Genomic DNA, 57,671 nt, shown 5'->3' on the forward strand with positions numbered 1-57,671 from the left:
TCGTGGCCCTGGGCTACGAGGACCGGGCCGAGCTGGTCCTGCGGCTGACGAAGCCGGGCCACCCGGAGAAGGAGTTCTGGGTGATGCTCTCGCTCTTCTGCAACATGGCCTTCGACTCGGCGGCACACCTGCCGACGGCCCAGGCCGTCGAGGAGGGGGCACCCGGGCCTCGCCACGATGGGCATCGGCAAGCCGGGACCTGACGGTCTGTACCCGTTCGAGGCCCACGGCTACGGCCGCGGCCTCGCCCGCCTGCACCCCGAGACGACGCCCACCGGAAGCCCCGCATGACCAGCACAGCCGAACGTACGGACGTACTCGTCATAGGCAGCGGTTCCGGCGGCGCGATCACCGCGTACCACCTCGCGGCCGGCGGCGCCAAGGTCACCGTCCTGGAACGCGGAAACCCTGGCTGGAGAGCAGCGAGTTCGAGCACGACTACAAGCTCGGCTCCTTCTACACCCGAGCCTTCGACTTCACGGTCGGCGACGGAATGAGCGTCCTCGGCGGCAGCTGCGTCGGTGGCGGCAGCGTCGTCTACTTCGCCCGGTGCCGCGGGCGCCCCGCTTCTCTCACGCGCGGCCCGGGCCGGGCCAGCGCTCGCGCTCACCGCGGCCGGACCGCGTGCGCCTTCGGGGCCGCCGGTGCGGTACGCGGCCGGGCCGTGCTCACCGCGCGGCGGCCCCCTGCCGCCACCGGGCCGACGGGTCCGGCCGGGCCGTGGCCACCGGGCGGGCCCCTTCCCGGGTACTCGGCCTGGTGGGGGACGTGACCGATACTTCCCGGACCTCACCGTCCCCGGCATCCTCTGAACTGCTCCGGAACGGTTTGGGCCGCGCGCACCGGCATCGGTGCCGGGAGTCGTCCGCGCCCTCCTCCGGGGTGTCGACGACCCGGCCGATGATCTCCTCGATGAACCGGGCGGCGGTGACGGCCGGATACCCCGCCCCGGAACCCGCTTCCCGTCGCGCCTCGGCCAGATCGACTGCCGCCCGGATGTGCTCCGGGGCGGTCGGCTGCGCGTGGTGGTCGACGGCGTCTGCCGGGGCGGGGGCGGCGCCGGGAACCCCGGGCCGCGCGCGGGGACCAGGGCCGAACGCCCCCTGCTCGACGAACATCCGCACCAGTGCCGTGGCAGCGCTCTGCGCGGCGGACGCGGTGTACAGGTGGGACGCACGTGCCGCGGCGGTCAGGACCGTCTCGACCGGTGCCGCGCCGTAGGCTGCGGTGGACGGCGCGCCGGACCGGGCGGCCCGGCCCTCCGGATCGCCGTCCGCTCCGGGGACCCCTCGTTGGCTGCTGCTCATTCCCTGCCCTCCTGCTGGAGTTGGGTGCCGCATCCGCCGACCGGCGGCGCGAAAAGCGTGGCCGGTCCGGTCGCCGCGACCGGAGCGTCCGACCGGCCCTCTCACCGGAGCACCAATCCCGAGTACCGGCCGACCGCCCGCAGCACCTCGCCTTGTGCCAGGGCGCCGGCCATCAGTTCGATGTCCTCGACCATCGAGCGGTCCACTCCCAGCATCGGAACCAGGGACCGGACGACGTCGTACACCACCCTGTGCCGCCGGAATGCCCCTCACCGATGAGAGTGCTCGCCACGTGGGCCAGGGGTGTCGTGTCCCCGCCCGCGCCCAGGGAACCGACTTCCGGGACGGCCGGCGCCAATCTGTGGTTGAGGTGCCCTGCGAGCCGTTCGAGCACCACGGGACGCACAGCGGAGTACCCCTTGGCCAGCGAACACAGCTGGGCCACGACGATGACCCTGGCTCGTCCTCGGGGAACAGCGGTCCGATGCCGGTGCTGTGGCTGCGGATCAGATCGGCCTGGACCTCGCTCTCCGCGTCGGTGCCGGTCTGCGCCACCGCGCCGTCGTCGCACGGTGTCACCCCGCCGATCGGCACGGCCTGGCGGACGAGATCCTCCAGCGCCTCCCTGCCGGCGCGCGCCTTGGCCACGGCGCTCCGGTCGAGGAGTACCCGCGCGCAGTCCTCGGCGACGTCGTTCCGGAGCACTGACAACAGCTCACTCCTCACGTCGTGCCACCACGCCGGCGGACCGGGGAGCGGCTGTCAGGTCCAGTCCGCGCTGCGCTGAACACCCGGAGGAAGCGTGACTTCGCCGGTTCCCTCCCTCATCGGCCGAAGCCGGGCGGCGCCGGACCGGGCAGCGGTTCCTGCCGAGCCGTTCCACTGTCGGTCGCGCACCGGCCCGGCCGCGTCTCCCCCCGTGCGCAGTCGTCGGCGGCCTCGCGTCCCCAGGACCGGGTCCGCGCCGGGGACGCCCGCCGGAACGCGGTCCACCTCTCCGCCTTCTCGTGCCGGCCGCCCCTCTGCGCCGCCCTCCTCCGCCGCACCGGGAATCGCGGAACTGGGTGACGACGGGAGATGCGTACGCGCTCGCCGACGGCGGAAACTCCGGGTAGCGGCGATGCCGCGCGACGGTTTTCGGACCTCCGGAACCTGCCGTCCGAAGAACGGAAGGAATCGATCGACATGACTGGGAGACTGTTCACCTCGGAGTCCGTCACCGAAGGGCACCCCGACAAGATCGCCGACCGGATCAGCGACACCGTCCTAGACGCGCTCCTGCGCCAGGACCCGGCTGCACGGGTCGCCGTCGAGACTCTGATCACCACGGGCCAGGTGCACATCGCGGGCGAGGTCACCACCACCGCGTACGCGCCGATCGCGCAACTGGTCCGCGACGCCGTCCTGGAGATCGGCTACAACTCGTCGCTCAAGGGCTTCGACGGCGCCTCCTGCGGAATCTCCGTGTCCATCAGCGCCCAGTCCCCGGACATCGCACAGGGCGTCGACACCGCGTACGAGACGCGCACCGGCGAGGGACCGGCGGGAGACGAGCTGGACCGGCAGGGCGCCGGCGACCAAGGCCTCATGTTCGGCTACGCCTGCGACGAAACCCCCGAGCTGATGCCGCTGCCCATCCATCTCGCGCACCGCCTCTCCGAGCGCCTCTCGGCGGTCCGGCGCAACGGCACCTGTGCCTACCTGCGCCCCGACGGCAAGACCCAGGTCACGATTGAGTACGACGGGGACAGGGCCGTCCGGCTCGACACTGTCGTCGTCTCCACCCAGCACGCCGTCGGCATCAGCCTGGAGTCGCTCCTCACCCCGGACATCCAGGAGTTCGTCGTCGAGCCGGAGCTGAAGGCCCTGGCCGAGGCGGGAGTTTCCCTGGAGACCGACGGCTACCGGCTCCTGGTCAACCCGACAGGGCGCTTCGAGGTCGGCGGCCCGATGGGCGACGCGGGCCTGACCGGACGGAAGATCATCGTCGACACCTACGGCGGCATGGCCCGCCACGGCGGCGGCGCGTTCTCCGGAAAGGACCCGTCCAAGGTGGACCGCTCCGCGGCGTACGCCATGCGCTGGGTGGCGAAGAACGTCGTCGCCGCCGGGCTCGCACGGCGCTGCGAGGTCCAGGTCGCGTACGCCATCGGCAAGGCCGAACCGGTCGGCTTGTTCGTTGAGACCTTCGGCACCGAGACCGTCCCCGTGGACCGCGTGCAGCGGGCCATCAGCGAGGTCTTCGATCTGCGCCCGGCGGCCATCATCCGCGATCTCGACCTGTTGCGGCCGATCTACGCGTCGACCGCGGCCTACGGTCATTTCGGCCGCGAGCTGCCCGACTTCACCTGGGAGCGCATCGATCGGGCCGGAGCCCTGCGCCGTGCCGTCAGCGGGCTGGACGGACCCGCTGGGCCCTGAGGAGACCACGGCCGCGGACGACCCAGGCGCCGGCGGGGCCGGGACGGTCTCCGCGGGGGAGACGACGGGCGGTGCCGTATCGGTGCCATTTCTGGTGCCGCCTGGCAGTGCGACACCGTCCGGCGGCCCGGATGGCTCCGCAAGCCCGGTCCCGGGACCGCGGAACCCCAGATCCTGAGTACGCGGACGCACCGGTGCGCAGGACGAACCGGCGGGCAGGGGGCGCGTCCGTACTCCGTCCGCGGTGCCGGGCCGGTCAGACCTTGGCGCCCGGCACCTTGCCACGGGACTTGAGCAGGCACTCCGCCGCGAGGCGCCAGATGGTCGCCGCGAGGTCGATGTTGGACGACTCCTGGGCGTGCAGCGCGATCCTCTGCAGGCCGGCCATGCCCGCGTCCTCGTCGCCCTCGAGGATGCGCAGCTGGTTGTCCAGGACGTCGAGCCTGATCCGGCCCCGGTAGGACATCCGCAGTTCGGACTCTCCGAGTTGGCCGAGCAGGGCGCGGGCGTCCTCGAACCTGTTCTCGTGGAAGGCCAGATGGGCCTTGAGAGCGGTCAGCTCGTGTTCCATCGCGGAGGTTCTGGCGAAGGGCAGCCCCGCCTCCACTGCCTCGATGTACTGTTGGGCGGCATCAGGCTCGGGCGGGAACTTCTGCAGGTGCAGATCGGCCGCGGTGAGCCGCAGCCGCAACCACAGCGTCAGGTTCTCCCGGCTGTCGAACCGGTCGAGGGCCTGTTCCAACAGCTCTTGTGCGCGCGTGAAGTCACCCTGGCGCACCCGCACGGCGACCACGGTCCACATGGCCTCGGCCCACAGCCCGTCGCTACGGCCCTCGACCAGGGCGGCCAGTTCTTCGGTGTGCCGCCGGGCGTCGGGCAGCCGCCCCGCCTCGGCCTCCACGGAGACCAGCACGAGGAGGGCCTCGGCCATGTCCTGCGCGGACAGCCCGTTCTCCTGGGCCAGCCGGTGGGCTGTGGTGGCCGCGTTGACGGCGGGGACGATCTCGCCGGACGTGCGCAGCGACCGGGCGAGCCGGGTCAGCGCCCTGCAGCGCAGTTCGGCCAGGCCGATCTCCTCGCTGAGTACGACAAGCTCGTCGAGGTAGGCGCGCTCAGTGGTGTTCTCACCCTGCCGGCGCTTCCACTGGGCGAGCAGCCACAGGGCCTGCCAGCGCAGCATCGGGTCCTGCGTCTGTGCCGACTCCAGTGCCTCGGCGAGCAGCCTGCTGGTCTCGTCCGAGTCCAGGGAGGTGGCGATCGACAGACTCTGTGCCAGGGACGTGGTCTGCGCCTTCTCGAACTCCGACGGGCTGATGCCCAGTTGGTCGGCGAGATGTGCCACGGCCCGATCCGTGGGCTGCCGGGCTCCCGATTCCAGGCGTGACAGGTATCCGGTGGACATGCCGTCGCCGGCGAGAACGGCCTGGGAAAGGCCTCGCTCGGTCCTCAGTTGCCTGAGCCGGCGTCCGAAGGATGGCTGTTCTAGCACGTGATTGCCCCAACAGTGGATGGACTGGATACGTTCCCACCGGGTCGCTTGCCATGCCTGTGGCACAACTTTTCTACCTTATGCCAGACGGTACCATCCCGTCCTTGTCCTTGGCAAAACGAGTGCTCCCGCAACCGGAGCGCCGAAGTCATCGACCCCCACTCGGGCCCAGTGAGGGTATGGAAAAGAGGTAGGCAAGTTGTTGCCAAATTAACTGCCAACGGCGTACGCTTTTTGGCAACATGGAGGGTCGGGCGCACTGGCCCCGTTCCGACGAAGCCCCAGGAGTGGCCCCAATGCCTCGTGACCGCTCTGACGCCGTTGCGACGTCAGCCCTCTCCTCGCCGTCCGCCGCGTACCACGCGGCCGATACCCCGCCCCCCGCCGATTCGACCGACGAGGTGCGGGAGTTCATGGTCCGGACGTGGAGCGAACTGCTCGGCCGGTCCGACCTCACCGAGCACTCCGACTTCTTCGTCCGCGGTGGTGACTCGCTGCTGATCAACCGTCTGGTACGCCGGATCGGGGAGAAGTTCGGCGCCAAGGTGTCGCTGTACGACATGTCGCGGCGGAACCTGGTCGATCAGGTCGCACTGGTGCACAGCGCGCGGACGTAGCAGCGCGCCGACGCGGCTGCCGGATGCCGCCGACCGCCCGGCGGGGACGGCTTCGGGTCCGGACGTCGGCCTCCGGGCTGCGCCTGGACTGACTTCCCCGGCCCGGGCCGGCGCATCCGCCGAGGCGACGGAGTCGTCCCGGCGCCGGTCGCGTGGGGACGGGACGGCGGCCCGTGGGGCCGGGGTGAGGTCCGGGCGCGGATGACGGCGGTCCCGCGAGCGAGGACGGAAGACGTTCGCGGAGCGTCGCAAGGGCGTCATGGTGCGGGGTCCCTGCGGCCGATGACCGATGCGGGATGACGGGAGCGGTCGGCGGGGTGTCCGGGCCGCTCGGAGCCCGGCGTCCCCGGTGCGCCGGCTGGAGCGGCCGCATCCAGCATCCGCTCCGGGTGCCGGGTCGTGCCGGTGGCGAGCCCCCGAGTGACGAGCCGGGAAGCCCGGCGGACCCGGGAGGACTCCGGCCGGTGGGACACCGCTGAGCGATCCGGCGGAACGGTCCGGGAGCGCCCTGCGCGGCGTCAAGATCCCGCCCACAATGGCAAGTTGCCTAAGTTTGGTAAATAGTTGCCAGCTGGAAGACCGCCTCGCTAGCTTCGGCCTCACGTTCGACGCCGGTACCAGTGCTCGCTCCACCGAATCCCGAGGAGTCCCGATGGCGAAGCCGAGCCGCTCGCGGGGCCGGCGGGACGAGGACGCGGACCCGCTTCTCCAGGCGGGCACGTCCGCGGAACCCGAGGCCGCTGGCCGGACGACGGCGGCTCGGACGTGTCGTCCGCGGCCCTCCGCCCGTCTCCGGCGCGTATGCCGATCAGCGGCGGGAGCACCTCGGAGAGCTGGGCGATCAGGCTGGCGCGGAACCGCTGAAGGCAAGACCCCCATGAGCTACATCCGGCCCTTCAGGGCCACCCCGTCGAACACCTATACGGAGGCTCCCATGCGTACCGCCCTGCCCGCTGCTCAGCATGCCGACGGCCCCGGCAGTCCGATCCCCGACGGCCCCGGCGACCCCGGTGAACTCGACTGGCCCTGATCCGTTGAGCCGACGCGCGTCACCTGCGCTGCGGACGGCCCGGCTCTCCCCGGGCCGTCCGGCTGCCGCGCGCGGTGTTCACGGCACGCCAGGAGATGAGCCGCAGGGCGCCCGCGGGGTCGTATAAGGCCGGGCCCCTAACCGCCTGGCGACAGATTCTGGAGGCGATCGCTGGTGAAAGCACTTGTGCTGACGGGCGGATCAGGCGTCCGCCTCCGTCCGTTCACGTATTCCACGCCGAAACAGCTCATCCCCCTTGCGAACAAACCGGTCCTGGAGCACGTGGTCACCCACCTTCGCGAGCTGGGAGTGACGGAGATCTGCCTCCTCACCGGCGACTGGGCGGACGCCATCTCCGCGGTCATGGGGGACGGGTCCCGCCTCGGCGTGAGTCTCACTTATCTCCGCCAGGACCAGCCGCTGGGTCTGGCCCACGCGGTGCAGACCGCCCGTCCTTTCCTGGGCGACGACGACTTCCTGATGTATCTGGGCGACAACATCCTGGCCGATGCGGCCGGCAGGGTCGCCGAGATCGTCGCGGAGTTCCGGGAGCGCCGTCCCGCGGCGGGCCTGGTCGTGCAGAAGGTGGCTGACCCGCGCGCCTACGGCGTGGCCGAGGTGGACACCGACGGATCGGTGCTGCGGCTGGTGGAGAAGCCGCCACAGCCGCGCACCGACCTCGCAGTCGTGGGCCTGTACTACTTCACCGCGGCCATCCACGAGGCGACGGACGCCATCACGCCCAGCGCGCGGGGCGAGCTGGAGATCACCGACGCCGTGCAGTGGCTGATCGGCCGGGGAAGCGAGGTCGTCGCTCGCCGGTACAGCGGCTTCTGGAAAGACGTCGGCCAGGCCGTCGACGTCCTCCAGTGCAACCGGTGGCTGCTCGGCGAGCTGACCACCGACGTCAGGGGCGAGGTCGATCCGGTCAGCGAACTGTGTGGTCAGGTAGTCATCGAACCCGGCGCCCGGGTCGTCCGCTCCCGCATCGAAGGGCCGGCGATCATCGGGGAGGGCACGCTCATCGAGGACAGCTGGATCGGGCCGGGCACCTCCATCGGACGCGACTGCGTGGTGCGCGACACCTACCTGCTCGACTCGGTCGTGCTCCAAGGCGCCAGCATCCGCACGCCCCGTCGTCTGCACGGTTCCCTAGTCGGCCGGTTCGCCACGGTCGGCCCCGGCGAGCAGGGCGATCCCGGCCACCGCCTCATGATCGGTGACCATGCGCGGATCGAGATGACCGTTGCCTGAGGCACGGCTTCAGAACGGTTCCGGCGCCCCCAGCACCCGCCGAAGCCCCGTCCGGCGGCCGGAGGCCACCGGGGGACGCCGGCCGGCCGGACCACCCTGCCGCCCTCGACGCCGAGGCGAAGGTCCCGGCGACGCGCGGGCGGGGACGTGTCCGCCCGCGCCGTACGCCGTCGGCACGTCCGGCCGCCTGCCCACGCCGTCCGGCCCGGCGCCTGTCTCATGCTCCGTCCGGCCGCGCCCCTGATCCGAGGATGCCGTCGCCCGCCCGGAACGCGGCCTGCCGTCCGCGCCCTCGACCCGCTTCGAAGAGAGCCGATTCTCCGGACCCGTCGGCTCGCTCGACACCGACCGATGGCCGGACACATTCCTGAGGAGTTCTCGTGCTGGTAGCTCCGGTGCCGTCCATCGATTCCCACTCGCTGCTCATCTTCCTGCTCCAGGTGTGCACGCTCCTCTTCCTCGCCATCGTGATGGGCCGCCTGGCGGGGCGCGTGGGGATGCCTCCGATCGTGGGAGAGCTGACCGCGGGCGTCCTCGTGGGGCCGTCGCTGATGGGGTGGCTGGCGCCGGGTCTCTCCGGCTGGCTGCTGCCGGCCGATCCGGCGCAGACCCACATGCTCGACGCCGTCGGGCAGATCGCCGTCCTGCTCCTGGTGGGCCTCACCGGAGCCGAGGTCGACCTCGGCATGATGCGCCGCCGCGGCCGTACGGCCGTGCAGATCAGCCTGTCAGGGCTGATCATCCCCCTCGGGCTCGGCATCGCCGTGGGCTATCCGCTGGCGGGGATCCTCTCCCCCGGCGGGTCCGGCACGACGGTCTTCGCGCTCTTCCTGGGCGTCGCCATGTGCGTCAGCGCGATCCCTGTCATCGCCAAGACGCTCATGGACATGAACCTCATCCACCGAAACGTGGGCCAGCTGATGCTCATCGCCGGCATGATCGACGATGCCTTCGGATGGTTCATGCTGTCGATCGTCTCCGCGATGGCCGTCGGCGGTCTCGGTGGGGCTGACATCGCGCTCACGCTGGTGCGCATGCTGCTCGTCCTGCTCGTGGCGGTGCTGATCGGGCGTCCCCTCATCCGGACGGCTCTCCGGTGGCACACCGGCTCCCCGGAGCGAGTTGTCGCGATGGTCTCCGTGCTGATCCTGCTCGCCGCCGCCGGTACCCAGTCCCTCGAACTGGAAGCCGTCTTCGGGGCCTTCCTCTGCGGCCTCCTCATCGGCTCCTCCAAGGAGTTCACCCCGGAGCACACGAGCTCGCTCCGTACCGTCGTCGTCGGGGTACTGGCTCCGCTGTTCTTCGCCACCGCCGGACTGCGGGTCGACCTCAGGGCGCTGGCCCGGCTCGAGGTGCTGGCGGCTGCCCTGGCGGTACTCGTCGTCGCGGTCGTCGGCAAGTTCGCCGGGGCCTACATCGGAGCCCGGCTGAGCCGGATGAGCAAGTGGGAGGCGCTGGCGCTCGGCGCCGGGATGAACGCCCGCGGAGTGATCGAGGTCATCGTCGCGATGGTCGGCCTGCGGCTGGGGATCCTGGACACCACCACCTACACCATCGTGGTCCTCGTCGCCGTGGCGACCTCCGTGATGGCGCCGCCCCTGCTGCGCGTGGCCATGAGACGCGTCGAGCACACCGAGGAGGAACAACTCCGCCTGCGCTCGCGGGGCGAGGAGTGGAACGAGAACAGCCTCGTGGTCGAGGTCCGCGAGCCGAAAGGGCTGTGAGAGGGCGGCCGATGTAGCCGAATTGCCGCTTATGCCCTATTGGGTCTCATCGTGATCACCTTCAGCGTCCTGACCTGCCGCGACTGCCCCTTCCAGAAGCAGTGCACCAGGCCCTCGATGTCACCGGTATCCGCCGGGCCCGCTACCGCGGCCTGCCGAAAGTCCGCCTCCAGCACGCCTTCTCCGCCACCGCACTCAACGTGATCAGACTCGATGCCCACTGGACCGACAGCCCCCGCCGCACCCGCACCAGCCGCCTCGAACGCCTCGCCTACCGACTCACCGCATGACCCCCACGAATTGCGCAGCAGAGTCGACCCACCTCCCAAGACTCATCCCGCGAAGCATCGGAAATCTTCGTTGTCACGACTCTGGTAATGCTTCAGCGAATCCTCATCTCCGCTGCTGAAGACCACTCGTCCGGCTGCAAGTTGCTGCGTGTCCAGCACCACCAGGGTCGGGGTCCAATCGGCGGGCCTTCTCACGGACCCGGCAGCGCAGCAGTCCATGGATGACCTGGTCGGTCCCGTCGTCGCGCCACGCGGCGAAGTAGTAGTACGTCGCACTCTTTGGCGGCAGATCGTGGGGTGGTAGGCCCACTGGCAGCCGTTCCGACCCTGGCAGAAAATCGCGTTCACGATCTCCCGCATCGCGTAGGCCGCGCGAGCACCCTCACGGACCACCCGCCCCGCTCCCGGCCCGTCCGCTCCCCTCGTGCCCGAGCCCCCACCCCACCGGCGTCCGGAGACGTCCCCGGCTCCGTCCTGCCTGTGGACGCATGCCTCGCCGGAGGACGGTTCGTCAGCTCCGGACGGCACCGCTGACCGGGCCTCCCGGTCCGCCACCGCTGACCGGAACCGACCCCGACCGCCGACCGGTGCGCGGTCGGACCGGTGCGCACGAGACACTTCACGCCTCCCGCGCATCATTTCGCCGACTGCGAGCACACTCCCCGAAGGGCGACGGGAAGCGGTGCGGGGGCGACATGGCCAGCCGGCTCCACCGGGTACCGGACCCCTCTCGGGACGGCGACACAGCGCCCTCGAACGCACTTGCCCTATTCGGTCGTGCTTGTCGACCCGCTGCTTCCGGGGTTCGCACGATGGGGTGATCGCCGTGCGCGGATGGCCGGAGCTTACCGAGCCGTTGGTACGTTCAAGGTGCCCGGCCTCGGACGCGGTCAGTTCTGGATGCCCCGACCTGGACGCCGACCATCGGCGGTGAGCTCACAACCGGGGCGGTCTCCGCTCCTGTCCGCCGGTTCTGCCGCGCCCCTGCACTTCCCGGGGCGGAGGAACGTGCGACACCGGGTCGTCGACAGCCCGGTCGAGTCCGCGGACACCGTCGCAGACATCCAGACATCGGTTTAGGCCACATCCTCGACTCGCACGGCACCGGGCACGACACCAACGCAAGGAGCACGAAATGACAGAGCAGAGCACCGGCCGCAGGGTCATCACCAACATGAGCCTCTCCCTCGACGGCCGCTACGCCAAGCCGGACGACCCGCAGGACATGGGCTGGGTCATGCCGTACGCGCACACCGACGTCGCCCGCGACCTCATGACCAGCCTCCACGAGCAGGCGACGACGGCCCTGCTCGGGCGGGTCAACGCCGAGGGGTTCCTGAGTTTCTGGCCCACGGTCCTCGACACGGAGGACGCCGACCCGCGTGACAAGGCCTTTGCCAAGTGGCTCGTCGACACAGACAAGGTGGTCCTCTCCTCGACCCTCGGCGACGCGCCCTGGGAGCGGACGACAGTCGTCGACAAGCCGACCACCGAGGTGGCCGCCGACCTCAAGGCCGCCGAGGGCGGCGACATCCTCGTGCTCTCCAGCGCGAGCGTCATCAAGGCCCTGCTGGCTGCCGACCGCGTCGACCGGCTGGCACTCACGGTCTTCCCCGTCTTCCTCGGCGGCGGGCCGCGCCTCTTCGACGACGGCTTGCCCGAGGGACAGTGGGAGCTTGTCAGCCAGGCCGCCGGCGAGTACGGCGCCATGGCTCTCGTCTACGACCGGGTCCGCTGACCCTGCGGACCCGGGCATCCGGGGGTTCCGATGGCCAGCGCCTCACCGGGGCCGACCGCTCGGTGAGGTGATCGCGCACCTCCGGCGCGGTCCGCGGACCGCGCCGGGATGATGCCGATCCTCCTCGCTCAGGACCGGCGGCACCCCGCGGCGGTGCGGGGACGGCGCGCCCCTGCTCGGACGGGAACCGTGAAATCGGTGTCACGGGCCGTCCTCTGGCCGGAACGGCCGGCCTGCGGACATCGCGGCCGATGAGATGCGGTGCCGTCCGGGACCTCGAAGGTCCGCCGGTGACGCGCGCGCCGCCCCGGACGTCGCGGTCCGGTGTCGGGCCGCAGGACGGCGCCGGCGCGGGGAAGCGGAGACGACGCGTGGGCGGGCCCCGTCCGCGAGAGCGTCAGGCGCGCCCAGACGGGGGCAGCTCCGCCACGCCGGACGCGCTCAGGGGGGGGCGGGCTTCCTGACCCCGGTCAGCTCTTGAGCGGGCTCGTCTGGCGGCAGCTGACCTGCCAGTCGCCGTCCCGCTTGACGAGGACCCACATCGCCCGGTACTCGGCCTCGGGAGCCCAGGTCTCGGCCGACTCGGCGACCTGCCCGCCCTGTGTGACGGCGAGCGCGACGTCCGGGGCGAGCATCTTGACCTCCAGCGGCTCCTCGGGGATCCGTGTACCGCGGTACTGCTCCCGGAAGGCCTCCCTCAGGTGCTCCCTGATCTGTTCACGGCTCGTGAGCTGCTCGTCACCCAGGAGCAGGCTGCCGTTCTCCGTGAACATACCGGCGACCGCGTCGGCGTCCTGGGACTCCCACGCCGCCCGGACACGGAGGGGCGCGGTGTACGCGGCGCCCTCCTCGCCGTTGGAGAACGAACCGTAGTTGCTGGCCCACTGCTTGGCCTGGTCGACCAGAGTCGTCGCCTTCGTGGACATGTGTGTTCTCCCTGGTTGTGGGTGTGGGTTGTGGGGTGGGGGTTCGGGTCGTCACCAGCGCAGCGTCGCGCCCGCGCCGCGTGGGCTGTTCTGGTAGCCGGCCAGCTTCCACTCGCTGTCCCGCTTGACGAGCACCCATGTCGAGCGCACCGCGAGCTCGGGGGCGATCTCGTTCTCTCCCGGCGCCAGAATGCCGCCGTGTGTACGCAGCAGGGCGACGTCGTCGCTGACGAACCGCACGTCGACGGGCTGGCCCGTCACGCCCGTTCCCTTGAACGGTCCGGAGTAGGCGGCCGCCATGAAGGAGCGGATCTCCTCCCGGCCCTTCTTGAGCACGTCACCGGGCAGGATCAGGATGCCGTCCTCGGTGAACTGATCGGCCACTCCGTCCGCGTCGTTCCTCGACCACGCGGCGACCAGGCGCAGCGGAACCGCCAGGGCCTCCTTCTCACGCTCACTGGTGAACGCGCCGTAATAGGCATCCAGTTCGGAACCCACAACAGTCATCACAACCTCCACATCGACAGAACGGGTGTAACTCAGCCCTTGACCGGGCTGCTCTGGTGGGACAGCAGCCGGGGTGTGCCGTCGGCCTCCCTGACGATCACCCACATCGCCCGGATCTCCCGCTCGGGGGAGACAGCCGTTCCGCCGGCCGGGATGATCCCTCCCTCGGTGATCACCATGGCGGCGTCATCGCTGAGGAAGGTCACCAGGATCGGGCCGCCGCTCACCCTGGCCCCCTTGTACGGGCCGGCGAAACCCGCGGCCATGAAGGAGCGGATCTGCTCGCGGCTCGTCAGCTGCTCGTCCTGCATAAGCAGGCTGCCGTTCCCGGCGAACAGGTCAGCGAACGCGTCCGCGTCGTTGGCCGCCCAGGCGGCCTGTATCCGCACTGCTACGGAGAGCACCGCCTTCTCGTCCTCGCGGGTGAACTCCCGGTAGTACGAGTGGTCCTCCTCGACACCGTCGGCGGCGAGCAGCTCTGAGGCGTTGCCCCATGTGGGGACTGCGGTGGACATGTGTGTTCTCCCTGGTTGTGGGTGTGGGTTGTGGGGTGGGGGTTCGGGTCGTCACCAGCGCAGCGTCGCGCCCGCGCCGCGTGGGCTGTTCTGGTAGCCGGCCAGCTTCCACTCGCTGTCCCGCTTGACGAGCACCCATGTCGAGCGCACCGCGAGCTCGGGGGCGATCTCGTTCTCTCCCGGCGCCAGAATGCCGCCGTGTGTACGCAGCAGGGCGACGTCGTCGCTGACGAACCGCACGTCGACGGGCTGGCCCGTCACGCCCGTTCCCTTGAACGGTCCGGAGTAGGCGGCCGCCATGAAGGAGCGGATCTCCTCCCGGCCCTTCTTGAGCACGTCACCGGGCAGGATCAGGATGCCGTCCTCGGTGAACTGATCGGCCACTCCGTCCGCGTCGTTCCTCGACCACGCGGCGACCAGGCGCAGCGGAACCGCCAGGGCCTCCTTCTCACGCTCACTGGTGAACGCGCCGTAATAGGCATCCAGTTCGGAACCCACAACAGTCATCACAACCTCCACATCGACGAGATACAAGCGGACCTATCGAACACCTCTGGAAGAGAGTCGCTCCTCCATGAGGGCGGGGACATCTCTTGAGTTGCGGACTGGGGGCCGACCCGCGGCGCCCGGCGGGCGCACGGCGACAGCCACGGCATCTCGCCGCGTCCCGGAGCGCCGGGACACGACCGGGAGGCGGACGTCCCTCCCTCCCTCTCGGGGCGTACCGCACCGGACGCCGGGCGGTGATCCACCAGGCGTCGCGGGGACGGTCCTCGCCTCCGCCGGGTTCGGTGGACCGGCCGGGAGGCCGCCGGGGCAGCCCGGCGGGTGCATTCGGTCAGGTCCGGGTTCCGGCCGGGGCTGCCGCCGTACTGCCGGAGCACCCGGATCGGCGCTCGGTCACCACCGTTGCGGACGTCGGCGGCGCGGCCCCGGCCGCACGGAACCGGGCCGTGCGGCCCCTGGCCGGTACCGGAGACACGGCGGGCCGGACCCCGCGCTCGCGGGATCCGGCCTGCCTGTCTCGGGGTCGCGGGGCTCGATGCCCGTGGGTCAGGTGCTCGCGTCGGCCTTCTCGTCCGCGTCGGCCGCCGTGTCGTCGGTCGGCGGTGCGGGCGGCGGTGCCAGTGCCGGGATGTGCCGAATCGTGGCGTACGCGAGCACCGCGAGGGCGAGGAACGCGAGGGTGCAGATCGCGGCGGTGGAGTTCAGCGCGGTGGTGAAGGCGCTCTGTGCGGCGGTGAGGATGTCGCCCGCCACCTCCGGGGGCTGCTGGCCCGCCTCCGCGGCCGCACTGGCGATGCTCTCCCGTGCCCCGTCCGCTGCCTCGGCGGGCACGTCGTCGGGCAGAGTCAGCGAGTTGGTGTAGAACCCGGTGGCGATGGTGCCCATGGTGGCGATGCCCAGTGCGACGCCCAGTTCACCGCCGGTCGACTGCAGTGACGCGGCCGATCCCATGCGCTCGGGCGGAGCGGCACCCATGACGACCTGGTTGACCAGGACACCGATCGGGCTTCCACCGAGGTAGATGATGCTGGAGCCGATGATCAGCATCGTCGTGCCGCCGACGACCTCCACCTGGGTCAGGAGGAACATGCCGATCGACGCGATGACGAGACCGGTCATCAGGATCACACCCGGCCGTACCTTCTGGCTGATCGGAGTGGTCAGCTGGATCCCGACGATCATCACGCCGGAGGGGATCAGCAGCCACAACGCGGTCTCCAGCGCCGAGTAGCCCCCGACGATCTGCAGGAACTGGGTGATCAGCAGGCCCATTCCACCCTGGATCATGGCGAACAGCAGTCCGAGCACCAATCCGCCACTGACGGTGCGGATGGCGAACAGACTCAGGTCGAGCAGCGGGTTCTCCAGCCGGCGCTGTCGCATGACGAATGCGACGCCGCACGCCAGGCCGAGCACGAACACGACGACCGGAACGGGCGACCAGCCGTGGCTCACCGTCTCCTTGAGGCCGTAGATCACCGGCAGGATCGTGAGCAGGGACAGAAGCACGCTCAGCAGGTCCAGCTTGCCCGCCATGGGGTTCTTGATGTCCGGAAGCAGCTTCGGGCCGGCGATGAGCAGGACGGCCATGACGGGCACGGCGACCAGGAACACCGAGCCCCACCAGAAGGCGCCGAGCAGCAGACCGCCGATGGCCGGGCCGATGGCGATCCCGGCGAGCATCGAGGTCGCCCAGACCCCGATCGCCGCGCTCATCTGCTTGGGGTTCTGGAACATCGTCATGATGAACGCCAGCGTCGACGGCATGATCGTGGCGCCGGCGATGCCCAGCAGGGCACGGACGACGATCAGCATCTCCGGGCTCGTCGAGTAGGCGGCGACCACCGACAGTATGCCGAAGGCCGTCGCTCCGACCAGCAGGACCCTGCGCCTGCCGACGCGGTCGCCGAGCGTGCCCATAGTGACCAGGAAACCCGCGATGAGGAATCCGTAGACGTCGGTGATCCACAACTCCTGCGTGTTGGACGTGTGAAGGTCCGCGGAGATGTGCGGCAGTGCCAGGAAGAGGGCGGTGATGTCCATAGCCGCCATGAAGGTGGGCAGCGCGAGCACGACCAGCGCCCACCACTGCCGCCGTCCGGCGCTGGGTGGCGCTACGCCTGTGACGGTCATTTTTTCTCCTAACCAAATGGCACCAGCCATTCGAAATTCGGACCATTGCTGTACTGCGTGCGGTGCCCGCAGGGAAACTGGCAGTGCACTGGCGTGATCCTCCCAGGCTCCAAACGGCGCGACAACTTCCGTATTGCGGAGTCCTGTTGCGAATGGTGGTCGGCCGACGGCCGTCGTGACGGCGCGGACCGCCGTCAGATGTAGGGCGTGTCCGGTTCCAGGCCGCAGAGCACCCGGCCGTAGAGCTCGGCGTTGGTGGCCGGATTGATCAGGGCGTGCAGCGCCGCGGCACGCAGATCGTTGGCGATCCGCTGGATCGGCACGTCCCGGTACACCGACGACCCGCCGCTGGCGGCCGCGAAGGTCTCCACGGCCGACTGGGCGAGGGCGCAGACCGTGCCGACGTCGGCACGGGCCCGCGCGCGTTCCTCCAGTTTCCACGGAGTGCTGTCGGCGGCCTTGGCGTCCACCGTCGCGGCGAGGCGGACCGCGTGGAACCTCGCCTGATCGATCTTCTGCGCCGCTTCGGCGACCTGCAGGTGGGTGACCGGCGCGGAGTGCTGGCTCTCGTAGCCGGTGTAGGTGATCTTGCGGCCGGGCAGGCGCTCCAGGAAGGCCTCCTGCCCCGCCCTGGCGAGACCGACCAGCGTGCCCACCGTCGACGCGGTGGCGACCGGCAGCAGAGGTGTCCGGTACATGGGGATCAGTGCGCTGGTCACCGAGGAGGACCTGCCCTCCAGTACCGCGGGCAGCGGCACGACGCGGTCCGCGGGGACGAACAGGCCGTCGGCGATCGTCGTGATGCTGCCGCTGCCCTTCAGGCCGTTGGCGTACCAGTCGTCGACGGTTGCCAGGTCCGACATCGGCACCAGGGCCATCACCGGGTACGGCTCACCGTCCCGGGGGAAGAGGACCGAGATGATCACCTGCCACTGGGCGTGGTGGGCACCTGAGATGAATCCCCATCTGCCGTTGACGACGATGCCGCCGGGAGCCGGCTCGGCGACCGCCGACGGGCTCAGCGTGCCGCACACCCTCGTGTCGGGCGTGGTGAACACCTCGTCCTGTACAGAGTCCGGGAACATGCCGACCATCCAGCCCGGGATGGAGCAGACCTGCGCCACCCAGGCGGCGGAGCCGTCGCCGCGGCCGAGTTCCGTGGTGACGTCGACGAGTGTGCGGGTATCCGACTCGTAGCCGCCGTAGCGGGCCGGCACGCGCATACGGAACACACCGGCGTCGGTGAGGGCCTCGATCACCTCCGGCGACAGCCGCCGCTCCTCGTCCGCGCGGGCGGAGCTCGCCCGCAGCAGCGGGACCAACGCGGCGACGCGGGCTACGAGTTCTTCCCGCTCCGGTATTTTCGTGGTCGGCACAGTGCCTCCAGATGGGTCGCTTCGCGACGTGGGGTGGGTGCGGGGGCGGTGTTCAGAGTCGGCGGTTCTGGACGACGAACTTCTCGAGGTCCGGGATGATGTCGCTCGGACTGGGCATCGCGAGCCACTCGTTGCGCAGGTCGACCGCCGCATGGTGGCGGGCCGGATCGTGGGCGGTGCGCCAGATCAGCTCGCGTATCTCCTCGACACTCTGCGCGCGGTGGTCGAGCCGGTCGCCGACGCCCTTGGAGATGACGAAGTCCGACACCGGGGTCGCCTCGATCTTCTTGGCCGGCAGCTCCCAGTGGAAGCCGGCCGACTCCGTCTCCTCGCGGACGCCCGCCTCGTAGCCGTTGCGGTACGTGCCGGTGCGCAGCTGGTCCGGTTCGTTCTCGACCAGTTTCAGCAGGACCGACTCGCCCTTGATGTCGCAGACGAGCTGCGGTACCTGGAAGGCGACCGCCGAGGCGTAGGTGCCGTTGCCGCCGTGGTGGATCAGGGTCGAACACGTCGGCATCAGCGCGGGCAGCGGCACCCAGTCGAAGGTGCGCACGTTGCCCGGTATCTTCTCAACGTCGGCCAGCTGCATCTTGTCGAGCGTGGCGATGAACTCGAGGTCGTCGAGACCCTCGCACGCCTTGAGGATCTTCGGCGCGCGGTCCCAGTCACCGGGAACGAACCTGCGTGTCGACTCGCCGAGCGACAGCGCCACCCGGCGCGTACCCCGCCGGCCGCAGCAGTCGCAACGGGTCTGCTCGGGGCGCTCGTGCAGCCAGCCCGACGACACCTGCGGGTCCACGTACGGCACCTGCCGCATCGGCAGCTTCTTCGTGGTCGTGGGCAGCCGGAAGTCCTCCAGCATGGGATCGACCGTCCACTGTCCGACGAGCAGTTCCCGGTCGACCTCAAGCCCGTACTTCTCAGCCAGCGGCGCCAGCAGGGTCGCGAGAGGGTTCTCGTCCAGGCCTGCGGCGCGCAGCGCGTCCGCGTTCTCTGCCAGGCGGTCGAGGGACCAGCCGAACTGGTCCTGGCTGATCAGCAGACGTGCGTGGGCGGCGCCTGACACCTTGCCCGCGACTCCTCCGGCTGGGTGGGTTGGGTCCCAGAGGATCAGGTCGGGCTTCCAGGTCCTGGCGAAGTCGACGAGGTCGCTCGCCTCGTCGCGGTCCACCCGCACGTAGTCCGATATCGGGTTCAGCAGGTACTGGAAGAACACGATCCAGTGCTCACGGTCCTCCTCGGACAGCCCCATCGCGTCGGCGTACTTCAGCACCAGGTCAGGGTGCGAGGGCTGGCTGCAGTCCTCGGTGAGCCGGACGGGCACCTGCTCCGGGTTGCCGAGGGGAACGGGGGTGATACCCGTACCCAGAATCATCTCCGCGGCGCTGTGGTGGGTCGCGATCCGCACCTCGTGGCCGGCGCTCTGCAGGGCCCACGCCAGCGGCACCACCGGGTACAGGTGAGCGTAGGAGTTCGGGTAAATGGTGAACAGGACACGCATGAGCGTCCTCCAATCGGCGGCAGGGTCCCACCACCTTCCGCACGGGCAAGCGAACTTCTCGATTCTCGGACCGTCCGTCCCGCCCCCGCATCTCTCCGCGTGCGTACCAGGGAACCCGGAGCATCCCGGAAGACACGGCCGCCCGGAAGGAGCCCGCCGGCCACCCGTCCCCTCCTCCGCGCGGACAGGCCCGTTCAGTGCACGCAAAGAGATGCGGCCCCACGCGGCCCCGCCCGAGACTGGCGGACGGACATTCGACCAGCACTGTGGGAGGCCGCATGAGTACGTTCCGGGTCGACGAGCACGCCAGCAACTACATCGTCTCCTCGTGCACGCAACCGGACCGGGTCGTCACGGCGGTGATCAACGACACCCAGGAACTCGGCGATCTGTACGAGATGCTGACCCCGGTGGAACAGGCCGGATTCCTCACCACGCTCGCCAAGACGATGGCGCCGCGCACGGTCATCGACATCGGTACGTTCACCGGCCTGTCGGCCATGTGCTTCGCCCGGGGCCTCGCGCCGGGCGGGCGGGTCTACACCTGCGACGTGACCGAGGACTGGATCCACATCGCCCGCAAACACTGGGAAGCGGCCGGGGTCGCCGACTGCATCCAGTTCGTGCTCGGACCCGCGCGCAAGACACTGCCCAAACTCGTCCGGGACGGCGAGGCCGACATGGTCTTCGTGGACGCGGACAAGTTGTCCTACCCGCACTACGTGGCGACGGCCGCCCGACTGCTGCGCTCCGGAGGCCTGCTGATCCTGGACAACGTCCTGCTGAACGGCACGGTCTTCGCACCGGAGGAGGTCGAGGACGACCTGCGGCGCTACGCGGCCGAGACGCTGCGCGAGGTCAACGCGAAGCTCGCCGTGGACGAGCGGTTCGAGACCGTGATGCTGCCCTTCGCCGACGGCGTGACGCTCGCCCGGAAGATCTGAGCCATGGACGACGATGCATGCGACCGCAGCAGCGCTGACGGACCCGGCGGCGCCGCGGCCGGGGAGCGCAGGCGCACCCGCCCGCTGACCGGCGACGAGTACATCGAGAGCCTGCGTGACAGCCGCGAGATCTACATCTACGGCGAGCGGGTCAAGGACGTCACCGAGCACGTGGCGTTCCGCAACCCGATCCGCATGACCGCGCGCCTCTACGACGCCCTGCACGACCCGGCGACGAAGGACGTGCTGACCGCGCCCACCGACACCGGCAGCGACGGCTACACGCACCGGTTCTTCCGTACGCCGCACAGCGTCGAGGACATGGTCGCCGATCAGCGGGCGATCGCCGAGTGGGCGCGGATCGGCTACGGCTGGATGGGCCGCAGCCCCGACTACAAGGCGTCGTTCCTCGGCACGCTCGGGGCGAACGCCGAGTTCTACAAGCCGTTCGACGACAACGCGCGCCGCTGGTACCGCGAGTCGCAGGAGAAGGTCCTCTACTGGAACCACGCGCTGGTCAATCCGCCGGTGGACCGCAAGCTCCCGCCCGACCAGGTCAGGGACGTCTTCGTCCACGTGCGCAAGGAGACCGACGCCGGCCTGGTCGTGAGCGGGGCCAAGGTGGTCGCGACCGGGTCGGCCCTCACTCACTACAACTTCATCGCCCACTACGGGCTCCCCGTCAAGAAGCGAGAGTTCGCCCTGGTGGCCACGATCCCCATGGACGCCAAGGGGATGAAACTCATCTGTCGTCCGTCCTACACGAAGCAGGCGTCGGCGACGGGCTCGCCTTTCGACTACCCGCTCTCCTCACGGCTGGACGAGAACGACACGATCCTGATCCTCGACAACGTGCTGATCCCGTGGGAGAACGTGTTCGTCTACGGCGATCTTGGCAAGGCCCAGACGTTCACGGGCGAGTCGGGCTTCATCGAGCGCTCGACGTTCCAGGGCTGCACGCGTCTCGCGGTGAAGCTCGAGTTCATAGCCGGCCTGCTGTCCAAGGCGCTGGAGATCACCGGCACCGAGGACTTCCGCGGAGTGCAGACCAGGGTCGGTGAGGTCCTCGCCTGGCGGAACCTCTTCTGGGGCCTGTCGGACGCGGCGGCGCGCAACCCGGTGCCCTGGCGCAACGGGGCGCTGCTGCCCAACCCGCAGTACAGCCAGGCGTACCGGTGGTTCACCCAGATCGGGTACCCGCGGGTGCGGGAGATCGTGCTGCAGGATGTGGCGAGCGCGCTGATCTACGTCAACTCCAGCGCGGACGACTTCGCGAACCCGAACATCCGCGGCTACCTCGACACGTACCTGCGCGGCTCCAACGGGATAGACGCCGTGACGCGCTCCAAGGTCATGAAACTCCTGTGGGACTCGGTCGGCACGGAGTTCGCGGGACGGCACGAGCTGTACGAGCGCAACTACGCGGGCAACCACGAGAACACTCGGATCGAACTGCTGTTCAGTCAGCTCGCGTCCGGGCAGATGGACGACTACCGCGGCTTCGTAGACAAGTGCCTCGCCGAGTACGACCTCGACGGGTGGACCGTGCCGGACCTGTCCCGCTAGGACGTCCGGGCGAGCCGGTCACCTGATACCCGATATGAAGACTTAGTCCTGAGGAGAGAACGATGTCTGAGCGAGACGGCGACCCGATCGCGCTGGCCGCGACCGAACTGACCGACCCGGTGGCTCTGCTCGAGAGGGTCGGCAGCGACAAGCCGGTGCACAAGGTACTGCTGCCCGACGGCATGCCCGGCTGGCTGGTGACCGGGTACAAGGAAGCTCGCCGCGCCCTGTCGGACCCGCGCCTGGCGCGCAGCAACGTGCACGCAGGCGGGAGTCTGCAGAAGTACCTCGCCCTGTACAACGACGAGTTCTTCCGCCACTCGATGGTCTTCAACGACCGACCGCGGCACACCAGAATGAAAAAGCTCGTCTCCCAGGCCTTCACTCCGCGGTACCTCGAGAACCTGCGGCCCAAGGTCCAGCGGATCACCGACGAGCTGATCGACGCGATCGCGTCCGCGGGCGAGACCGAGGTCATCGAGTCGCTCGCGGTCCCGCTGCCGAACTCGGTCATCTGCGACTGGTTCGGCGTGCCGATGTCCGACCGGGAGGAATTCCGGTACTACTGCGGCGTCGTGACCGGCCTCTCGGTGAGTTCCGACGAGAAGGAGCTGGCCCAGGCGGGCAAGTACTTCGACCGGTACCTCGGTGAACTGATCAAGCACCGTCAGTTCGACAGTGACGGGGACGGGGACGACATGATCTCCGCGATCTTGCACGGGCAGGAGGACAACGCCACGCTGTCGGACATCGAACTGCGGGCGAACATCTTTCTGATGCTGACCGGCTCGGTGGAGACCGCCGTGAACATGATCGCCAACGGCCTGCTTGCCCTGATACGCAACCCCGAGCAGACCGCCCGGCTGCGCGCGGACCCGTCGCTGATCCCCCAAGCGGTCGAGGAGATGCTGCGGATCGACCCGCCGGTGGTGACCGTGGCCTATCACTTCGCGAAGGACACCGTCACGATCGGCGACGTCGTGGTCGAGCCGGGCGAGCACGTGGTGATCTCGTTGCCGGCGACGAACTACGACGTCCGCGAGTTCCCCGAGCCGGCCAAGTTCGACATCGACCGGCAGAAGCCGCACCTGTCGTTCAGCCACGGCATCCACTTCTGCCTCGGCGCGCCACTGGCCCGGCTGGAGGGCGACGTCTTCTTCACCACCTTGCTGAACCGCTTGCAGGACATCGAACTGGCGGTGCCGGAGTCGAGTCTGGAGTGGAAGCCGAGCTACTTCGTGCACCGCCTGCAGGCCCTGCCGGTCCGGTACACCGCCTCCGCGGCCCACGTCGCCCCCTAATGGCAATGCCGTTCGGTTAGCCGTCCGGCGGGCTTGGCAATGCGTTGACCTTGATGTTGACGGTGGTCCTGTGGGTTCGGTGGTCGGTGGTGCGGCCGACGGCGCGGTACCTGGAGCTGATCGCTCGTTTCTTCACGCGGGGCCGGGACCGGTCCCGGCGGGCGGTAGGAGGCCGTTGAGTATGGCGGTGCCGATCCGGCCGACGAGGTCGATCCGGGTGTGGGCGATGATGCACCCGCCGGGCAGCGTCGTGCCGCCGCCGTCACCGGCAGCGCCACCCCCACGGCTCCCGAGCCGGGGGTGCGGCGCCGCCGCCCGGCCCGCACGGAGGAAGAAGCACACCTCGCGCCCTCGCCCCACGATGGGTTCACAGGCTGCTGTCCAGGGTGGCGGGTTCGATCCGCTCCCGGACCACCGGATTGGAGACGGGAATGCGATTCCTGCCTGAGAGCGGGCAACTCACGGTCGCCGTGATCGGCTTCGGGTACGTCGGGTCGTGCATCGCGGCGACCCTGGCCGACCGCGGATTCGACGTCGTCGCGGTGGACGCCGACGTCCCACTCGTCGACGAGATCGGACGCGGGCACTTCCGGATCGAGGAGCCGGGACTCGCCGAGAAGGTCTTCGCCGGTGTGGCGTCGGGCCGTCTGCGGGTCACCGGTGACATCGCGGCGGCCGCGGCAGCCGACGTCGTCCTGATCACCGTGGGCACTCCGGTCCGCGACGACGGGTCGCTGGCCGACGAGCAACTGCGCGGGGCATCCCTGGCACTGGCCGGACACCTGCGGCCCGGGCAGCTCGTGGTGGTCAAGAGCACGGTGCCGCCGGGTACGACCCGCGGGATCGTGCTGCCGGTGCTGGAGAGCGGCGGACTCACCGGGGGCGTCGACTTCGGGCTGGCGTTCACCCCGGAGCGGCTCGCCGAGGGGACGGCGCTGGGGGAGCTGCTCACCTTCCCGATCGTGGCGGGCGGTTACGAGGACGACAGCGTCCGTGCCGTCACGTCGTTCTGGCAGCGGACGCTGGGCGTCGAGGTGATCCCGTGCGACTCGCTGGAGGCCGCCGAGATCGTCAAGCTCGCCAGCAACTGGTGGATCGACGCGAACATCGCGCTGGCCAACGAGCTCGCCAAGTTCTGCGCGGTCTACGGCGTGGACGTGCTCGACGTCATCGCCGCGGCGAACACGATCCAGAAGGGCACCGGGAACATCAACATCCTGCGCCCCAGCGTCGGTGTAGGCGGATCGTGCCTGACGAAGGACCCGTGGATGGTGTGGAACACCGCGCGGCGCTTCGGCGTGGACATCCGTACGGCCAGGATCGGCCGGGAGGTCAACGCCGGCATGCCGGAGTACGCCGCGCGCCTGGTGATCGACGAACTGGCGGCTCAGGGCAAGGAAGCCGCGGGCGCGACGGTGGCCGTCCTCGGCCTCGCGTTCAAGAACGACACCGGCGACCTCCGCGCGACCCCGGTGCTCGACACCGTCCGGGCGCTCACCCGGGCGGGCATGACCGTACGGCTGCACGATCCGCTGGTCGACACGGAGGAAGCGGAGGCGATGTTCGGGATCAGGCTCAGCCCCACCGTCGGGGAGGCGGTCCTCGGCGCCGACTGTGTGGCGGTCCTCGCCCTGCACCGCGAGTTCGCCGGCATCGACTACGCGACGCTTCCGGTCGCGGACGGCTGCGTGCTGTTCGACGGCCGCGCGTACTACCCGAAGGAGCGCATCGAGCAGTTCACCGCGGCCGGGTACGTGTACCGCGGTATCGGCCGAGGCCCGTCCGTGCTCGGAACCCGGAGCGAACTCCTCATCCGAGGGGCGGGGTCGAGCCGATGAGCCGCCGCACAGCGCAACGCGTCCTCGTCACCGGCGGTACCGGATTCGTCGGCCACCACCTGGTCGAACGGCTGCGCGACCAGGGTGACGACGTGACCGTGTTCGACGTCGCGGCCCCGCACGGCGGCCCGCCCGACGGGGTGCGGATGGCCGAGGGCGACCTGCGCGACGAAGCCGCCCTCGAACGGGCCGCCCGCGGCACGGACGTCATCTACCACCTCGCGGCGGTGGTCGGCGTCGACCAGTACCTGGCCCGCCCGCTCGACGTCATCGACATCAACTTCTCGGGCACCCGCAACGTCCTCGGCGCCGCCACGCGGGCGGACGCGAAGGTCGTGCTCGCCTCCACCAGCGAGGTCTTCGGCAAGAACCCGGCGGTCCCGTGGCCGGAGGGCGGTGACAGGGTCCTGGGCTCCACCGAGTCCGACCGGTGGTCCTATTCGTCGAGCAAGGCGCTGGCCGAACACCTCACCTTCGCCTTCGCGCGCCAGCACGGTCTAGCGGCGACGATCGTGCGCTACTTCAACGTCTACGGACCGCGCCAGCGTCCGGCGTACGTCGTCAGCCGCTCGGTGCACCGCGCCCTCAACAACCGCCCGCTGGTGGTGTACGACCGGGGCCGGCAGACCCGCTGCTTCACGTTCATCGACGACGCGGTGTCGGGCACGATCCTCGCCGCGGACGAACCGGCCGCGACCGGCGAGGTGTTCAACATCGGCAGCATGACCGAGACGGCCATCGGCTCGGTGGTCGGCCTCATCGCCGAGCTCACCGGCACGACGTCCGTCCTGGACGTCGACACCGCCACCGCCCTCGGGAAGTCGTACGAGGACCTCGGACGCCGCGTACCGGACAACGCCAAGGCGGGCCGGATCCTGGACTGGCGGCCGGAGACCTCCCTGCGGGACGGGTTGATCAAGACCGTCGAGTGGGCGCGGGCCAGCGACTGGTGGCTAGCCCTGCCCGACAGCGGCGCCGAATGACCGGACCGCGGCGACCGTCCTCCCGTGACGCGGGGAGGCCGGATACGCGTCCCCGTTCCGCCCGGCGGCCGGTGTCCCCGGAGCGGTTCGGCCGGGGCGCGGGCCATCCCGCACGTCCGAAGGTGCGACGCGGCGGGCGCGGGTGCGAGCGTGGCAACGCGGTCGCGCCGGCGGCCGGATCCGGACGTGCAAGGACAGACAAGGGTGGTCCTCGATGAAGGCAGTCGTGATCCCGGAGGTGGGCGGCACCTGGGAGGTCCGCGAGGTCCCTACGCCCGCCCCCGGCCCTGGCGAGGTGCTCATCCGGGTGCTCGCCAGCGGAGTGTGCTGGAACGACGTGCAGGCCGCCAGGGGAGTCCTGCCGTTCCCGTCGACCAGCCCGGCGATTCCCGGCCACGAGCCGGTCGGTGAGGTCGTCGGGCTGGGTTCGGGCGTCACGAGCCGGTCGGTCGGCGACCTCGTCGGCGTCACCTGGATACGCGGTACCTGCGGCGAGTGCGACTACTGCGCGCTCGGCGCGCCACTGTCCGCACGGGCCGCCTTCCTCTGCGCGGCGCCGGTCTCCACCGGGTTCACCGTGCAGGGCGGGCACGCCGAATACCTCGCCGTGCGGGCAGAGGAGACCGTCCGCATCCCCGACGGCGTCGCCCCGGAGCAGGCTGCCCCGGTGCTGTGCGCCGGATACGCGGCCCTCAGCGCCCTGCGCGCCGCACGGGCCCTTCCGCACGAGAGGGTCGCGGTGCTCGGCGTCGGCGCCCTCGGACATCTCGCCCTGCAGTTCTCCCGCGCGGCCGGCCACGAGACGGTGGCGATCACCTCGTCCCCGGACAAGCACGGCATCGCCGCGGAGCTCGGCGCTGCCTCGGTCGTTGCGGACGGGGCCGGTCTGCTCGCGGCAGGCGGCGCGGACGTCGTGCTGGCCACCGGGCGCTCCTACGCCGCGACGGCCGACGCGATGGCCGGTCTGCGTCCCGGCGGGAGACTGGTGCTCGCCGGAATCGACACCGCCGAGGCCTTCACCCTTCCACCGCAGCTGCCGTTCTTCGGGCTCGGACAGAGCATCGTCGGCGCCACCCACGACGGCACGCCCATCCTCGAGGACGCGCTCGCGCTTGTCGCCTCCGGTGCGGTGCGACCGGTCGTCGAGGTCTTCGAAGCGGACCGGATCGCCGAGGCGGTGGACAGGGTGGCCAAGGGAGAGGTCCGGTTCCGCGCTGTCGTCCGCTACTGATCCAACCGTCACCCCGGCAGTGAGCGGGGCACAACCAGGAGGAGCGCGCATGCGCGACCACGTCGGAAACAGGGCCGTCGTTCTCGGCGGGAGCGTCGCCGGGAGCCTGGCTGCTCGAGTGCTCGCCGAGTTCTACCACGATGTCGTGGTGGTGGACCGGGACACCGTGCTCGGCGTCTCAACCACCCGCAAGGGCGCCCCGCACACCCGCCATGCCCACGGCCTGCACGCACGCGGGCACCTGATCCTCGAGGAGCTGTTCCCCGGTTTCACCGAGGACATGTCGCGAAAGGGCTACCCGGTCGGCGATCTCGGTGAGATGCGGTGGTACTTCAACGGCCGCCGACTGCCGTACACGAAGACTGGACTGCTCTCGGTCACCCCGACCCGGCCGATACTCGAACACGAGATCCGCACCCGCGTCGCCGCCCTGCCGAACGTCACCTACCTGGAGCGGCACGACATCCTCGGTCTGCTGGCCACCCCGGACAACGGCCGGGTCGTCGGAGCGCGGGTGCGCCCGCGGGACGGAGCCGACGAGGAGGCGGTTCTCGACGCGGACCTCGTCGTGGACGCGACCGGCCGTGGCTCGCGGACCCCGGTGTGGCTGGCGGAGATGGGCTACGAGCGCCCTGCGGAGAGCCGGGTGAGGATCGGGCTCGCCTACACGACCCGCTTCTACCGCCGGGTCCCCGGCTCGTTCGAGGACACGTGGTCGATCAACCCGGTCGCCTCCCCCGACCATCCCCGCGGCGCGTTCTTCGGCCTGTCCGACGAGGACAGGTGCATCGTGTCCCTGACCGGCATCCTCGGCGACCACCCGCCGACCGACCCCGAGGGTTTCCTGGAGTTCGCCCGTTCGCTGTCCGTGCCGGACGTGTACGAGGGCATCAAGGACGCCGAGCCGCTCGACGACCCGACTTCCTTCGGGTTCCCGGCCAGCGTGCGGCGCCACTACGAGCGGTTGCGCCGCTTCCCGGACGGCCTCACCGTGCTCGGCGACGCCGTGTGCAGCTTCAACCCCGTCTACGGCCAGGGTATGAGCGTGGCGGCCTGGGAAGCCATGACGCTCCGCCGCCATCTTCGCGGGGCGCGGTTCGACGCTCGGACCCACCTCCGGGCGCTCGGCAAGGTCGTGGACAACCCGTGGGAGGTCTCCGCAGGCGGCGACCTCGCCTTCCCGGGGGTCGAGGGCAGGCGCACGGCGAAGGTCACCATTGGCAACGCCTACGTGGGCCGCGTGCAGCACGCGGCCTCGAAGGACCCGGAGGTGGCCAAGGGCTTCATGCGGGTCGCCGGTCTCATCGACCCACCGACCGCGCTCATGAGACCGCGGATGATGGCCCGCGTCCTGCGTGCCTCACGCGGTATGACGAGTCCGGCCGGCGACGTGCCCGCCACGGCGCCCCAGCCGCCCGACAAGCGACTCCCCGACGCCGCGTAGGCGACGGGTACCAGCGGAGAAGGAGATCACTGTGGCGAACGAAGACCGCGCGATACTCGCGGCGAACGGCAGCGGGCTGAACTACCGCGGGGTCGCCTACGACGTCGGTTCGAACCACCAGACCGGCCAGGGCGACCTGTCGCGCATGGTGTGGAGCGACGAGTTGATGCGCTCGGAGATCGACCTGGTGGCCGACGGGCTCAACGCCAACTCGGTGACCGTGTACGGCACCGCACTCGACCGGGTCGAGGCGGCGGTGGCCTACGCCGTCGACCGCGGCCTCCACGTGTGGCTGCAGCCGCGGCTCATGGACGGTGCGCAGCAGGACGTGCTGGACTTCATCGGTGTCTTCGGCGAGCTGGCCGAGTCGTTCCGCACGCAGGGCGCGGACATCCATCTCAGCATCGGATGCACGCACTCGATCCAGACCGAGGGCATCATGCCCGGCGAGTTCTACCACAACCGCATGGGCAACGCCTTCCCCGACGCCGACCACCACTTCCTGAAGCCGGTCGGCCCCATCGACCGCGAGGACATCGCACGCAAACTCAACGCCTTCCTCACGAAGGCGGCGGCCGTGGGGCGGGCGACGTTCCAGGGCGGGATCACCTACTCCGGCGGTCCCTTCGAGGACGTCGACTGGTCGCTCGTCGACTACATCGGCCTGGTGGAGTACTACTACCCGCACCCGTCGCGGGAGGCCTACGTCGAGGAGCTCAACTCGTACCGCAAGTGGGGCAAGCCCGTCATGATCTCCGAGTACGGCTCGTTCACGTACAAGGGCGCCCACGAGAAGGGGCTGCTGGGCTTCGACATCGTCGACCGCACGGTGGACCCCCCCATGGTGTTCCCCGACTTCGTCCGGGACGAGCAGGCCCAGGCGGACTTCCACCTGGATTCGCTGCGCCTGTTCGACGAGCTGGGCATCTACAGCGTCGCGGTGACCGAACTGGTCCATCCCACGCACCCGCACTCCACGGACCCGAAGTACGACCTGGACACCGCGTCGATGACGATCACGAAGTCGGTCCGCGACGACTACTTCGACGTCCTGTCGCCCTACCGGGCCGAGCCGAAGGAGTCCTTCCGCACGATCGCCCGCTACTACGGCGCTGTGGCCGAGCGGGAGCGCCTTCGGGCCGTCTAGAAGACTGATGAAGATCTTGTTGAGGGGCTGTCCGGCCGGAGGCCGGGCGGTCCCTTGCCTTATGTGGTGGCGACCGTGCGCCTGGCGGCAGTGCCAGCGTCCGTCGCGTCCGTCGGCGCCTGGGCGGGCTCGACGTCCTGGCCGGCGACCAGGGCCAGCAGGCCGACAGCGTTCGCGGCCTTTTCGCCGAGCTCGCGTTCGGGCAGGTACCCGAGCAAGTTCAGGGCATCGGTGACCAGCGCGTCGACCAGCGCGGCACGGGCGGCCGCATCGTTCCAGGCGATCTTCGGTTTGCCCGGATCGGTGTAGTCGTGCGCCGTGCACCACGCGGCGGCCGTCTCCTGGGCGCCGGGGACCTCGCGGATCATCCGCCGGATGGCGGAGATGATCTGGGTGACGGTGTCCTGGGTTGCCACCGCGTCGTCCAGCACGGTGGAATCCAGCGCCCGCCGGTGCTTGCCCTTGAGGACGCCGGCCGCCTTGACGACGTCCCGCACCGCTTCCAAGGCACGGGTTCGGCCGGGTGGGGCGGGCCAGACGGCGCCGGAAGCAGGCCAGCAGCGACGGATCGAAGGCCATGTCGTGGAGGCCGAGCCCGCACGCGCTTTCCACCGCAGGTCACAGCGCAGTTCTTGGACCGTCTCGAAGTCCGACAACCCGTCAGGGACTGCAGCGTGATCGCCGTGGCCAGGACCTGTGGCGGCAACAATGCCTCCCGATGCTCGGCCAGGAACGCGAACACGTTCCCTCGCCGGAGGCCCGCCGTCGCAGGCGGAGCCTCACCGCGCCGGCCGGTGCACGCCACAAGTCCCCGGACCCGCGGAAGACGCGGTTCCGGGGACTTGCCGTCTCGTCGGTCCGGATGCGTGTGCCGGAGCGAGGGCCGCCGCCCCTGCACGGGGAGGGGTGGGCGGCGGCCTGGTCAGGACGACTGTCCGCAACGGACGGTCAAGCGGAGCGACCGGCGGACCGGCGCGCGGTCTCGGCTCTCCGGGCCGCGTCGATCGCGGCGTCGAGGTCCGCGGGCTGTCCGACTTCCCGGACGTACTCGGCGTGGACCACCGTGTCCGTGGCGTCCACCACGAACACCGCGCGGGCCAGCAAGCGGATTTCCTTGATCACCACACCGTAGGCCAGTCCGAACGAGAGATCGCGGTGGTCGGACAGGGTCCGCACGTGCTCGACCCCCGCCGCGCCGCACCAGCGGGCCTGGGCCGGCGGCAGGTCCACCGACACAGTCAGCACGGATGTCTCACCGAGTTCGGCCACAGCCTCGTTGAAGCGCCGTGTCTGCAGGTCGCAGACCGGTGTCTCCAGCGACGGCACCGCCGAGATCACCCGCGTGGTGCCGCTCAGCGAGGCGAAGCGCACCGGCGCCATGTCGCGGCCCAGCACGGTGAAGTCCGGCGCGCGGTCGCCGACAGCGACCTCCGGACCGAGCAAGGTCACCGGATTCCCGCGGAAGGTCGCGACCCCGGTCCGTTCGGTGCTCGTCACGGTGTTCATCAGCTGATCACCCGCGGCTCGGGGAGCGGGACGACGAACTTTCCAGTGAACCCCTCCTGGCGCAGGCGGGTGATCAGCTCGTCGGCGATGTGCCACGACAGCAGCAAGGCGTACTCCGGCTGTCCGGGACCGCACAGCTGGTCCTGATGGACGATCGGAATGTGGGTGCCGGGGGACAGCCTGCCAATCTTGCGCGGACTGATCTCGGAGATGAAGTCGATCTCCGCCGGCCCCAGCGAGCAGTAGTTCAGCAGGGTGACCGCCCGTGCCGGCGAGGAGGCGGCCGCGATCCGCGCACCATCGCGCGTCAGCTCGCCCAGCAGGTCCCGCAGGCGGTCGCGGTGATCCTCCACACGAGCGGCGAACTGCCGGTAGACCGTCGCGTCCGTGAGTTCGAGAGTGTCCTCGTAGTCCCGTAGGGCGGCGACGGACTCATGCTCGGCGTGCACGCCCTTGAAGCCGGCGTGCACGCGGATCGATCCCCCGTGGGTGGGAATCCGCTCGATGCGGAACACCTCGAGTCCGTGCGGTTCGAACGCGGCCTGGAGCGATGTCAGGGAGTAGTACCTCGAATGCTCGTGGTAGGCGAAATCGTACTGCAGGGACTCGAGCAGGTCGGGCAGGTAGTGGGACTCGGACACGAACACACCGTTGTCGCCCAGTACGGAACGCACTCCGCTCAGGAAGTCGTGCATGTTCGTGATGTGGGCGAACGTGTTGAGCGCGACGACCATGTCCGCCGGACCGCTGTCCGACAGCATCCGCGCCGCGACCTCGGAGCTGAAGTACTCCTTGACGACTGGTGATCCGCCGGGTGACTCCACTCCGTTGGGATCGACCCCGAGGACCTTGAACCCGCGTACGGCCAGCTCGTCGAGAAGACTGCCGTCGTTGCTCCCGATCTCGACGACGGAGGGTTCGCGCGATCCGGAGCCAGGGCCGTGGAGCCTCGCCAGCTCGTCCGCGAGTCCCCGCAGGTGCTCCCGGTACCCACCGGTCAGCCCGGCGATGTGGTGGTAGTCGCCCGAGAATAGGATGCGCTCGCTGACCGGTTCCATGATCTGAACCAGGCTGCACCGCGGACAGAATCCGAGGTCGAGCGGCCAGGCCTGTTCGTTCGCGGCTTCCGTCGCGTCTTCCAGGAAGAGACAGGCGGGCTGCATGCCGAGTGGCAGGAACTCCACGACTGCGACGTCCTCGCATGTCTGGCAGAGCGTTGTACCGTCACCCACGAGGGCTCCTCACGTCGACCAGCCGAATTGCGGTTGCTCGATTGTCCGGTGGCGGCCGTGTGGGGAGCATCTTCTCGATTGCCGCCCACCGCGCGCTGCGGAGGACCCCGGTTCCGACCGGGAGACGGAGAAGGACAGCCGGAACGCAGCACACCGCGTCTCCGGGGACGAAGCCCGATGCCGAGGTCCGATGCCGAGGCCAGGAGAACCCTTCCCCTCCCGCCGCAGGGAGGCACGGCCCGCCGCCGCCGTGCGGCCGCTACCCGCGTTCCTCCGGCGCGCGTGCGGGGCTGTTCAGTGCACGCAGGGAGATGCGGTCTCCGGGGAACCGCCCGACACTGGCGAACGGACATCGACCGGCACCGCGGGAGGCCTCATGAGCACGTCCAGGGTCGACGAGCATGCCGGCCGCGCCGTCGCCCCGTGCTCGCGACGGGACCCGGCCGTGACGGCGGTGACCGGCGCGTGAACCGGCAGATCCCCTTCGGCCGCACCGGACTGCGGGTCGGAAGGCTGGCGGTCGGCACCGTGAATTTCGGCGGACGTACCGACGAGCCGGAGGCGCGCCGGATCCTCGACTCCGCGCTGGCGCACGGTATGAACATGATCGACACCGCCGACATGTACGGGTGGCGCGTACACCGGGGATACACCGAGGAACTGATCGGCCGGTGGCTGGCCGGCTCGCCCCATCGCCGTGACGACGTCATCGTCGCGACCAAGGTCGGCGAGCGGACGGGCGACGGTCCCAACGACCGTGGCCTGTCGGCCCACCACATCGTCCAGGGCTGCGAGGCGTCCCTGCGCCGTCTCGGCACCGACAGGATCGACCTCTACCAGATGCACCTCTACGATCCGGACGTCTGCTGGGACGTGGTGTGGCAGGCCATGGACCAGCTGATCACCCAGGGCAAGGTGCGCTATGTCGGGTCGTCGAACTTCGCCGGGTGGAACATCGCCGACGCACAGCACGCGGCACGCGGGCGTGGCATGGTCGGGCTGGTCTCGGAGCAGTGCGCGTACAACCTCCTCACCCGGGAACCCGAGTTGGAGATACTGCCCGCCGCCCAGGCACACGGACTCGCCACGCTGGTGTGGGCCCCGCTCCACGGCGGGCTGCTGAGCGGGGCACTGCGCAAGGCGCGGGAAGGAACGGGGGCCAAGTCGGCGCAAGGGCGCGCCGTCTCGGCACTGTCCGTGAACCGGCCCGCCGTCGAGCGCTACGAGCAGTTCTGCGCGGAACTGGGGCGCGACCCCGCGGAGGTCGGGCTGGCCTGGCTGCTCTCGCGGCCGGGCGCGCTGGTCCCGGTGATCGGGCCCCGAACCGCCGGTCAGGTCGAGGGCGCCCTCCAGGCGCTCGAGACGGAGTTGTCGCCGGGGGAGCTCCTCGAACTGGAGAAGATCTTTCCGCCGGTCGGTCACGGTGGCCCCGCGCCGCGCGCGTGGATCGACTGAGCTGCGTATCCGTCCCGCGTCGGCAACCCGGGGCCGGCGCGTCGGCTCCGGCCCCGGACCCGTAGGAGGGGGCAGGAGCGGTCGGGGCACGATGCGGGACGCGTGTGACCGGGACGGCGGGCGGAACACATCCCGACCACGCCGACGGGGCCCACGGTCCGGTCGGCGCCGGTCCGGCCGGTCTCCGGAGCTGTGTCGTCCCGGCTCCGTCACTGCGCAAGAACGGAGATGCCCGCCGCCTGGTGTGAATAGAAGGTTCAGTCCTCACCGTTCTCTCTCCGGCCGGGTCACTGCCCGGCCACGGGAGAACGCCCGCCAACCGTGAAGGGGAAAACACCCATCATGAACGAAACGCGACCCGCGTCCGCCCGGCTCCCCTCCCTGTCTGGCTTAGGGTTCGTCGCCATCTGTATGGTCCTCGTCTCCCACGTCGGGATCTCACTCGTGCTGCGGGTCGATCCGACGGCCCAGACGTTGTGGTCGTACGACTACAAGCTGGGCGTGATGGGCTTCACCTTCTTCTTCGTCCTCACCGGGTTCGCCCTCACCTGGGTGCACGAAGCAGACGTCGACGCGCGCCGTTTCCTGCGAAGACGCTTCGCCCGGGTCTTCCCCGCCCACTTGATCACGATCACCGCCGCCCTGCTGCTGGCCGTCGGCGCCGGTGTCGCGCTGTCGGTCTGGCGAACAGTTCCCACCCTGCTGCTGGTGCAGAACTGGATACCGGACCAGGAGGTGGTGCTCACCGGAAACCCCAACGGTCCGACCTGGGCGCTCTCCTGCGCACTGCTGTTCTACGCGATGTTTCCGTGGACCAACCGGCTGGTGAGGCGGATTCGCCCCGAGAGGCTGTGGATGCCCGCGCTCGCCTCGGTTGTGCTGCTGATCACGGTTCCGCTCCTGGCCACGCTGCTCCCGGCCGAGCCGCTGCTGGTCAACACCCCCGACTCGTGGCTGCAGACCTGGTTCGTCGGGTACCTTCCCGTCACCAGGATGCTGGAGTTCCTGCTCGGCGTGTTCGTGGCGAGGATGGTGGCCACCCGGCGGTGGCACGGTCCCGGTGTCATCGTCTCGGTGCTGCTCTCGGTCGCCGGACTCGTCGCCAGCGCGTCGATGCACGGGGAGAGCTCGGGTTTCGCCGTGACCGCAGTGCCGCTCGCCCTGCTGATCGCCGCGGTGGCCCGGCGTGAGTCCGCGGGCCGGCGGACCTTCTTCGGCTCCCGGCCCATGACCGTGCTCGGCCAGATCTCCTTCTGCGCCTACCTGGTGCACTGGGTCGTCATCTCCTACGGCCCGATCCACACCGCCGACCCCGCCAACTGGACCAGGCCGCTGTCGCTCGGCGGCGCACTCGGGAAGTCCGCCCTCACGATCGTCGCCGTGCTCCTCCTGGGCTGGCTGCTGAGCGTCCTCGTCGAACGGCCGGCACTGCGGCTTCTGGGTGGCCGCAGGAAGGCCGAGCCGCTTGCCGAGCCGGTGGTGGTGCCGCTCGGCGACCCCCGGCCCGGGGCGGGGGCCCCGTAGACCGGCGCACGGCAGCGCCGGGGCCCACAGCGCCCCAGCGGGGGAGGACGTCACGGTCCTGCCCCGCCGGTGTCGGCGAAGCGGTCCGGGACCCCCGGTCCGCTTCACCCGGACCGGCTCCCGTGGACCAGGACCTCGCTCGGGACCGACCAGCGGCCGTGCGTTCCGGTCCGGGCGCGGCAGGGCTGCCGGGGACCGGACAGCTTGAGCCCGCCCTGCCGCCGCCCGGCGTATCCCTCCGGAACCGCCGGGCCGCCCTGCTGCGCGCAGAGCATCGCCGCCCATCGGGCCCCTGGTGCCGTCTTTCCGCGTGCATGACGACGTACGGCCCGGCAGCGGGGAGACACCGCTGCCGGGCCGACGGGGTGCGGTGCTCAGGCCGCCTTGCGCTTGTGGAAGATGTCGTCGATGCCCGTGAGCCCCGACAGCATCCGTGCGAAGTCCATCTCCCGGGGACGCAGCCTGTCCGGGTCGATCTGCTCCTGCGCCTTGTCCCAGTAGTCCTCCTTGTTCCTCGTGCGGTCGTAGAAGAACCGTACGAAGGTCAGCACGGAGTCGAGGAAGGACCGGTAGCTGTGCTCGTACCAGTCGAGGATCTCCTTCTCCGCGGAAGGGTCGGACAGCGTCTCGTCGATCGCGTCGGCCAGCGCCCGAGCTCCGCGCAGCGCCAGGGTGACTCCCGTCGACAGCAACGGGTCGATGAACGCCGCGGCATCGCCGACGAGCGCCCAGCCAGGTCCGTGGAACCGCTCGCAGGTGTAGGACCAGTCCTTGATGTTGCGGAAGCCCGTGACCCGGCGTGCGCCGGCCATGAGGGTCTTGATCTCCTCGGTGTTCGCCATCTCCTCGGCGTACAGCTCCTCGAGGGTCTTGCCGGACGCCTTGTACTCGTCGATCGGCGTGACGTACCCGACGCTGACCGTGCCATCGTGCAGCGGGATGAACCAGAACCAGCCCGACGGCCGGTTCTCGGCCACGATGTCGCCGGCCTTGGTTCCGCCGTAGAGGTTGCAACCCTGCCAGTAGGCCCAGGTGGCGATGTTCCGCAGGTCGTCGTGGTAGCGGACCAGGTCGAACTCGCGGCCCAGCAGGTGGGTCTGCCCCGAGGCGTCCACGAGCATCTTGCTCCGCGCGGTCCGGACCTCCTTGCTGCCCTTCTCCGTGTACGTCACGCCGACCACGCGTTCACCGTCGAAGACCGGGCTCCTGACCGTGGCCTCCTCCACCACTGTCACACCGAGCTCACGGGCGCGGCCGAGCAGCAGGGCGTCAAAGTCGGCGCGACGCACCTGGTAGGCGTGTTCGTACAGGGCCGACTCCTGGAACCGAAAGCCCCACGTACCCTGGTTCTTGCCCCACAGGAGGGTGCCGCCGTACTTCTTGGTGAACCCCATCGCTTCCAGGCGCTCCAGGAGCCCGAGCTCCTCCAGGGTGGGCATCAGACCGGTGATGAGCGACTCACCGATGTGGTAACGCGGGAACTTCTCACGCTCGATCACGAGCACGCTGTGGCCCCTCTTGGCCAGCAGACCCGCGGTCGCCGAACCTCCTGGACCACCACCGATCACCACGACGTCGAACTCGTCCTCTGTGCTCATCACAGTCTCCATTTCTGTTCCTGGGGGGTTCCGCGGCCGGTGCTCCGGGTCACAGCGCGGACAGCGGGGCCCCAGGGTCCGAGACGCCGCCGCGGAGTATGCCTCGGAACCGTTCCACCAGCCTCATCACGGTCGACTCGTCGTACTCCTGGGTGTTGAACCTGGCCGTGCCCGTGACCTCGCCGGTCGGCAGGACGTCCAGTCCCCACAGGACACCGTTGGGGATGTCGGAGGTCACGGGGTGCGCCTTGTACCGTTTGCGGATCGCGGAGAACTCCACGTCGCCGATCAACTCGGCCTCCGTCACACCTGGGTACTGCATCACCTGGAATGCCCAGACCGCCGTGCCCCGCCTCGCGTACGTCGCCGTGAGCGTCGGCGCCTGCGCGGCGATCTGCGCGAAGGGCAGCTCGTGGGTGTACGCGGCGAGGCAGGCCTCCCGGGTGCGCCGGACCAGTTCCATGAAGCTTCGGCACTCACCGAGCCCGGTGCGCAGCGGCAGCATGTTGAAGAACGGCCCGACGGTCTCGTTGTACTCAGGCTCCACCCGGCCCGAGGTGATGATCGCCGAGACCACGTCGTCCACGCCCGCCTCCTGGTGCAGGAGGGCGTTGAAGGCCGCCATCATCACCATGAACGGCGAGCTGCGCATGGCGGTGGCGAACACCGTCGTCGCCGAGGCGACCTCGTGTTCGAGCTCGAACCGGTACACGGCATAGCGGGCCGGCGCGCCTTCACCCGGGACGCGGTCGGTGGGAAGGTCGACGATCTCCGCGTCACGCATCGCCTCCCGCCAGTACGCCCGCGACTCCTCCGCCTGCGGCGAGGCGAGCGCCTGCCGCTGCCACGCGGTGAACTCGCGGTACTGCCTGGCCGGCGTGAGCGGCGCCACCGGGAAACCCCGGCGAGCGGCGTAGAAGTTCGCGATGTCCCGTATCACCACCTGCAGGGACACTCCGTCGCTCGCCACGTGGTGCGTGACGAGGACGCACACGGCGTCCATCGCGTCGAACCTTCCGAGCACGACCCGCAGGTGCGGCAGTTGGGCCACGCTCATCGTCGTGGCCTCGATCTCGTTGACGAACTCGTCCGCCTGCTCCTCGCGCGGGCGGGAACCGTCCGGCGGCAGGTCGACGACCACCAGCTCCGCCGAGCTCGGCGGGAGCACCTTCTGGTACGGCTCGCCGTCGTCGCGGACGATCTGGGTGCGCAGCATCTCGTGGCGCTCCACCACGTCGTCGACAGCGCCCTGGAAGGCCGCCAGGTCCAGTTCGCCGAGGAGGCGCCACGCGAGGATGACCAGGTGGCGGGGGCCGAACGAACCCTCGTGTTCGCCCTTGTCGAACATGCAGAGCATGTCGAGGTTCGTTGAAAGAGGTGCGCGGTCGACGGGTAGGTCCATTCGCTCGATTCCGTTCGCACTCGTTGGATGGCGGGGTCAGGCAGCCCACGACTCGCCGTCGGCTGCCTTTCGCTGGCGTTCCGCGGCCTCGTAGAGGGCGGTGATGTTGCCGCTGCCGAAGGTCCGCGCGCCCATCCGCTCGATGAGTTCGAGGAAGATCGTGCGCCTCGGGTGCACGGACCTGGCGAAGATCTGGTACAGCTGACCGCCGTGATCCTCGTCGACCAGGACCTGCTGGCCGCGCAGCTCGTCCACCGTGTACCGGGTCGGCACCACGCGATCCGCCAGCGTGCGGTAGTACGTGTCAGGCGTGCCCATGAACGCCACGCCGCGCCGCCGCAGGTCAGCGACGGTGGTCACGATCTCGTCGGTGGCGAAGGCGATGTGCTGGACCCCCGCGCAGCCGTGCTCCTGGAGGAACTCGTCGATGTGACCGGGCTCCTGGGTGATGTCAGGCTCGATCAGGGTCAGCGTCACATCGCCCGAGCGGCTCTCCACGACCTTCGTCGTCATCGCCTGGGCGCCGATCTGGAGCCTCTCGGTGAACGTGACCTCGAAGTCGAACACGTTCCGGTAGAAGGCGATCGTGTCGTCGATGTCGCCGGGTCGCACGCACACCGCGAAGTGGTCGACGGACCGCAGCGTGCTCACCGGGGCGGCGGCGTCCCGCGGGACGGGGTGCAGACCCGGCACGGCCGGGCCGCCCGCCCCGCCGGGCCGCTCGACGAATGTGTGCACGACGTCGCCGAACCCGCCGACCGACGCGGTCACCAGGTCGCCGAACCGCGCCGGCGGAGCCACGGACCGGGCGCCCCGGCCGACGGCCGCCGCGTATGCGGCCGAGGCGTCGGGCACCCGCAGGGCGATGTCGGCCACCCCGTCACCGTGGCGCGCCACGTACTGGGACGCGGGGTGGTCCTCGGCGGTACCTGCCTCGGTGAGTACGAGGCTGATGTCGTTCGTGCCCACCTCGACCGACCGCGACCCGGCCCCCGCCTCAGGCCGGGACATCGCACGCACCGTGAGCCCGTAGCCGCCTACCAGCCACTCCAGCGCGGTGTCGATGCTCCGCACGTGGAACCGTATGTGATCCAGACGGACGTCATCGAAGACAAAGGGATCGGACGTGGGCATGAGTTCTCCAGCTCAGTGGTCGGGCCGTCACACACGGGTGCCGAGGTGCTGCCACGCCAAGTTGACGTAGTCGAGGCAGGCGACGCGCCGGGCGGGCCCGTGGGCGACGCGCCAGCCACCCGGGGCGGGTATCCCCGCGGGCCACAGCGAGTGCTCGCCGGCCGCGTTGACGAGGACCGTGTAGTTGCCGTCCTGGTCGTCGAAGGGGTTGGTGGCCTGGTCGGCCATGGTCTGACTCATCTGTGTCCCTCTCGTTTCGCGAGGCCTGTCGGTGCTACGCGGCCTGCTCGACGGCCACCAACTCGGCGAGGCCCGCCACCGTCGGCGTGTTGAACAGGGTGCGGATCTGCACTTCGACGCCCAGCTCCGCGCGGATGCGGCTGAGCAGGCGCATAGCGAGCAGGGAGTGGCCGCCCAGATCGAAGAAACTGTCCTCGGCGCCGACCTTCGGCAGACTGAGCACCTGGGCGAATATCCGGCAGATGACCTCCTCCGTCGGGTTGGCGGGGGCACGGTAGGCCGTCTCACCGTGGAACTCCGGTACCGGCAGGGCCGAGCGGTCGACCTTGCCGTTCGCCGTCAGCGGCAGTTCCCCGATCACGGTGAACGCCCCGGGCACCATGTACTCCGGCAGGGCGGCACGCACGTGTTCGCGGAGCGTGGCCAGGTCCGGCTCGTCGCCTTCCGGAACCACGTACGCGGCCAGACGGGTGTCGGCGCCGACCTCATGGGCTACGACGGCGACATGGGCCAGACCGGGGAACCCGGCCAGGACGGACTCGATCTCGGCCAGCTCGACCCGGAAGCCGAGGATCTTGACCAGGTCGGTGGCGCGTCCGGCGAAGTCGAGCTCGCCGTCGGCCGACAGCCGGGCGAGGTCACCGGTGCGGTACATCCGGTCGCCGCCGTCGCGGAACGGGTTGGCGACGAACGCTTCCGCCGTGAGGTCCGGCCGCTCGAGGTAACCCTTGGCGAGGCCGCGGCCCGCGATGTACAGCTCGCCGACGGCGCCAGGAGGCACCGGGTCCAGCCGCTCGTCGAGCACATGCAGCTCCACCCCGTCGAACGCCCTGCCCGAACTGACGGTGATCCCGGGCCGGTAAGGGGCGGTCAGCGTCGCGTGCGTGCTGAAGACCGTGGCCTCCGTGGTCCCGTACAGAGCACGGACGACCAGGTCAGGACAGGTCCGCAGGACCCGGTCGACGGCCCCCGGGGCGATGGTGTCGCCTCCGGTCAGCACCTCCCGGGCGGTCGCGAACAGGTCCGGCGCCTCATCGGCCACGACCCGGAACAGCCCCGCGGTCAGGTGCAGGGCGGTGATGCCGTGTCCGGTGACGTGCGCGCGCAGCCGGCCGATGTCGACCGGCCCCTCGGGGAACACGACCACGCTGCCGCCACGCACCAGCGGAACCAGGATCTCGTAGAGCGACACGTCGAACGCCGTCGGCGCGATCAGCGACACCCGTTCGTGGTTTCCGGTGTCCCAGCATCGGTCGAGCACGAGGTCGACGGTGCCGCTGTGCCGGACCGCGACGCCCTTGGGGTGCCCGGTCGAACCCGACGTGTACATCACGTAGGCGAGGTCGTCCTGACCGACCGCCACGACCGGCGCCGTGGCGGGCGCCGCGTCGATCGCCGGATCGTCCGCGACACGGACCGCCCGCGCCACGTCCGGCAGCCCGCGCCGCGTCATCGCGGCGTCCGTCAGCAGGACCCCGGCGCCGGACTGCCCGACGATCCACTGCCGCCGCTCCGCGGGATAACCGGAGTGCACGGGCAGGTACGCGCCGCCCGCCTTGAGCGTGGCGAGCAGCGCGACGACGGCCTGCGCCGAGCGCTCCAGCAGCACGGCCACCGGGGCGCCCGGCTCGACGCCGAGAGCCACCAGATGATGAGCCAGCTTGTTGGCCCGTTCGTCCAACTCGCGATAGGTGAGCGTCGCCTCGTCCGACCTCACCGCCACGGCCTCCGGTGTGCGGGCGGCCTGCGCGGCGAAAACCTCGTGTACCAACCGGGACACAGTCAATCTCCAATCCGCCCTGTCTTCTGTCGCGTTTCAGTGTGGGGAGCGCCGGCACCATGGACATCTCCCTGTTTGCTGAGGTCGAGGAAGTTCCCACAGAGCACGGAAGCCGGGCGGGTGAGCTGTCTATCGTGAAGACCATGACGATCACGACGGACGCCGTGGCGGACCTGCGCGCCGCACTGCCCGCGCCGGACAGTGTGCTCACCGACCCGGATCTCCTGCTCGCCGGCAGCCGCGACATGGCCGACCTGTGCCCGGCCGGCGTGCCCCTCGCGATCGTGCGCCCGCGCGACACCGCCGAGGTCTCCGCCACCGTACGGATCGCCGCGGCCCACGGAGTGCCCGTCGTACCGCAGGGCGCCCGGACCGGACTCGCCGGCGGCGCCAACGCCGTCGACGGATCGATCGTCATCTCGCTCATCCGGCTGACACAGATCAGCGTCGACACCACGGCGCGCCTCGCGGTCGTGGGCGCGGGAGTCGTCAACGCCGACCTCAGCCGGGCGGCGGCCCGCGAAGGGCTGGACTACCCCCCGGATCCAGGCTCGTGGGAATCGTCGACCATCGGCGGCAACGTCGCGACCGACGCGGGTGGAATGTGCTGCGTGAAGTACGGCGTCACCAGCCGGTACGTGGCCGGCCTGACCGTGGTCCTCGCCGACGGCGCGGTCCTCCACTGCGGGCGGTACGGCTCCGAACGAGCCGCTGGGTACGACCTCACCGGACTGTTCACCGGGTCCGAAGGGACACTGGGCATCATCACTGAGATCGTCCTGCGACTGCGGCCCGCACGTCGCCCGGGCCGCACGCTCGCCGCCGTGTTCCCCACGGTAGCCGCCGCCGGGCGGGCGATCACGGGCATCACCGGATCGCGGGTCGTTCCGAGCCTGCTGGAACTCCTCGACCGGACGCACCTGCGGGCCATCGAGGACTACCGGCCGTCCGGCCTGGACACAGGGGCAGGTGCGCTGCTGCTCGCCGCATCCGACACGGGACCCGGCGCACAGACCGAACTGGACATCATGGCCGCGCACTGCGAGCGCGCGGGCGCGACCGAACTGCACGTCGCGACCGACCAGGTGGAAGCCGACGCGCTGCTCGCGGCCCGCAGACTCGCACACCCCGCGATGGAGCGCCTCGCCGCACAGCGGTTCCCCGGCGGCCGGGGCGGTCTCATCGTCGACGACGTGGCCGTGCCGCACGGCCGGGTCGTCGAACTGGTGGAGGGGGTCATCCGTATCGCGGAGAGCCACGACGTGCTGGTCGGTGTGGTCGGGCACGCGGGAGACGGCAACTTCCACCCCGTGATCGTGGTCGACCTGTCCGATCCGGCGGTGCTGGCCCGAGGACGGGCGGTCTTCGACGAGATCATGCGGCTCGGCCTCTCACTCGGCGGCACCTGCACAGGTGAGCACGGCGTGGGCCTGCTCAAGCGTGACTGGCTGGAGCGGGAGCTCGGTCCGGTCGGCGTACGCGTCCACCAGGCCGTGAAGTCGGCCCTCGATCCGGCGGGAATCCTCAACCCGGGCAAGGTGGTTCTCCCCGCGCACGACGGGAGTTGATGTCCGATCCTCCCGTCGTCAGGCTCATGGGAGGCATTCCGACCGCATAAGGGGGGCGCGATGGAGATCGCGGTTATCGCCGGCACACCCTTCGATGCCGAGGTCGGCGCGGCTCTGCTGCGAGACGCGGGACACGCCGCGACCCCTTACCCCATGGCCGGGTCCGCGGACGAGCAGGACGCGATGCAGTACGAAAGTCCCGACACGCTGCGGGCCGCGTTCCACGACCTGGTGCGCGACCTCGACACCCGCAGCCACCGCGTAGCGATGCTGTTCTGCAACTCGCTCTCCGCCGTGGTGGGCGACGACACGGCCGCCGAGGCGGCCACGCTCGCCGTCGTCTCCCCGACCGCCGTCTACCACGAAGCCGCGGCCGCCTACCGGCGTGTGCTGGTCGTCACCGGCAACGGCTCGGCGGTGGTCGGCTACGAACGCGCGACCGGGTCGACGGCACACCGTGCCCTCTGCGTCTCCGATCCGATGCTCGTGCGAGCCATCGAAACCGGTGACCCGGCAACGGCGTTCCACCGGTCGAGCCTGCCGGACACCCTGCGCCTGGCCGAGCGCAACGAATTCGAGGCTGTCGTGCTGGCGTGCACCCACTTCACCGCGGTGCTGCCCCACGTGCTCGCGGCGTGCCGGCTGCCCGTGGTCGACGTCGGCGGCCGCCTCGTGGAGCTGACCGCGCGGGCCGCAGTCGCGGCAGCTGCGGACGGGCTGCTGGACAGGAGTACCTGACCGTGGTCGAACTGGCTCGCGAGTCGCTGCACAACTCGGTGTGGGACCCAGTGGCGACGTCCATGAACTTCCTCAACGAGGTCGCCGGCCGGTTCCCGGACGCCATCTCGCTCGCGGCCGGGCGCCCCTGGGACGGCTTCCACGATCCGGCCGACCTCCCCAGATACCTGAGCATCTTCCAGGACCACCTGACGGCATCCGGCATGCCTCCGAACCAGGTCCGAACGCTGCTCATGCAGTACGGCAGGACCAACGGCGTGCTCGGCGAACTCATCGCGCGACTGCTCGCGAACGACGAGGGCATCCTGGTGCCCCAGGACGCGATAGCGGTCACGTCCGGCTGTCAGGAGGCGATGGTCATCGCACTGCGCGGCCTGTGCGCCCGGCCCAGCGACGTCGTGCTCGCCGCAGAGCCCTGCTACGTCGGGCTCACCGGCGCGGCGCGCCTGCTGGGGATTGACGTCGTCCCGGTGCCGGAGGGGCCCGGCGGGCTCGACCCCGAGACCGTCGCGGCGACCGCGCGCGCCGTCCGCGCCGAAGGACGCAATCCGAAGGCGCTCTACGTCGTGCCGAACTTCTCCAACCCGTCCGGTGTCTCGCTGCCGGTCGCGGCCAGGCGTGCGCTGCTCGACGTCGCGGAAACCGAGGACCTGATCGTCCTCGAGGACGACCCGTACGGCCTGTTCGGCCTTGACGACCGGCCCCGCGTATCGCTCAAGGCCCTCGACCGGCGCGCGCGAGTGATCTACCTCGGTTCATTCGCGAAGTCGTGCTTCCCCGGGGCGCGGGTCGGGTTCCTTGTGGCCGACCAGCCGGTCGTGGACCACGACGGGCGGCGCACGCTGCTCGCCGGGGAGCTGTCGGCGGTCAAGAGCATGCTGACGGTCAACACCTCGCCGGTGGGCCAGGCAGTCATCGGCGGACTGCTCGTCGAATCCGGTTGCAGCCTCCGCGCCGCCAACCGGGAGAAGACCGCCTTCTACCGGCGCAACCTGCGCACGCTGCTTGCCGCGCTGGACACGTGCTTTCGGGCCGGAAGGGGCCAGGGCATCCGCTGGTCGGTGCCGAGCGGCGGGTTCTTCGTGGTGCTCGAAGTGCCTGTGCAGGCCGACGAGAAACTGCTGGAGCTTTCCGCCGAACAGTACGGAGTGCTGTGGACGCCGATGAGGTTCTTCTACGCCGACGGCGGCACCCACGCGATGCGGTTGTCGTGCAGTGCGATCGAGCCCGGCCGGATCGACGAGGGCGTCGGACGGATCGCCCGGCTGCTGGCCGATCACAGCTGATCCGGCGCCCGACGACTCCGCAACGCCGGAGACGAAGAACCCGCCTGAACCGGGGAGACTTGGAAGCAGGACGGCAGCGAAGGGATGTTCCATGAGCGAATCGGACTGGACACCGGCCCAGGTGGCGGAGCTGTACGACAGCTCGTGTCAGATGTCGACGATCTTCAACGACGGATACGAGCACCTGGGCTACTGGTATGACGACAAGGACGACGCGAGCGTGGAGGAGGCGGGTAAACGTCTGACGCGCAAGGTCGTCGACATCCTCGGACTGCGCCGCGGTGAACACATGCTCGACGCGGGCTGCGGGGTCGGCGCGCCCGCTACCCAGATCGCGCGCGAGGTCGGCGCCCGCATCACCGGCGTCACCATCAGCCCCGCCGAGTGCGAGGCCGCGGAGAAGCGCGCGGCGAAGGAGGGACTGTTCCACCGGGTGCGGTTCCAGGTCCGCGACTACCACGACCTGCCGTACGGGGACGACCACTTCGACGCCGTCATGGCGATGGAAGCCCTGTCGCACTCGGTCGACCTGGCGAAGGCCCTGTCGGAGTTCTACCGTGTGCTCAAGCCCGGCGGCCGCGTCGCGATCACCGAGACGACCATGGTCCACCCCGACGCGCAGCTGCCGCCGTTCTTCCGCAGCCGCCGCCCCATGACAGCCGACGGGTGGCTGGAGGTCTTGCGTACCGCCGGGTTCGTCATCGAGGAGTGGACGCAATGCGGCCAGCGTGTCTACGGCATGGGCAACCGGTACGTCGAGCGCGTCGAGGAGCTTCGGGAGGAACTCGTGGCTGAGTTCGGTGCGGAGTTCGTGGACACGGTCAAACAGGGCCAGCAGGAGATGTTCGCGCCGGGGCCGGACCACATGGGCTATCTCATTCTCTGCGCCCGCAAGCCAGCGAGCTGAGGTCGGCATGGGCGACGACGCCGTGTGGGCTGAGGTCGAGGCAGCCCGGCTGAGGCTGGCCGACCTCTTGGCCGACCTGTCCGACGAGGAATGGGAGACGCCTTCTCTGTGCCGTGACTGGCGGGTCCGTGACGTGGCGGCACACCTGACGCTGCCGCCGACACTCACGACAGGGGGGTGGATGAAGGAGCTGCTGCGCTCCAACGGCGTCTTCCACCGCATGATCAGGGACTCGGCGGCGCGGACGGCACGGGAGCCGGTCGACGAACTCGTGGCACGTCTACGCAAGCATGCCGGCTCGCGTCTCGTCCCGCCCGCGCCCGGTGCTGGTGCGGACACGACGGTCATGGATGTCCTGACCCACAGTCAGGACATCGCGATCCCGCTGGGCAGGGAGATCGAGATCGTGCCCGAAGCCGCCCGCGCAGGTCTGGACAGTCTGTGGCGGCTGCGGTTCCCGTTCAACCCCCGCAAGGCACTGCGCGGCATCCGGTTCGTAGCGACCGACTCGCCCTGGGCCGTCGGCGACGGACCAGTCGTAACCGGCCGGACAGCGGCGTTCCTGCTGGTGCTCACCGGCCGAGAGGCCGGACTGGATCAGGTGTCGGGCGAGGGTGTTCCGCTGTTGCGGGCCCGTTTCGCCCTGACTGGTCGCTGAACCCCCGTCAGAGGTCGTCATGCCCGGTGACGGTCGGCTTCTGCTTCTCGGTGGTCGGCTTTCTGTTCTCACTGCCGGGTTGTGCCTGGTAGTGGGTTCGCCCTGGACGGGCTGGCGGGCCTGGCTGTTCCGTGGTTCTCCGGTGGTACCAAAGACGACGTCGGCCAGGCAGTCCCCGCCGAGTGCAACGGCCAGGGACTGACCCGCGCGTCGTGCGCACGCGCGAGCCCCGGGAGACTTCGGCGACCCGCTGAGGCACGGATGGTCCGGCGGTCAACTGGAGGTCAGTCGTGCCCACTCAGAGCACCAGGAGTGGCGTCACAAGGCCCCGCCGAACCCCTCGCACGACAAGCTCATCCCTTTATGAACTCGATGATCGGGGGGGCGAGTTTCCTCGGGGCCATGACGACAGCGCCGTGGTTGAGGCCGGGCAGGGTGCGGTGGTCTGCCTGCGGCAGGATCTCGACGACGGCGCGTGCGGCGCGCTGGAAGGCGGCCGGGCTCTTGCCGCCAGTCAGTACACGTGTGCGTGCGGCCACTGCCTTCCACTCCTCGGCGTCGAGCGGTTTGCCTTGCTGGGTATCGCCCATGACCGCAATGTCGTAAGGCAGAGTGCGGGCCAGCTTGGTGAGGTTCGCCCACATCTTCGGCATGAACTTCATAAAGAACACGGCGACGCCGGGCATGCCCTGCACTCTGGTCATGAAGTACTTGACCGCGTCGCTGTGCCGGCCTTCCGCAAGCAGCGCGTTGATCTGCTGCGCGAGATCCTTGGGCGGTCCGTCGTCGTCTTCGGCGACCACGAAAGGCGGCTCATACAGGGCCAGGCGGTCGACGTGCACTCCGGCAGCCGCCGCGCGCAGGGCGAGGACTGCTCCGGAGGACGAGCCGAACAGCGACGCCGAACCGCCGACGTGTTCGATCAGGGCGGCGATGTCCTCAACCTCGCGGTCGGGGGCGTAAGCATTGGCGTCACCGCTGGCACCCCGTCCGCGTCGGTCGTAGTTGACTACAGTGAAGTGCTGGGCGAGGAGAGCCGCGAGTTTGGTCGTGTCGGAGCGGTCGGCCAGCGCCGAGGCCACCAGGACGACGGCCGGCCCGCTGCCCGACTGCTCGAATGCGATCTCGGTGCCGTCAGCGGAGACGACGCGGGCTCCGGCACTGGCCGACTGCTCTCGGGCTGTTGACATATCCATCTCTCCGGTTCACGTAGGGGCCGTACTGTTGTGGCGTGGGTTGCTGCCGATGAGACTCCCGCGGGGCAGAAGACTCATCGGTGCCCAGGGGCTAAAGGTCTCCGCAATGTATTGCAGGAGGAGCTGGTAGCTGCCCCTCTGTGCCTACTGGGCGCTGATGGTCGGGACCGGGGTCGGTGTCCGCGCGGATGACGCTGTCCCGGGCGTGGCCGAGGGCGTGGGTGAAGTTCCCCCAAGGCCGGGTATCTAGCGTTTTCTCTGGTCACGCAAGGGGTTCGGGATCTGTGCGATGGCCGCGTAGCGGCCCGTGCGGACTCTTTCGATCTTTCCTCTCTCGGTCCAGCGGGCAAGTTGGCGAAAGGTGGCGACGAGGGTGACGTCGCCGAGGAGCACGGCGATCTCCCGTGAGCGCCATAGTCGTTCGGGCTCTGCCCACAGGATGGTCAGGACACGTGCCATGCGATTGCCGGTGTTCTCCCGGTCGGTCGTCGCGGGCAGTGCGGGCTGGGCAGTGGGGGTGGCAGGAGAGTGATCGTCGTCGAGGCCACGACCTTGCTGCCGTCAGGTCGACCGTCCCGCGGGTGCTGACGCGGCTTCGCCGTGCGGGCGACAGGGGTGACAGGACTCGCCGGCCGATCTCCCCGATGCCCTGCTCGAAGACTCCTCCCGCGCATACCAGCAGGTCGCGAGCAGTTTGGAGGGCAATAGTGAAGCTGCAGCGGTCGGGATCGGTGCCCGTCCGGGACTCCGCCGCCTCGACCATGGTGCGGCGCAGAAGCTGGTAGAGGCGGCCGGAGGGAGGCTTGCCTGCTCCGCCGACCCTGTTCTTCGCTTCCGCAGCCGACGGCCCTGCGCCGTGTCGCGCGGTGCGAGCCCGGTTCGTCCCGGCTCACCGGTGAACCGGGCGGCTGGTCATCTGCACGAGTGGGAGCCGGCTCGATGCGGCGCTCAGGTCCGGGAGGGGGACGGCGAAAGCATCTGCTGGAGTTCGGCAGTACACATCATGTAGCCGTCGGGCGTCGGTAGGTTCTTGAGGTAGTGGTCAAGGTCCGATGCCAGCGAGAAGACTCGTACCGGAGTGCCTGCGGCGCGGGCGGACTCCACGACCCTGCGCACACCGTCCAGGACAGCCGGGTGACGGGTGCGGTAGGAGTCTGCGACCAAGTGGTTGCCCCGGTCCGCGGCGAGATAGAACTGCACCAAGTCCTTGATGCCGACGAACAGTTCACTGACGCCGGCGGCACACATCGCCGAGGTGGCGTGGACGGCGGAGGGCGTCTCGATGAACGCGGACAGGGGAGCGCCGTCGGGTAAGTTGAGATGCGCTCTGAGCTGGGTGAACTCCGTCTCGTCGCTGACGAACGGCACCGAGAGCTGCACGCGGTCGGCGTCGTCGCCGAGGCGCTTGCGCAGGGTTGCCAGCACAGCGTGCAGGGCGTCGCGGTAGGCGACGGAGCCGAGCAGCCAGCGTGCGCCGTGCATGCCCATCTCCGGATTGGGCTCGACCGCGACGGGGGCGGTCTCGGTGACGTCGGCCGCGTGGTCCGAGCGCAGATCGAGCATGCGCAGGACCAGCCGCTGGCCGGGCAGGAGCGCCTCGACGAAGCCGCAGAGCCGCTCTCCGATGGCCTGTCCGTAGGCGGTGATATCGGCGGGGCCGCCGGCCATGGCGTCGAGCGGGCTCAGGCCCAGGGCGAGGCAGAGGAACTCCTCGCGGATGAAGAAGGACTCGACGCGTGCGGCCTTCGGTCCGGAGGAGTTGATGGTGGTGATGTCCTGCAGGTCCGCGATGACCGCGCACGCCGAGCCGAGGTCATCCAGTGCGGGACTGCCGGCCTCGGGCTCTGAGGGCGTATCCGGTCCGACAACGATCGACGCGCTTTCCAGGTACAGCGTCACTTCGCCGACCAGGTCGGCGAGGTCCGCCTCGTCGACGCGGAGCACGGGTATCCCTCTGCCTCGGCACAGGGACTGCATGTGGCCGGTGAGTCCGCCGGAGCCGCACACCACCGCGCGCGCGGCCACGATGGCGTCATACAGCCCGGCTTCGAGAGAAGGGGCGACGAGGATGGTTCCCTCGCGTGGACTCCTTGTACGGTTACAGGTGCCCTGGAGCACGCTTTCGGTGCCGCCGGCCAGAAGAATTCCCAGAATCCGTCGCCCGTTCCCGTTCAACTAGCCCTCCGGATTTTCGGCGTTCCCTATTCCCAGTTGTCGACGTAGCTGCCGTGGCGTCACGGAGACGTCGTTGAGCCGTTCGACGGCCACCCGGTTGACGGCCGCCCTCATCAGGCGGTCGTGCCGGGAGATGTCTGCCGGAAGTGTCGGGAGACCGCCCAGGGATCGGATGCTCGCGGTCAAGCGGGAGTCGAGCGCCTCTCGTTCCCTTCGCTCACGCGTGGCCAGCCTCCGCACTTCCAGTAACACAGACTCCTCCAGCGCCGCCCGGTCCGCTTCCTCCGGGTTGCTGACATAGCTGCGGTAGCGGGGATGCTGGGCCGCGATGCCGTTCAAGCCGTCCAGCCGCAGTTCAAGCTCCTCGATCACGTGCGCTGCGACGGAGACCGAGTGGTTCTTGATGGCGGCGAGGTTGAACGCGAACGCGCCGGTCCGGCCGTGCCGGACGATCTCGTCCCCCTCCCGCAGCACACCGACCGTGGAGACGGGGCCGGCCGGTTGGCCGCCGGCGTCCAGCAGGGTTCCGCATTCATCGACCTCCAGGCCGCGCCCGGTGCGTTCGTGAGGGACCGCGACGCCCTTGCGGAGGAGGTTGCGCCAGAGTGGCTGTGCGACCTTCTCGTAGTCGAACTCCCTGCCGAAATTGGATACCACCAGGTCGGCTTCGACGCTGTGCCGCTCGTGTTGCGCGGCGACCGAGACCAGCAGCCGCCCCGACTGAGCGGGCGTGATCGCCTGCACCCTTCCGACGACCAGTTCCACCCGCCCGTCCTGGGGGTGCATCGCGCGCTCGACGACCGCCATCGTGTACTCCACCGCACCGACGCGCAGGGCGGCGATGGTGGTGGCGAACTCGTCCAGCAGACATCGCAGCTCGTCCGTCGGGATGCGCTCGATGACCTCGGGGAGGTACGGCTCCCACGCTTTGGCGACCCGCTCGGAGACGATCACGGAGGCGACGTCGGGGTGCTGTTCCCGGACCGTCGAGCAGGCCGTTCGCCATGCTGCCCTGACCCGGGCGAGGAATTCCTCGCGGTTGCGGTAGGGCTCCAGCAGGGCGTCGGGGCGGGGCAGCCGCAGCACGCCGTGTTCGTGGGTGCCGGGGTAGGTGCGGAAGATCGTCCCGGACTTGGAGATGAGGTGGATCCGCCCGGTGTGGCCGTTGCGCAGCAGCAGGCCCGCCGAGTCGTAGGCGCTCAGCACCGATCCGACGATGGCCACGGTTGCGTCGGGTGGCAGCTGGGAGAGTTTGCGGATTCCGGTCGCGGAGTACGGGTTCCGTACGAAGGAGGGGTGCCCTGCGGCCTCGGCCGCGAAGGGTGGCTCCTTGAGTTCGAGCCCGGTGGCGAGGACGACGTGGTCCGCTTGGAGCACCTGTGTGTCCGCGAGAGGTCCGGGGCGCAGACCTTCGATTCCATAGGCGGCGAGGCCGCCGAGCGTCACCTCGAAGCCCCGGTCGCACCTCTGCATGTCGAGCGCCTCGCCGTCCGCTTCGACGAGGACGACGCCGGGGCAGGACTCTCTTTTGGCCTCGGACAGCCGGTCGTCGAGGTAGTCCTGGAAGAGGCGGCGGGGGGCCGGGCCCTGTTCGGCGAACTTCTGGGCGGCCCAGCGCTGCGGCCAGTCCCGGCGGTCGGCCTCCTGGTTGGCCCAGTGGACGAAGTCGAGGACGTCCTCCCGGAACACGGACATCCGGCCGGCCTGGATGTTGAAGACGTGGTCCCAGGGGTTGCCGTCACGGTGGTAGGCGACACCCGCGGAGCGGTAGTCGGGGTGCCGCTCCAGCAGGACGATCTCCAGAGGTCTCCGCGCGAAGTGGAGCAGCCGGATCGCCGTTGCGGTGCCGGCCAGGCCTGCCCCTACGACGAGAACTCTGGGACGCACGCCCGTTCGACTCATGAAGCCTCCCGCTGGACCAGGGCGCCCGGTCGCGCAGTCCGCCACCGGTGCCGCGTTCTGACTGGTAATCGCCTGACTGGAATGCAACTTCCTTGCCCAGTAAGGCATTTGGGCGCGCGCAGATGCCGGGACAGAGGGCTTCCACGATGGTGGCGCAGACGATACCCGACCCTGCGGGGCGTTGAGGTCCCGATGGGCGACCGTGGGGCCGGTCTCTCTGTCGGCTCCGGAGCCGCGCGGCTCCGGAGCCGACAGGAGCGGACGAGTGGGATCAGTCGTCGAGGTCCGGGGCGGCGGGGATGTCGAGTTCCGTGCGGACGTAGTGGTTGAAGTAGTTGGTGTAGAGGTTCAGTGCCACATGGACGAACACCTCGGTCAGCTCGGTGTCCGTCCAGCCCTGGGCCACGGCCTCGTCCCACGCCGCGTCGGACGCGTCGCCGACCTCGCCGGCGATCTCCCTCGCGACCTGGACCAGGGCGGCGAGCTTCACGTCGACGCCCCCCTCCCCGCGGCGGATCGCCACGGTCTCTTCCACCGTGAAGCCCGACACCTTCGCCGACACCGTGTGCGCCGACTGGCAGTACGCGCACGTATTGACTGCGCCCACGGCGAGGGCTATCGCCTCGCGCGTGCGGGCGTCGAAGGTGCCATGCTCGGCGATAGCCCCGGTGATGCCCGCGTAGGCCTCCAGGACTACGGGGGAATGGGCCATCCCTCCGTGGATATTGAGCACCCTCCCGTATCGCTTCTCCAGGCGGCGCAGAATGTCTCCGCCGGCTGCGGGCGCGCTGTCGATGGTGTGGACGGGAATCCGCGGCATTGAATGCCTCTCCTCGTAGTGGTGGGAGTTCCTCGTCCTCGCAGTCTGCCGAAGCTGCGAATCGGGTGGGTCGTCTTCGGCGTCCTCCGGCCCATTCTTGGCATGTCGCCTCCGACTCGCGCCGCCGGCCCGCCGCCGCGGCGCCTCCGCAGCCCTGTGCCGGGTGCCCGCTGTCGGCCCTGCCCCGGCGATCTCGCCGCCGCTGTCCCGGGGCCGGCGTCATGCAGGCGCGTGAGGCGTGTACGGCGTGCTCCGAACTGACCCTATGGATATCCCGTAACGCCCTGCGCAGGACCCTGTTCAGGTGAGGCCGGGCCCGAGGGCCACTCGTTGAACGGACATGCCCCCCTTCGTGCGCCCCTCTGCCGGCATGCCCCTGAACGAGGCGCCACCGCTGCCGGCCGTACCGCGGGTTCGACGACGGCGACGGCCGTCGGTGAGAGCCGTCGGTGAGAGCGAAGAGCCGCCCGTCGGAGACGGCCACGTCGGCGCCGATCGAGCCGTACCTGTCGCCTCTGACCTGGATCCGCTGCCCGGGGCGCCCCTGCGGCCCGAAGGCGAGGAACGCCTCGATGCCCCCGGTCGCCCTCGTCCACCGCAGCACGATCGGCTCGGGGGCCGTACACGTCACGCTCGCGAACACCATCCGACCGTGGGCGCGGGCGACTCCCAGAGGCGCGCGGCTCGCGCACGTGTACGTGTACGGGCCCCTGCCTAGGCCGTCAGTGCCTCTTCGAAACGGGCGTACGCCTCCTCGTCGAAGAGCACGAACCGGACCTCGGCGACCGGAGGGAGCGCGGCCTCGCGGACCGTACGCACGGCGATCCGCGCCCCGTCGTCGAGCGGCCAGCCGTAGATGCCCGTCGAGATCGCCGGAAAGGCAACCGTCCGGGCTCCCAGCTCCGAGGCCACCCGCAGGGATTCCCGGTAGCAGGAGGCCAGCAACGCGGAACGGTCCTCCGTGCGCGACCAGACCGGGCCCACCGTGTGGACGACGTGCTCCGCGTGCAGCCGGCCGGCCGTCGTCGCCACCGCCTGCCCGGTCGGCAGTCCCTTGCCGTAGTGCGAGGCCCGCAGGTCGCGGCAGGCGGCGAGGATCTCGGGTCCACCGCGCCGGTGGATCGCGCCGTCCACCCCACCACCGCCCAGGAGCGAGGAGTTGGCGGCGTTGACCAGGACGTCGGCGTGCTGTTCGGTGATGTCCCCGAGTACGAGGGTGATCGTCGCTCGTGTCGTCATACGGCCATCCTGCCGTCAGCCCCGGCGTTCATTTGCCGCCCACGTCCGGCCGGTGGGCCGCTGCGAGAGCGTCGCGGACAGCAACGCGGCCCGCCTGCCGGAACGCCCGCGGGTGGGAGTCGACCGAGTGGAAGCGCATGCGCCGCAGGACTACCGCTGCGGCCGGCGACAACCCGGTCCCCGACTGGGTGAGTTCGTCGCGTACACCCGCCTCGAAAGCGGCCTGGCACTCGGCCTGCCACTCCGGATCGTCGTCGCCGTCAACAGCCAGATCAGCGGCCGTCTCGAAGGTGACGCCCCTCTCCCACGGCTCGAAGTCCACAGTGACCTCGGCGAAGTCGGAGGGACAGCTGGCCTGCCGTGCGTAGACGGCTCGGACGCCCCGGATCGGGTGAGGCGGGAAGGTTGCAGTGTCGGATTCCACGGGGACACGATAGCCAGTGAAATCGGTACGGAAGGCCGTGCCGCCGCACGTGCCCGCTCTCGTGCTCGAGTAGCCTCCGGGCGCGGCGCGTGCCGTCGAGCGAGCAGCCGCGGCAGGAGATCGCGTTCGTTCGCCGGGTCGGTGATCCTTGGAGGATGCGTGCCGCCCGCCTGATCCGTATGGCTCTCCTGATCCAGTCGAACCCTGGCCTCACCGCGGCCGCTCTCGCCCGTGAGCTGGAGATCTCCGAGCGGACTGTGATCCGTGACGCCCAGGCATTGCAGGAGGCCGGCGTCCCCGTCCGGTCGGAGCGTGGCCGGGTGGGCGGGTACTTCCTCGCCGCGGGATACCGGACCCGGCTCACCACGCTCCATTCAAGCGAGGCTGAGACGCTCTTCCTGTCCGGTCTGCCCTCGGCTTTGCAGGATCTGGGGCTGTCGGACGCGGCAGCGACTGCCCGGCTGAAGCTGACCGCGACCCTGCTCCCGTCGGTACGCCAGGCCGCCGAGTCCTCGGTGCGCCGCTTCCACCTCGACGCGCCGGCCTGGTTCCGCGAACCCGCCACCCCCGCATTGCTGCCGGAGCTGGCCCGCGCGGTATGGGCGGACCGGGCCGTCAAACTGTCGTACGCGCGGCCGGGCCGGGACGGTGCACCGCCCTCTGCCGTGGCCCGGGTGGTGGAGCCGTACGGGCTCGTGCTGAAGGCCGGCACCTGGTACGCCGTGGTCCGCATCCCCGGTGAGCGGGAGGAACATGACGGCGGCTGGCGCACCTACCGCGTCGACCGGATCACCGCCCTCGGCCCCGCTTCCCGAGCGGAGGAGCCGTTCGTGCGCGACCCGGCCTTCGAACTGGCCGCGCACTGGGAGGCCCACTCGGCCGCCTTCGCCCGCACCCTGCTGCGCACCACCGTCACGATCCGGCTGACCGGCTGGGGTCTACGGCGGCTGCCCGCTGTCGTGGACCGGGCTGCCGTCGCGGACGCGCTCGCCTCCGCGGGCGTCCCGGACCCCGCCGGCCTGGTCACCCTCGACCTGTCGGCGGAGTCCGAGGACGTCGTCTTCGACCAGTTGGCCCGGCTCGGCGCGGACGCCGAGGTGCTGGCCCCGGCTCCCCTGCGCGCACGCTTCCGTGAGCGCGCCGCAGCCCTGGCCGCTCTCTACCAGGCCGACCCTCAGGAGGCGGAACTCGAGGAAGCCGAGGATCAGCGGTAGTCCTCGGGGGAGCCTTCCTTGCCACCGTAGGTGACGTCCTCGAAGTATGCCCAGGCGTCCGGCTGGCTGCCGTCCACGTCCGTCACTCCGTACACCCTGGCAAGTTCTCCGCTGGAGGTGGACTTGCCGTTCCACCGCTGCGCGCGGTCCGGGTCGGCGGCCAGCGCCGCGACCGTTCGGGCCAGGTAGCGCGGGGACTCCGCGATCGCGAAGGCCGGCTCCTGGGCGATCGCGTCACGCCAGTTCTCCTCACTCACACCGAAGTGGGAGAGCATCTGCTCCGAGCGCAGGAAGCCCGGCGAGACCGCGACCGCCGCGCCCCCGTACTCCGCGAGCTCCTGACCCAGCCCGAACGCGAGGCGGATCGGGGCGTTCTTCGCCAGGTCGTAGTAGATGTTCTCCCGGTAGCGGCGGTTGGAGTGTGCGGTGCCGTCGGTGACCTCCACATGCAGAGGTGCGTCGGAACGGATCAGCAGCGGAAGCAGCAGCGCCGCCGTGATCACGTGCGAGCGCGCGCCGAGCTCCAGGATCCGCAGGCCGTCGGCGAGCGGGGTCTCCCAGCTCTTCTTCCCGAACACCGAGCCGGCCAGCAGGTGCTCGCCGCCCCACAGGTCGTTGACGAGGATGTCGAGACGCCCGTACTCCCGGTCGATGCGCTCGACGAGGGCGCGTACCTGGGCTTCGTCGAGATGGTCGGTGGGAACCGCGATCCCGGTGCCACCCGCCGCGGTGACGAGTTCGGCGGTCTCCTCGATGGTCTCGGTGGTCCGGCCGACCTCGCTGGCCCGGCCCCGGGTGGTACGGCCGGTGACATACACGGTCGCACCGGCGCGGCCCAGCTCCACAGCCTGGGCCCGGCCCGCCCCGCGGGTAGCGCCCGCCACGAGCGCGATCCGCCCCGCGAGCGGACCCGTCGGGCCGGCCTGCGCGGTGTTCCGAGTTTTCTGGGTAGTGACGTCCTCGTTATTCATGTCATCCATCGTTCATGCCAAAACTGACAGAACACGTCACCTTTACCAGGGTGTCGCGCATCACCCCGACGACAACGCGAACACCGTCAGCCGTGCGGTCGGGCAGCACGTCGATCCGCTCATGGGTCTCGGCGTCGATCACCACGGTGGCATAGCGGTGCCGCAGGCGCGGAGCGAAATCGTCGACGCCGATCACACGGGGCACGGGCACCTGCTCGCGGAAGGTGTGACGGCAGCCGCGTGTGGGACAGACCAGACGCCGCACCCGTACGCGGACCACCACTCGTCGGCCGACGACCGGTACGTCGGCTGGCCGTTGAACCGGACGTGAGTGGTACTGGGGAGCAGTACCCGTGGGACCTTGCCGACGAGCAGTCACCGACCCTCTGTGCCGGGGGTGGATATCGACCTGCGCCGGTGGGCGTTGATTTCCCGGTCGTTGAAGTTCCCGGTCGGATCGGTGGCGGGCCTGCACTGAACCTTGGCGCCCGCGGCACGCACACCGACCTCGAGCACATCACGACCGGCGGATCAGTCCTGGTCCGCATGGCGACGGTCCCGCCAACGGTGATCGTCGCCGTCCCCCGCGCATACCCGGGCGCTCTGCTCAGTGCAGGCGGCATGGTCGGACTCGCCGACTCTCTCACCGTCAGCGAGCAGCCCCACCAGCCGCCCGCCGCCCCACCGACGATGACGAAGGCGGAGGCGATCAGGAACTGTCGGCCGGGTTATGGGCGCGGTCGGGGCTACGAAGACGGTGGTGGGGGCGATGAGTTCCCGGATGGCGCAGGCGACGCTGCTCGCGGCAGGGCCGGGAGCGGGCGGCCGGCGGGAAGGGTGAACGTCGCCAACGTGACCCAGGTCACGCCGTGGCCGTGCAGCAGTTCCATGGTCTTCCCCGTCAAGGAGGGGT

50 protein-coding genes and 6 pseudogenes (1 of these 56 only partly in view) are annotated in these 57,671 nt (G+C 70.0%); 26 read left to right on the plus strand and 30 right to left on the minus strand.

Translation table 11 applies throughout. From position 1 onward, the window contains the following. Positions 1-291: pseudogene (locus F0344_RS34780) on the plus strand (DUF5987 family protein); it begins 300 nt to the left of the window's first position. Next, positions 288-600 (plus strand): annotated as a pseudogene (locus F0344_RS34785) (FAD-dependent oxidoreductase); the annotation flags it as partial. The pseudogenes F0344_RS34780 and F0344_RS34785, both read left to right, overlap by 4 nt. A gap of 68 nt (positions 601-668) precedes the next feature. Here F0344_RS34785 and F0344_RS34790 read toward each other — a convergent pair. The 3 genes and pseudogenes from F0344_RS34790 to F0344_RS37010 form a co-directional block, all read right to left on the minus strand. Further along, positions 669-1,307: a hypothetical protein gene (locus tag F0344_RS34790; RefSeq protein WP_185303189.1), complete on the minus strand. Its 639-nt coding sequence runs from the start codon at positions 1,305-1,307 to the stop codon at positions 669-671. 101 nt (positions 1,308-1,408) lie between these two features. Then, positions 1,409-1,552, minus strand: a complete 144-nt coding sequence (locus F0344_RS36415; protein WP_258050347.1) for a hypothetical protein — start codon at positions 1,550-1,552, stop codon at positions 1,409-1,411. A gap of 29 nt (positions 1,553-1,581) precedes the next feature. Further along, positions 1,582-1,878, minus strand: a pseudogene (locus F0344_RS37010) (aromatic amino acid lyase); the annotation flags it as partial. Between F0344_RS37010 and F0344_RS34800 the strand changes: the two are divergent. Next, positions 1,803-2,015 carry a hypothetical protein gene (locus tag F0344_RS34800; RefSeq protein WP_185303129.1) on the plus strand — a complete coding sequence of 71 codons (213 nt, stop codon included), beginning with the start codon at positions 1,803-1,805 and terminating at the stop codon, positions 2,013-2,015. The pseudogene F0344_RS37010 and the gene F0344_RS34800 overlap by 76 nt on opposite strands. Before the next feature lie 477 nt (positions 2,016-2,492). After that, positions 2,493-3,728, plus strand: coding sequence for a methionine adenosyltransferase (metK, locus tag F0344_RS34805; protein ID WP_185303130.1), 1,236 nt, complete (start codon positions 2,493-2,495; stop codon positions 3,726-3,728). A gap of 256 nt (positions 3,729-3,984) precedes the next feature. On the opposite strand, the gene F0344_RS34810 is transcribed toward metK, so the two are convergent. Continuing rightward, positions 3,985-5,217: a helix-turn-helix domain-containing protein gene (locus tag F0344_RS34810; RefSeq protein WP_185303131.1), complete on the minus strand. Its 1,233-nt coding sequence runs from the start codon at positions 5,215-5,217 to the stop codon at positions 3,985-3,987. A 296-nt stretch (positions 5,218-5,513) separates the two neighbouring features. Here F0344_RS34810 and F0344_RS34815 point away from each other — a divergent pair, with 296 nt between their 5' ends. The 5 genes from F0344_RS34815 (at position 5,514) to F0344_RS34835 (ending at position 10,132) form a co-directional block, all read left to right on the plus strand. After that, entirely contained in the window at positions 5,514-5,834 is a 321-nt protein-coding gene (locus F0344_RS34815; RefSeq protein WP_185303132.1) for an acyl carrier protein, read from the plus strand. 877 nt (positions 5,835-6,711) lie between these two features. Next, entirely contained in the window at positions 6,712-6,864 is a 153-nt protein-coding gene (locus tag F0344_RS34820; RefSeq protein WP_185303133.1) for a hypothetical protein, read from the plus strand. A gap of 174 nt (positions 6,865-7,038) precedes the next feature. Then, positions 7,039-8,118 carry a glucose-1-phosphate thymidylyltransferase gene (locus F0344_RS34825; protein ID WP_185303134.1) on the plus strand — a complete coding sequence of 360 codons (1,080 nt, stop codon included), beginning with the start codon at positions 7,039-7,041 and terminating at the stop codon, positions 8,116-8,118. A gap of 380 nt (positions 8,119-8,498) precedes the next feature. Then, complete coding sequence (locus tag F0344_RS34830) at positions 8,499-9,842, plus strand: cation:proton antiporter (protein ID WP_185303135.1); 1,344 nt, start codon at positions 8,499-8,501, stop codon at positions 9,840-9,842. 101 nt (positions 9,843-9,943) lie between these two features. Then, the gene (locus tag F0344_RS34835) at positions 9,944-10,132 is read left to right on the plus strand and encodes a transposase (RefSeq protein WP_185303136.1); all 189 of its coding nucleotides are present in this window, start codon (positions 9,944-9,946) and stop codon (positions 10,130-10,132) included. A gap of 102 nt (positions 10,133-10,234) precedes the next feature. Here the strand turns inward: F0344_RS34835 and F0344_RS36420 are convergent. Beyond that, positions 10,235-10,513, minus strand: a pseudogene (locus F0344_RS36420) (transposase); the annotation flags it as partial. Positions 10,514-11,267: 754 nt separating this feature from the next. Here F0344_RS36420 and F0344_RS34840 point away from each other — a divergent pair. Further along, the gene (locus tag F0344_RS34840; RefSeq protein ID WP_185303137.1) at positions 11,268-11,870 is read left to right on the plus strand and encodes a dihydrofolate reductase family protein; all 603 of its coding nucleotides are present in this window, start codon (positions 11,268-11,270) and stop codon (positions 11,868-11,870) included. A 470-nt stretch (positions 11,871-12,340) separates the two neighbouring features. Here F0344_RS34840 and F0344_RS34845 read toward each other — a convergent pair whose 3' ends face one another. From F0344_RS34845 to F0344_RS34875, 7 genes are all read right to left on the minus strand, one after another. After that, on the minus strand, positions 12,341-12,796 hold the full coding sequence (locus tag F0344_RS34845) for an SgcJ/EcaC family oxidoreductase (protein WP_185303138.1): 456 nt from the start codon (positions 12,794-12,796) through the stop codon (positions 12,341-12,343). 51 nt (positions 12,797-12,847) lie between these two features. Further along, the gene (locus F0344_RS34850) at positions 12,848-13,303 is read right to left on the minus strand and encodes an SgcJ/EcaC family oxidoreductase (protein ID WP_185303139.1); all 456 of its coding nucleotides are present in this window, start codon (positions 13,301-13,303) and stop codon (positions 12,848-12,850) included. A 32-nt stretch (positions 13,304-13,335) separates the two neighbouring features. After that, positions 13,336-13,818 (minus strand): SgcJ/EcaC family oxidoreductase, encoded by a 483-nt coding sequence (locus F0344_RS34855; protein ID WP_185303140.1) that lies wholly within the window; start codon positions 13,816-13,818, stop codon positions 13,336-13,338. A gap of 51 nt (positions 13,819-13,869) precedes the next feature. Next, on the minus strand, positions 13,870-14,325 hold the full coding sequence (locus F0344_RS34860) for an SgcJ/EcaC family oxidoreductase (RefSeq protein ID WP_185303139.1): 456 nt from the start codon (positions 14,323-14,325) through the stop codon (positions 13,870-13,872). Between the two features lie 546 nt (positions 14,326-14,871). Beyond that, positions 14,872-16,458: an MFS transporter gene (locus F0344_RS34865; RefSeq protein WP_185303141.1), complete on the minus strand. Its 1,587-nt coding sequence runs from the start codon at positions 16,456-16,458 to the stop codon at positions 14,872-14,874. A 194-nt stretch (positions 16,459-16,652) separates the two neighbouring features. Next, positions 16,653-17,834: an acyl-CoA dehydrogenase family protein gene (locus F0344_RS34870; protein WP_258050348.1), complete on the minus strand. Its 1,182-nt coding sequence runs from the start codon at positions 17,832-17,834 to the stop codon at positions 16,653-16,655. Positions 17,835-17,886: 52 nt separating this feature from the next. Next, the gene (locus tag F0344_RS34875) at positions 17,887-19,335 is read right to left on the minus strand and encodes a nucleotide disphospho-sugar-binding domain-containing protein (protein ID WP_185303143.1); all 1,449 of its coding nucleotides are present in this window, start codon (positions 19,333-19,335) and stop codon (positions 17,887-17,889) included. A 278-nt stretch (positions 19,336-19,613) separates the two neighbouring features. Between F0344_RS34875 and F0344_RS34880 the strand changes: the two genes are divergently transcribed. From F0344_RS34880 to F0344_RS34890, 3 genes are all read left to right on the plus strand, one after another. Then, positions 19,614-20,279: an O-methyltransferase gene (locus F0344_RS34880; RefSeq protein ID WP_185303144.1), complete on the plus strand. Its 666-nt coding sequence runs from the start codon at positions 19,614-19,616 to the stop codon at positions 20,277-20,279. Between the two features lie 3 nt (positions 20,280-20,282). Then, complete coding sequence (locus F0344_RS34885) at positions 20,283-21,845, plus strand: 4-hydroxyphenylacetate 3-hydroxylase N-terminal domain-containing protein (protein ID WP_185303145.1); 1,563 nt, start codon at positions 20,283-20,285, stop codon at positions 21,843-21,845. 62 nt (positions 21,846-21,907) lie between these two features. Then, positions 21,908-23,146, plus strand: coding sequence for a cytochrome P450 family protein (locus F0344_RS34890; RefSeq protein WP_185303146.1), 1,239 nt, complete (start codon positions 21,908-21,910; stop codon positions 23,144-23,146). Between the two features lie 132 nt (positions 23,147-23,278). On the opposite strand, the gene F0344_RS34895 is transcribed toward F0344_RS34890, so the two are convergent. Next, the gene (locus F0344_RS34895; protein ID WP_185303147.1) at positions 23,279-23,506 is read right to left on the minus strand and encodes a hypothetical protein; all 228 of its coding nucleotides are present in this window, start codon (positions 23,504-23,506) and stop codon (positions 23,279-23,281) included. A gap of 71 nt (positions 23,507-23,577) precedes the next feature. On the opposite strand from F0344_RS34895, the gene F0344_RS34900 reads away from it, so the two are divergent. The 5 genes from F0344_RS34900 to F0344_RS34920 all read left to right on the plus strand — a co-directional run bounded on the left by F0344_RS34900 (position 23,578) and on the right by F0344_RS34920 (position 29,789). Continuing rightward, positions 23,578-24,984, plus strand: a complete 1,407-nt coding sequence (locus tag F0344_RS34900; RefSeq protein WP_185303148.1) for a nucleotide sugar dehydrogenase — start codon at positions 23,578-23,580, stop codon at positions 24,982-24,984. Continuing rightward, entirely contained in the window at positions 24,981-25,967 is a 987-nt protein-coding gene (locus tag F0344_RS34905) for an NAD-dependent epimerase/dehydratase family protein (RefSeq protein ID WP_185303149.1), read from the plus strand. The genes F0344_RS34900 and F0344_RS34905 overlap by 4 nt, the downstream gene beginning before the upstream one ends. Positions 25,968-26,181: 214 nt before the next feature. Then, on the plus strand, positions 26,182-27,198 hold the full coding sequence (locus F0344_RS34910) for an alcohol dehydrogenase catalytic domain-containing protein (protein ID WP_185303150.1): 1,017 nt from the start codon (positions 26,182-26,184) through the stop codon (positions 27,196-27,198). A 49-nt stretch (positions 27,199-27,247) separates the two neighbouring features. Next, positions 27,248-28,642: an FAD-dependent oxidoreductase gene (locus tag F0344_RS34915; protein ID WP_185303151.1), complete on the plus strand. Its 1,395-nt coding sequence runs from the start codon at positions 27,248-27,250 to the stop codon at positions 28,640-28,642. A 31-nt stretch (positions 28,643-28,673) separates the two neighbouring features. Then, complete coding sequence (locus F0344_RS34920) at positions 28,674-29,789, plus strand: abortive infection protein (RefSeq protein WP_185303152.1); 1,116 nt, start codon at positions 28,674-28,676, stop codon at positions 29,787-29,789. An 81-nt stretch (positions 29,790-29,870) separates the two neighbouring features. Here the strand turns inward: F0344_RS34920 and F0344_RS34925 are convergent. The 3 genes and pseudogenes from F0344_RS34925 to F0344_RS34935 all read right to left on the minus strand — a co-directional run. Beyond that, positions 29,871-30,546, minus strand: a pseudogene (locus tag F0344_RS34925) (transposase); the annotation flags it as partial. Between the two features lie 191 nt (positions 30,547-30,737). Beyond that, a complete protein-coding gene (gene tpx / locus F0344_RS34930) occupies positions 30,738-31,295 on the minus strand; it encodes a thiol peroxidase (RefSeq protein ID WP_185303153.1) in 558 nt (185 codons plus the stop codon). Next, positions 31,295-32,527, minus strand: coding sequence for a class I SAM-dependent methyltransferase (locus F0344_RS34935; RefSeq protein ID WP_185303154.1), 1,233 nt, complete (start codon positions 32,525-32,527; stop codon positions 31,295-31,297). The genes tpx and F0344_RS34935 overlap by 1 nt, the downstream gene beginning before the upstream one ends. 465 nt (positions 32,528-32,992) lie before the next feature. Here F0344_RS34935 and F0344_RS34940 point away from each other — a divergent pair, with 465 nt between their 5' ends. Beyond that, positions 32,993-33,982, plus strand: a complete 990-nt coding sequence (locus F0344_RS34940; protein ID WP_258050349.1) for an aldo/keto reductase — start codon at positions 32,993-32,995, stop codon at positions 33,980-33,982. 342 nt (positions 33,983-34,324) lie between these two features. Next, positions 34,325-35,506, plus strand: coding sequence for an acyltransferase family protein (locus F0344_RS34945; RefSeq protein ID WP_185303156.1), 1,182 nt, complete (start codon positions 34,325-34,327; stop codon positions 35,504-35,506). A 374-nt stretch (positions 35,507-35,880) separates the two neighbouring features. On the opposite strand, the gene F0344_RS34950 is transcribed toward F0344_RS34945, so the two are convergent. From F0344_RS34950 to F0344_RS34970, 5 genes are read right to left on the minus strand one after another with little or no spacing between them, the layout of a single operon-like run. Continuing rightward, the gene (locus F0344_RS34950; RefSeq protein ID WP_258050350.1) at positions 35,881-37,104 is read right to left on the minus strand and encodes an NAD(P)/FAD-dependent oxidoreductase; all 1,224 of its coding nucleotides are present in this window, start codon (positions 37,102-37,104) and stop codon (positions 35,881-35,883) included. Between the two features lie 49 nt (positions 37,105-37,153). Continuing rightward, entirely contained in the window at positions 37,154-38,506 is a 1,353-nt protein-coding gene (locus F0344_RS34955) for a condensation domain-containing protein (RefSeq protein ID WP_185303158.1), read from the minus strand. Positions 38,507-38,542: 36 nt separating this feature from the next. Further along, on the minus strand, positions 38,543-39,640 hold the full coding sequence (hppD, locus tag F0344_RS34960; RefSeq protein WP_185303159.1) for a 4-hydroxyphenylpyruvate dioxygenase: 1,098 nt from the start codon (positions 39,638-39,640) through the stop codon (positions 38,543-38,545). Positions 39,641-39,667: 27 nt separating this feature from the next. Further along, positions 39,668-39,880 (minus strand): MbtH family protein, encoded by a 213-nt coding sequence (locus F0344_RS34965; RefSeq protein WP_308461021.1) that lies wholly within the window; start codon positions 39,878-39,880, stop codon positions 39,668-39,670. A 34-nt stretch (positions 39,881-39,914) separates the two neighbouring features. Next, entirely contained in the window at positions 39,915-41,660 is a 1,746-nt protein-coding gene (locus F0344_RS34970; protein WP_185303160.1) for a non-ribosomal peptide synthetase, read from the minus strand. A gap of 143 nt (positions 41,661-41,803) precedes the next feature. Here F0344_RS34970 and F0344_RS34975 point away from each other — a divergent pair, with 143 nt between their 5' ends. The 5 genes from F0344_RS34975 (at position 41,804) to F0344_RS34995 (ending at position 46,817) form a co-directional block, all read left to right on the plus strand. Then, a complete protein-coding gene (locus tag F0344_RS34975; RefSeq protein ID WP_185303161.1) occupies positions 41,804-43,228 on the plus strand; it encodes an FAD-binding oxidoreductase in 1,425 nt (474 codons plus the stop codon). A 60-nt stretch (positions 43,229-43,288) separates the two neighbouring features. After that, positions 43,289-43,966: an aspartate/glutamate racemase family protein gene (locus F0344_RS34980; RefSeq protein ID WP_185303162.1), complete on the plus strand. Its 678-nt coding sequence runs from the start codon at positions 43,289-43,291 to the stop codon at positions 43,964-43,966. A gap of 2 nt (positions 43,967-43,968) precedes the next feature. Next, positions 43,969-45,252: an aminotransferase-like domain-containing protein gene (locus F0344_RS34985; RefSeq protein ID WP_374940181.1), complete on the plus strand. Its 1,284-nt coding sequence runs from the start codon at positions 43,969-43,971 to the stop codon at positions 45,250-45,252. A 91-nt stretch (positions 45,253-45,343) separates the two neighbouring features. Then, entirely contained in the window at positions 45,344-46,159 is an 816-nt protein-coding gene (locus F0344_RS34990) for an SAM-dependent methyltransferase (RefSeq protein ID WP_185303163.1), read from the plus strand. A 7-nt stretch (positions 46,160-46,166) separates the two neighbouring features. Then, on the plus strand, positions 46,167-46,817 hold the full coding sequence (locus tag F0344_RS34995) for a maleylpyruvate isomerase family mycothiol-dependent enzyme (protein WP_185303164.1): 651 nt from the start codon (positions 46,167-46,169) through the stop codon (positions 46,815-46,817). 353 nt (positions 46,818-47,170) lie between these two features. Here the strand turns inward: F0344_RS34995 and F0344_RS35000 are convergent, their stop codons facing one another. The 7 genes from F0344_RS35000 to F0344_RS35030 form a co-directional block, all read right to left on the minus strand. Continuing rightward, positions 47,171-48,007 carry an alpha/beta fold hydrolase gene (locus F0344_RS35000; protein WP_185303165.1) on the minus strand — a complete coding sequence of 279 codons (837 nt, stop codon included), beginning with the start codon at positions 48,005-48,007 and terminating at the stop codon, positions 47,171-47,173. Positions 48,008-48,259: 252 nt separating this feature from the next. Continuing rightward, positions 48,260-48,472, minus strand: coding sequence for a hypothetical protein (locus F0344_RS35005; RefSeq protein ID WP_185303166.1), 213 nt, complete (start codon positions 48,470-48,472; stop codon positions 48,260-48,262). Between the two features lie 489 nt (positions 48,473-48,961). Next, entirely contained in the window at positions 48,962-50,188 is a 1,227-nt protein-coding gene (locus tag F0344_RS35010) for a putative PEP-binding protein (protein WP_185303167.1), read from the minus strand. Beyond that, a complete protein-coding gene (locus F0344_RS35015) occupies positions 50,189-52,090 on the minus strand; it encodes an FAD/NAD(P)-binding protein (protein ID WP_185303168.1) in 1,902 nt (633 codons plus the stop codon). It abuts the gene before it with no gap. A gap of 271 nt (positions 52,091-52,361) precedes the next feature. After that, entirely contained in the window at positions 52,362-52,910 is a 549-nt protein-coding gene (locus F0344_RS35020) for a carboxymuconolactone decarboxylase family protein (protein WP_185303169.1), read from the minus strand. Positions 52,911-53,624: 714 nt separating this feature from the next. Beyond that, the gene (locus F0344_RS35025; RefSeq protein WP_185303170.1) at positions 53,625-54,149 is read right to left on the minus strand and encodes an O-acetyl-ADP-ribose deacetylase; all 525 of its coding nucleotides are present in this window, start codon (positions 54,147-54,149) and stop codon (positions 53,625-53,627) included. 28 nt (positions 54,150-54,177) lie between these two features. Further along, on the minus strand, positions 54,178-54,573 hold the full coding sequence (locus tag F0344_RS35030) for a hypothetical protein (RefSeq protein WP_185303171.1): 396 nt from the start codon (positions 54,571-54,573) through the stop codon (positions 54,178-54,180). Positions 54,574-54,728: 155 nt separating this feature from the next. On the opposite strand from F0344_RS35030, the gene F0344_RS35035 reads away from it, so the two are divergent. Continuing rightward, complete coding sequence (locus F0344_RS35035; RefSeq protein WP_185303172.1) at positions 54,729-55,787, plus strand: helix-turn-helix transcriptional regulator; 1,059 nt, start codon at positions 54,729-54,731, stop codon at positions 55,785-55,787. Here the strand turns inward: F0344_RS35035 and F0344_RS35040 are convergent. Together F0344_RS35040 and F0344_RS35045 are read right to left on the minus strand one after the other, a co-directional pair. Beyond that, a complete protein-coding gene (locus tag F0344_RS35040) occupies positions 55,778-56,758 on the minus strand; it encodes an SDR family oxidoreductase (protein WP_185303173.1) in 981 nt (326 codons plus the stop codon). The genes F0344_RS35035 and F0344_RS35040 overlap by 10 nt on opposite strands. 85 nt (positions 56,759-56,843) lie before the next feature. After that, positions 56,844-57,113 (minus strand): annotated as a pseudogene (locus tag F0344_RS35045) (ISL3 family transposase); the annotation flags it as partial. Positions 57,114-57,671 lie beyond the last annotated feature (558 nt).

The sequence above is a fragment of the Streptomyces finlayi genome (assembly GCF_014216315.1).
GTDB classification, from domain to species: Bacteria; Actinomycetota; Actinomycetes; order Streptomycetales; family Streptomycetaceae; genus Streptomyces; species Streptomyces finlayi_A.

Coding starts and splice junctions, on each gene's coding strand:
- F0344_RS34790 (WP_185303189.1), bottom strand. CDS start 1,307: ATGAGCAGCAGCCAACGAGGGGTCCCCGGAGCGGACGGCGATCCGGAG.
- metK (WP_185303130.1), top strand. CDS start 2,493: ATGACTGGGAGACTGTTCACCTCGGAGTCCGTCACCGAAGGGCACCCC.
- F0344_RS34815 (WP_185303132.1), top strand. CDS start 5,514: ATGCCTCGTGACCGCTCTGACGCCGTTGCGACGTCAGCCCTCTCCTCG.
- F0344_RS34820 (WP_185303133.1), top strand. CDS start 6,712: ATGAGCTACATCCGGCCCTTCAGGGCCACCCCGTCGAACACCTATACG.
- F0344_RS34840 (WP_185303137.1), top strand. CDS start 11,268: ATGACAGAGCAGAGCACCGGCCGCAGGGTCATCACCAACATGAGCCTC.
- F0344_RS34845 (WP_185303138.1), bottom strand. CDS start 12,796: ATGTCCACGAAGGCGACGACTCTGGTCGACCAGGCCAAGCAGTGGGCC.
- F0344_RS34850 (WP_185303139.1), bottom strand. CDS start 13,303: ATGACTGTTGTGGGTTCCGAACTGGATGCCTATTACGGCGCGTTCACC.
- F0344_RS34855 (WP_185303140.1), bottom strand. CDS start 13,818: ATGTCCACCGCAGTCCCCACATGGGGCAACGCCTCAGAGCTGCTCGCC.
- F0344_RS34860 (WP_185303139.1), bottom strand. CDS start 14,325: ATGACTGTTGTGGGTTCCGAACTGGATGCCTATTACGGCGCGTTCACC.
- F0344_RS34865 (WP_185303141.1), bottom strand. CDS start 16,458: ATGACCGTCACAGGCGTAGCGCCACCCAGCGCCGGACGGCGGCAGTGG.
- F0344_RS34875 (WP_185303143.1), bottom strand. CDS start 19,335: ATGCGTGTCCTGTTCACCATTTACCCGAACTCCTACGCTCACCTGTAC.
- F0344_RS34880 (WP_185303144.1), top strand. CDS start 19,614: ATGAGTACGTTCCGGGTCGACGAGCACGCCAGCAACTACATCGTCTCC.
- F0344_RS34885 (WP_185303145.1), top strand. CDS start 20,283: ATGGACGACGATGCATGCGACCGCAGCAGCGCTGACGGACCCGGCGGC.
- F0344_RS34890 (WP_185303146.1), top strand. CDS start 21,908: ATGTCTGAGCGAGACGGCGACCCGATCGCGCTGGCCGCGACCGAACTG.
- F0344_RS34900 (WP_185303148.1), top strand. CDS start 23,578: ATGCGATTCCTGCCTGAGAGCGGGCAACTCACGGTCGCCGTGATCGGC.
- F0344_RS34905 (WP_185303149.1), top strand. CDS start 24,981: ATGAGCCGCCGCACAGCGCAACGCGTCCTCGTCACCGGCGGTACCGGA.
- F0344_RS34910 (WP_185303150.1), top strand. CDS start 26,182: ATGAAGGCAGTCGTGATCCCGGAGGTGGGCGGCACCTGGGAGGTCCGC.
- F0344_RS34915 (WP_185303151.1), top strand. CDS start 27,248: ATGCGCGACCACGTCGGAAACAGGGCCGTCGTTCTCGGCGGGAGCGTC.
- tpx (WP_185303153.1), bottom strand. CDS start 31,295: ATGAACACCGTGACGAGCACCGAACGGACCGGGGTCGCGACCTTCCGC.
- F0344_RS34945 (WP_185303156.1), top strand. CDS start 34,325: ATGAACGAAACGCGACCCGCGTCCGCCCGGCTCCCCTCCCTGTCTGGC.
- F0344_RS34950 (WP_258050350.1), bottom strand. CDS start 37,104: ATGAGCACAGAGGACGAGTTCGACGTCGTGGTGATCGGTGGTGGTCCA.
- F0344_RS34955 (WP_185303158.1), bottom strand. CDS start 38,506: ATGGACCTACCCGTCGACCGCGCACCTCTTTCAACGAACCTCGACATG.
- hppD (WP_185303159.1), bottom strand. CDS start 39,640: ATGCCCACGTCCGATCCCTTTGTCTTCGATGACGTCCGTCTGGATCAC.
- F0344_RS34965 (WP_308461021.1), bottom strand. CDS start 39,880: ATGAGTCAGACCATGGCCGACCAGGCCACCAACCCCTTCGACGACCAG.
- F0344_RS34975 (WP_185303161.1), top strand. CDS start 41,804: ATGACGATCACGACGGACGCCGTGGCGGACCTGCGCGCCGCACTGCCC.
- F0344_RS34980 (WP_185303162.1), top strand. CDS start 43,289: ATGGAGATCGCGGTTATCGCCGGCACACCCTTCGATGCCGAGGTCGGC.
- F0344_RS34990 (WP_185303163.1), top strand. CDS start 45,344: ATGAGCGAATCGGACTGGACACCGGCCCAGGTGGCGGAGCTGTACGAC.
- F0344_RS34995 (WP_185303164.1), top strand. CDS start 46,167: ATGGGCGACGACGCCGTGTGGGCTGAGGTCGAGGCAGCCCGGCTGAGG.
- F0344_RS35000 (WP_185303165.1), bottom strand. CDS start 48,007: ATGTCAACAGCCCGAGAGCAGTCGGCCAGTGCCGGAGCCCGCGTCGTC.
- F0344_RS35005 (WP_185303166.1), bottom strand. CDS start 48,472: ATGGCACGTGTCCTGACCATCCTGTGGGCAGAGCCCGAACGACTATGG.
- F0344_RS35015 (WP_185303168.1), bottom strand. CDS start 52,090: ATGAGTCGAACGGGCGTGCGTCCCAGAGTTCTCGTCGTAGGGGCAGGC.
- F0344_RS35020 (WP_185303169.1), bottom strand. CDS start 52,910: ATGCCGCGGATTCCCGTCCACACCATCGACAGCGCGCCCGCAGCCGGC.
- F0344_RS35025 (WP_185303170.1), bottom strand. CDS start 54,149: ATGACGACACGAGCGACGATCACCCTCGTACTCGGGGACATCACCGAA.
- F0344_RS35035 (WP_185303172.1), top strand. CDS start 54,729: ATGCGTGCCGCCCGCCTGATCCGTATGGCTCTCCTGATCCAGTCGAAC.
- F0344_RS35040 (WP_185303173.1), bottom strand. CDS start 56,758: ATGAATAACGAGGACGTCACTACCCAGAAAACTCGGAACACCGCGCAG.